This window comes from Deinococcus misasensis DSM 22328, from assembly GCF_000745915.1.
Classification (GTDB): domain Bacteria; phylum Deinococcota; class Deinococci; order Deinococcales; family Deinococcaceae; genus Deinococcus_C; species Deinococcus_C misasensis.
In genome coordinates, this window is sequence record NZ_JQKG01000010.1 from 115,344 (window position 1) to 170,628 (window position 55,285).

General features: G+C 55.1%; 53 protein-coding genes. 32 read left to right on the top strand and 21 right to left on the bottom strand.

Translation table 11 applies throughout. From position 1 onward, the window contains the following. Nucleotides 1-315 precede the first annotated feature (315 nt). Together Q371_RS08360 and Q371_RS08365 are read left to right on the top strand one after the other, a co-directional pair. A complete protein-coding gene (locus Q371_RS08360; protein WP_034338786.1) occupies nt 316-1,893 on the top strand; it encodes a tetratricopeptide repeat-containing diguanylate cyclase in 1,578 nt (525 codons plus the stop codon). A 135-nt stretch (nt 1,894-2,028) separates the two neighbouring features. Next, nucleotides 2,029-2,631 (top strand): DoxX family protein, encoded by a 603-nt coding sequence (locus tag Q371_RS08365; protein ID WP_034338789.1) that lies wholly within the window; start codon nt 2,029-2,031, stop codon nt 2,629-2,631. Nucleotides 2,632-2,705: 74 nt separating this feature from the next. Here the strand turns inward: Q371_RS08365 and Q371_RS08370 are convergent, their stop codons facing one another. Together Q371_RS08370 and Q371_RS08375 are read right to left on the bottom strand one after the other, a co-directional pair. Beyond that, nucleotides 2,706-3,968 carry a glycosyltransferase gene (locus tag Q371_RS08370; protein WP_084571331.1) on the bottom strand — a complete coding sequence of 421 codons (1,263 nt, stop codon included), beginning with the start codon at nt 3,966-3,968 and terminating at the stop codon, nt 2,706-2,708. Nucleotides 3,969-4,044: 76 nt separating this feature from the next. Beyond that, nucleotides 4,045-4,566 (bottom strand): metal-binding protein, encoded by a 522-nt coding sequence (locus tag Q371_RS08375; RefSeq protein WP_034338791.1) that lies wholly within the window; start codon nt 4,564-4,566, stop codon nt 4,045-4,047. Between the two features lie 93 nt (nt 4,567-4,659). Between Q371_RS08375 and Q371_RS08380 the strand changes: the two genes are divergently transcribed. The 4 genes from Q371_RS08380 (at nt 4,660) to Q371_RS08395 (ending at nt 10,322) form a co-directional block, all read left to right on the top strand. Next, nucleotides 4,660-6,291, top strand: a complete 1,632-nt coding sequence (locus Q371_RS08380; protein ID WP_034338794.1) for a S8 family peptidase — start codon at nt 4,660-4,662, stop codon at nt 6,289-6,291. A 68-nt stretch (nt 6,292-6,359) separates the two neighbouring features. Further along, on the top strand, nt 6,360-7,493 hold the full coding sequence (locus tag Q371_RS08385) for an LCP family protein (protein ID WP_034338797.1): 1,134 nt from the start codon (nt 6,360-6,362) through the stop codon (nt 7,491-7,493). Between the two features lie 194 nt (nt 7,494-7,687). Beyond that, nucleotides 7,688-8,689: a M48 family metallopeptidase gene (locus Q371_RS08390; protein WP_169743809.1), complete on the top strand. Its 1,002-nt coding sequence runs from the start codon at nt 7,688-7,690 to the stop codon at nt 8,687-8,689. A 37-nt stretch (nt 8,690-8,726) separates the two neighbouring features. Continuing rightward, nucleotides 8,727-10,322 (top strand): alpha-amylase family glycosyl hydrolase, encoded by a 1,596-nt coding sequence (locus Q371_RS08395; protein ID WP_034338802.1) that lies wholly within the window; start codon nt 8,727-8,729, stop codon nt 10,320-10,322. Between the two features lie 94 nt (nt 10,323-10,416). Here the strand turns inward: Q371_RS08395 and Q371_RS08400 are convergent, their stop codons facing one another. Next, a complete protein-coding gene (locus Q371_RS08400) occupies nt 10,417-12,330 on the bottom strand; it encodes an alpha-amylase family glycosyl hydrolase (RefSeq protein ID WP_051963761.1) in 1,914 nt (637 codons plus the stop codon). Nucleotides 12,331-12,561: 231 nt separating this feature from the next. On the opposite strand from Q371_RS08400, the gene rpmH reads away from it, so the two are divergent. The 8 genes from rpmH (at nt 12,562) to prmC (ending at nt 20,422) form a co-directional block, all read left to right on the top strand. After that, the gene (gene rpmH / locus Q371_RS08405) at nt 12,562-12,696 is read left to right on the top strand and encodes a 50S ribosomal protein L34 (protein ID WP_034338805.1); all 135 of its coding nucleotides are present in this window, start codon (nt 12,562-12,564) and stop codon (nt 12,694-12,696) included. A gap of 27 nt (nt 12,697-12,723) precedes the next feature. Next, nucleotides 12,724-13,083, top strand: a complete 360-nt coding sequence (rnpA, locus tag Q371_RS08410; protein WP_051963763.1) for a ribonuclease P protein component — start codon at nt 12,724-12,726, stop codon at nt 13,081-13,083. A gap of 16 nt (nt 13,084-13,099) precedes the next feature. Continuing rightward, nucleotides 13,100-13,327, top strand: coding sequence for a membrane protein insertion efficiency factor YidD (gene yidD, locus Q371_RS26440; protein ID WP_425388031.1), 228 nt, complete (start codon nt 13,100-13,102; stop codon nt 13,325-13,327). Next, a complete protein-coding gene (yidC, locus tag Q371_RS08415; protein WP_034338810.1) occupies nt 13,324-14,805 on the top strand; it encodes a membrane protein insertase YidC in 1,482 nt (493 codons plus the stop codon). Before yidD ends, yidC begins: the two co-directional genes overlap by 4 nt. A 240-nt stretch (nt 14,806-15,045) precedes the next feature. After that, nucleotides 15,046-18,297 carry a glycoside hydrolase family 9 protein gene (locus Q371_RS25520; protein ID WP_051963767.1) on the top strand — a complete coding sequence of 1,084 codons (3,252 nt, stop codon included), beginning with the start codon at nt 15,046-15,048 and terminating at the stop codon, nt 18,295-18,297. Between the two features lie 87 nt (nt 18,298-18,384). Then, on the top strand, nt 18,385-18,897 hold the full coding sequence (locus Q371_RS08425; protein WP_034338813.1) for a HEAT repeat domain-containing protein: 513 nt from the start codon (nt 18,385-18,387) through the stop codon (nt 18,895-18,897). A gap of 102 nt (nt 18,898-18,999) precedes the next feature. Beyond that, a complete protein-coding gene (locus Q371_RS08430) occupies nt 19,000-19,572 on the top strand; it encodes a Jag family protein (RefSeq protein ID WP_034338816.1) in 573 nt (190 codons plus the stop codon). A 13-nt stretch (nt 19,573-19,585) separates the two neighbouring features. Next, nucleotides 19,586-20,422 (top strand): peptide chain release factor N(5)-glutamine methyltransferase, encoded by an 837-nt coding sequence (gene prmC, locus Q371_RS08435; protein WP_051963770.1) that lies wholly within the window; start codon nt 19,586-19,588, stop codon nt 20,420-20,422. Here the strand turns inward: prmC and Q371_RS08440 are convergent, their stop codons facing one another. From Q371_RS08440 to mqnE, 5 genes are all read right to left on the bottom strand, one after another. Beyond that, nucleotides 20,423-20,728, bottom strand: a complete 306-nt coding sequence (locus Q371_RS08440; protein ID WP_051963772.1) for an MGMT family protein — start codon at nt 20,726-20,728, stop codon at nt 20,423-20,425. Nucleotides 20,729-20,742: 14 nt separating this feature from the next. Next, nucleotides 20,743-21,264, bottom strand: coding sequence for an AAA family ATPase (locus Q371_RS08445; protein ID WP_034338819.1), 522 nt, complete (start codon nt 21,262-21,264; stop codon nt 20,743-20,745). 35 nt (nt 21,265-21,299) lie between these two features. After that, complete coding sequence (locus tag Q371_RS08450) at nt 21,300-21,815, bottom strand: hypothetical protein (RefSeq protein WP_034338822.1); 516 nt, start codon at nt 21,813-21,815, stop codon at nt 21,300-21,302. A gap of 106 nt (nt 21,816-21,921) precedes the next feature. Next, entirely contained in the window at nt 21,922-22,755 is an 834-nt protein-coding gene (locus Q371_RS08455) for a menaquinone biosynthetic enzyme MqnA/MqnD family protein (protein WP_034338826.1), read from the bottom strand. 94 nt (nt 22,756-22,849) lie between these two features. Then, complete coding sequence (mqnE, locus tag Q371_RS08460; protein WP_034338829.1) at nt 22,850-23,971, bottom strand: aminofutalosine synthase MqnE; 1,122 nt, start codon at nt 23,969-23,971, stop codon at nt 22,850-22,852. A gap of 464 nt (nt 23,972-24,435) precedes the next feature. Here mqnE and Q371_RS08465 point away from each other — a divergent pair, with 464 nt between their 5' ends. Together Q371_RS08465 and Q371_RS08470 are read left to right on the top strand one after the other, a co-directional pair. Continuing rightward, nucleotides 24,436-24,651 (top strand): AbrB/MazE/SpoVT family DNA-binding domain-containing protein, encoded by a 216-nt coding sequence (locus Q371_RS08465; RefSeq protein WP_034338832.1) that lies wholly within the window; start codon nt 24,436-24,438, stop codon nt 24,649-24,651. Further along, nucleotides 24,648-26,945 (top strand): YhgE/Pip domain-containing protein, encoded by a 2,298-nt coding sequence (locus Q371_RS08470; RefSeq protein ID WP_034338835.1) that lies wholly within the window; start codon nt 24,648-24,650, stop codon nt 26,943-26,945. The genes Q371_RS08465 and Q371_RS08470 overlap by 4 nt, the downstream gene beginning before the upstream one ends. A gap of 308 nt (nt 26,946-27,253) precedes the next feature. Here Q371_RS08470 and Q371_RS08475 read toward each other — a convergent pair whose 3' ends face one another. From Q371_RS08475 to Q371_RS08490, 4 genes are all read right to left on the bottom strand, one after another. Further along, complete coding sequence (locus Q371_RS08475; protein WP_034338838.1) at nt 27,254-27,685, bottom strand: hypothetical protein; 432 nt, start codon at nt 27,683-27,685, stop codon at nt 27,254-27,256. A gap of 146 nt (nt 27,686-27,831) precedes the next feature. Beyond that, entirely contained in the window at nt 27,832-28,869 is a 1,038-nt protein-coding gene (gene fni / locus Q371_RS08480) for a type 2 isopentenyl-diphosphate Delta-isomerase (RefSeq protein ID WP_051963775.1), read from the bottom strand. A 181-nt stretch (nt 28,870-29,050) separates the two neighbouring features. Beyond that, nucleotides 29,051-29,878 carry a hypothetical protein gene (locus Q371_RS08485; protein WP_034338842.1) on the bottom strand — a complete coding sequence of 276 codons (828 nt, stop codon included), beginning with the start codon at nt 29,876-29,878 and terminating at the stop codon, nt 29,051-29,053. Nucleotides 29,879-29,955: 77 nt separating this feature from the next. Next, nucleotides 29,956-31,743, bottom strand: a complete 1,788-nt coding sequence (locus tag Q371_RS08490) for an ATP-binding protein (RefSeq protein ID WP_034338844.1) — start codon at nt 31,741-31,743, stop codon at nt 29,956-29,958. Between the two features lie 194 nt (nt 31,744-31,937). Here Q371_RS08490 and Q371_RS26905 point away from each other — a divergent pair, with 194 nt between their 5' ends. After that, a complete protein-coding gene (locus Q371_RS26905; RefSeq protein ID WP_157442598.1) occupies nt 31,938-32,081 on the top strand; it encodes a hypothetical protein in 144 nt (47 codons plus the stop codon). 18 nt (nt 32,082-32,099) lie between these two features. Here the strand turns inward: Q371_RS26905 and Q371_RS08495 are convergent, their stop codons facing one another. Continuing rightward, entirely contained in the window at nt 32,100-32,465 is a 366-nt protein-coding gene (locus tag Q371_RS08495; protein WP_034338845.1) for a hypothetical protein, read from the bottom strand. A 381-nt stretch (nt 32,466-32,846) separates the two neighbouring features. Here Q371_RS08495 and Q371_RS08500 point away from each other — a divergent pair, with 381 nt between their 5' ends. After that, nucleotides 32,847-33,155 carry a DUF1294 domain-containing protein gene (locus tag Q371_RS08500; protein WP_034339016.1) on the top strand — a complete coding sequence of 103 codons (309 nt, stop codon included), beginning with the start codon at nt 32,847-32,849 and terminating at the stop codon, nt 33,153-33,155. Between the two features lie 133 nt (nt 33,156-33,288). Next, on the top strand, nt 33,289-35,049 hold the full coding sequence (locus tag Q371_RS08505; protein WP_034338847.1) for an acyl-CoA dehydrogenase family protein: 1,761 nt from the start codon (nt 33,289-33,291) through the stop codon (nt 35,047-35,049). A 180-nt stretch (nt 35,050-35,229) separates the two neighbouring features. Here the strand turns inward: Q371_RS08505 and Q371_RS08510 are convergent, their stop codons facing one another. Both Q371_RS08510 and Q371_RS25525 read right to left on the bottom strand, forming a co-directional pair. Continuing rightward, the gene (locus Q371_RS08510; RefSeq protein WP_034338850.1) at nt 35,230-36,282 is read right to left on the bottom strand and encodes a GGDEF domain-containing protein; all 1,053 of its coding nucleotides are present in this window, start codon (nt 36,280-36,282) and stop codon (nt 35,230-35,232) included. A gap of 69 nt (nt 36,283-36,351) precedes the next feature. Then, the gene (locus Q371_RS25525) at nt 36,352-37,134 is read right to left on the bottom strand and encodes a CPBP family glutamic-type intramembrane protease (protein ID WP_051963782.1); all 783 of its coding nucleotides are present in this window, start codon (nt 37,132-37,134) and stop codon (nt 36,352-36,354) included. 435 nt (nt 37,135-37,569) lie between these two features. On the opposite strand from Q371_RS25525, the gene leuS reads away from it, so the two are divergent. Next, on the top strand, nt 37,570-39,999 hold the full coding sequence (gene leuS / locus Q371_RS08520; protein WP_034338853.1) for a leucine--tRNA ligase: 2,430 nt from the start codon (nt 37,570-37,572) through the stop codon (nt 39,997-39,999). Between the two features lie 105 nt (nt 40,000-40,104). Here leuS and Q371_RS08525 read toward each other — a convergent pair whose 3' ends face one another. Further along, nucleotides 40,105-40,806 carry a DUF421 domain-containing protein gene (locus Q371_RS08525; protein ID WP_051963784.1) on the bottom strand — a complete coding sequence of 234 codons (702 nt, stop codon included), beginning with the start codon at nt 40,804-40,806 and terminating at the stop codon, nt 40,105-40,107. A 153-nt stretch (nt 40,807-40,959) separates the two neighbouring features. Between Q371_RS08525 and pnuC the strand changes: the two genes are divergently transcribed. Genes pnuC through Q371_RS08540 form a run of 3 tightly spaced genes read left to right on the top strand, consistent with a single transcriptional unit; the run spans nt 40,960 to nt 42,939 of the window. Beyond that, the gene (gene pnuC, locus Q371_RS08530) at nt 40,960-41,577 is read left to right on the top strand and encodes a nicotinamide riboside transporter PnuC (protein WP_051963805.1); all 618 of its coding nucleotides are present in this window, start codon (nt 40,960-40,962) and stop codon (nt 41,575-41,577) included. Continuing rightward, nucleotides 41,564-42,598: an AAA family ATPase gene (locus tag Q371_RS08535; protein ID WP_034338855.1), complete on the top strand. Its 1,035-nt coding sequence runs from the start codon at nt 41,564-41,566 to the stop codon at nt 42,596-42,598. Before pnuC ends, Q371_RS08535 begins: the two co-directional genes overlap by 14 nt. After that, nucleotides 42,595-42,939, top strand: a complete 345-nt coding sequence (locus Q371_RS08540; RefSeq protein ID WP_034338858.1) for a DUF6979 family protein — start codon at nt 42,595-42,597, stop codon at nt 42,937-42,939. The genes Q371_RS08535 and Q371_RS08540 overlap by 4 nt, the downstream gene beginning before the upstream one ends. 75 nt (nt 42,940-43,014) lie before the next feature. Here the strand turns inward: Q371_RS08540 and Q371_RS08545 are convergent, their stop codons facing one another. The 3 genes from Q371_RS08545 to Q371_RS08555 form a co-directional block, all read right to left on the bottom strand. Then, entirely contained in the window at nt 43,015-43,515 is a 501-nt protein-coding gene (locus Q371_RS08545; RefSeq protein ID WP_051963790.1) for a carbonic anhydrase, read from the bottom strand. 13 nt (nt 43,516-43,528) lie between these two features. Next, complete coding sequence (locus tag Q371_RS08550) at nt 43,529-44,296, bottom strand: TSUP family transporter (RefSeq protein WP_245618288.1); 768 nt, start codon at nt 44,294-44,296, stop codon at nt 43,529-43,531. A 350-nt stretch (nt 44,297-44,646) separates the two neighbouring features. Continuing rightward, entirely contained in the window at nt 44,647-45,084 is a 438-nt protein-coding gene (locus Q371_RS08555) for a hypothetical protein (RefSeq protein WP_157442599.1), read from the bottom strand. A gap of 303 nt (nt 45,085-45,387) precedes the next feature. Between Q371_RS08555 and purM the strand changes: the two genes are divergently transcribed. The 4 genes from purM (at nt 45,388) to Q371_RS08575 (ending at nt 50,263) form a co-directional block, all read left to right on the top strand. Beyond that, complete coding sequence (gene purM, locus Q371_RS08560) at nt 45,388-46,419, top strand: phosphoribosylformylglycinamidine cyclo-ligase (protein WP_034338874.1); 1,032 nt, start codon at nt 45,388-45,390, stop codon at nt 46,417-46,419. Beyond that, nucleotides 46,416-47,117, top strand: a complete 702-nt coding sequence (locus Q371_RS08565; protein WP_034338877.1) for a histidine phosphatase family protein — start codon at nt 46,416-46,418, stop codon at nt 47,115-47,117. Before purM ends, Q371_RS08565 begins: the two co-directional genes overlap by 4 nt. Nucleotides 47,118-47,615: 498 nt before the next feature. Continuing rightward, complete coding sequence (gene meaB / locus Q371_RS08570) at nt 47,616-48,497, top strand: methylmalonyl Co-A mutase-associated GTPase MeaB (RefSeq protein ID WP_034338881.1); 882 nt, start codon at nt 47,616-47,618, stop codon at nt 48,495-48,497. 59 nt (nt 48,498-48,556) lie between these two features. After that, on the top strand, nt 48,557-50,263 hold the full coding sequence (locus tag Q371_RS08575) for a VanW family protein (RefSeq protein WP_034338883.1): 1,707 nt from the start codon (nt 48,557-48,559) through the stop codon (nt 50,261-50,263). Between the two features lie 64 nt (nt 50,264-50,327). Here Q371_RS08575 and Q371_RS08580 read toward each other — a convergent pair whose 3' ends face one another. Further along, nucleotides 50,328-51,239, bottom strand: coding sequence for a DUF4032 domain-containing protein (locus tag Q371_RS08580; protein WP_034338885.1), 912 nt, complete (start codon nt 51,237-51,239; stop codon nt 50,328-50,330). Nucleotides 51,240-51,498: 259 nt separating this feature from the next. On the opposite strand from Q371_RS08580, the gene Q371_RS08585 reads away from it, so the two are divergent. The 3 genes from Q371_RS08585 (at nt 51,499) to Q371_RS08595 (ending at nt 53,133) form a co-directional block, all read left to right on the top strand. Further along, entirely contained in the window at nt 51,499-52,089 is a 591-nt protein-coding gene (locus Q371_RS08585) for a sulfite oxidase-like oxidoreductase (RefSeq protein WP_034338887.1), read from the top strand. 74 nt (nt 52,090-52,163) lie between these two features. Next, nucleotides 52,164-52,694: a mismatch-specific DNA-glycosylase gene (locus Q371_RS08590; RefSeq protein ID WP_034338890.1), complete on the top strand. Its 531-nt coding sequence runs from the start codon at nt 52,164-52,166 to the stop codon at nt 52,692-52,694. A 28-nt stretch (nt 52,695-52,722) separates the two neighbouring features. Next, nucleotides 52,723-53,133, top strand: coding sequence for a hypothetical protein (locus tag Q371_RS08595; RefSeq protein WP_034338893.1), 411 nt, complete (start codon nt 52,723-52,725; stop codon nt 53,131-53,133). A gap of 48 nt (nt 53,134-53,181) precedes the next feature. Here the strand turns inward: Q371_RS08595 and lysA are convergent, their stop codons facing one another. Continuing rightward, nucleotides 53,182-54,324, bottom strand: a complete 1,143-nt coding sequence (gene lysA / locus Q371_RS08600; RefSeq protein WP_034338895.1) for a diaminopimelate decarboxylase — start codon at nt 54,322-54,324, stop codon at nt 53,182-53,184. A 78-nt stretch (nt 54,325-54,402) separates the two neighbouring features. Between lysA and Q371_RS08605 the strand changes: the two genes are divergently transcribed. Then, nucleotides 54,403-54,738, top strand: a complete 336-nt coding sequence (locus Q371_RS08605) for an Imm10 family immunity protein (protein WP_034338897.1) — start codon at nt 54,403-54,405, stop codon at nt 54,736-54,738. 294 nt (nt 54,739-55,032) lie between these two features. Further along, nucleotides 55,033-55,285: transposase family protein (locus Q371_RS08610; protein WP_034338899.1), on the top strand; the 253-nt coding region annotated here is incomplete at its 3' end.

The following is a 55,285-nucleotide window of genomic DNA, read 5'->3' on the forward strand; positions in this document are numbered from 1 at the left end:
TCCTTTTGATGTTTTTGCAATGCATCAGACATGCTCCATTCAATGACAGGTGGATTTCACAAATCATGTGTTGATGGACAGATCAAAGCTGGATCTTTAAACAAAAATTACAAGTGAGTGACAATTTAAAGCAAATCACCTGAGGTTACAAAAAAAATACAAAGAAAACCATTTGCTATACGACTTCCAGAGGCAGGTGTGCTTTTTCGTAAAATGATGTAAAGTTTAATAAACAAACCATCGCGGTTCATGTGATTCAGAAGTGCAGTCCTGTGCTGCACTGGTGCCCTTTTCCATTCCCTGACAGGAGCTTCAATGAAGACCCCCTTGCCCATTCCACAAGCAGAAAAACTGTGCCAGAGTCAGCCAGCAGAAGTGCTTGTGCTGTTGCAATCTTGCCGCCAAAATTTGCAAGGGGATGCTCTGGCACAGGCTTTGTTCTGGATGGGAGAGGCACATTACAAGCTGTCGAATTACGCTGCAGCTTTCGGGTGTTTCCATGAAGCCTTGCAAATCACCATCCAAGATCCCACCATTGCCGCAGAACTGCACTGGCATCTGGCCATCTTGCACAACGAAATGGGTGCATTCGAAGAATCCCTGCACCAGTTGCACTTTGTGCTTTCGATGGGAAATCCAGACCAGAAACTGAGGGCCAAATACAAGATCAGTTCAGCGTACCTTGGTTTGCAACAGCCCCTCAAAGCTTTGGAGGTGTTGCAGGAGGTCTGGTCCGAGCGGTTGGTCTTTGCAGATGCAGGTTGGTTCAGCAAAACCCTCTCACAGATGGCATACACCCACTTTCAGATTGGCCTGTTGCCCCAGCAAGATCAGCACAAATCCCAACAAGAGGCTTTGCAGTTGCTCACCGATGCAGAGCATTGCTTGCAAGCGTTTCCTTATCCCGGCGTCGAGGGCCTCATTCAGTTGTACCGCGGACAAATTCATGCTGCTGCCGGAGATTGGGAGCAAGCAGAACAGTGCTGTCAGCATACCCTCGGCATTGCCAACTTGATGCACTACACCTGGCTCAGGCTGGAAGGTCTGTTGGCTCTGGCCTCCTTGCACCGCAGCCGCCATCAACATGAAGCGGCAGTGGAGCTTTTGCAGGAAAGCCTGCAGTCGGCACGCTCAGCAGGATTGCTGGACAAGGTCGCCAGAGCTTACGAAATGCTCTCTGACAGCCTTGAACAGGTGGGGCGCTACAGCGAATCTCTGGAAGCCCTGAAAACCGCCCATGCGCTTCACAGGCAGTTTGCACAGCAGAGGGCCGATTGGTTGGCAAAGTCCATTCAGGCCCGCAGCCAGTTGGAACAGGCATTGCAGGAAACCGAAAGCCTCCGTCAGCGTTCAAAGCAACTGGAAGACCAGACCCGAGAACTCCATGACATGCTGCAAAGAGATGCCCTGACTGGGGTGCTCAACCGCAGGGGCATGCTTTCAGAAATGCAGGAACGCCAGCAAGCAGGGCAGCCTTTTGTGCTGGTCATGCTGGATGTGGACCACTTCAAGCAGGTCAACGACCAGCATGGTCATCCTGTTGGAGATGCGGTTCTGGTGGCTCTGGGCGGGATTCTGGGCGGTTCCATCCGCGAACAGGACAGGGTTGCCCGCTATGGTGGAGAAGAATTCATGGTGCTTCTGGACCAAATGCAGCCAGAGGAGGCCTTCTGGGCCTGTGAAAGGCTCCGGTTGGCTGTTGCTGCTTTTGATTGGGACAGGCTGGATGCAGGGCTGCACATCACGGCGAGTTTTGGATTTGTTTCCTCACAAGTCACAACAAGCTGCGCGGGGTTGATCCAGCAGGCCGATCAATTTTTGTACGACGCAAAACGTGCAGGACGCAATTGCTGTAAACCCGAACTGGGCTTTTCAGACCTGTCGGCCATGTGAACCTCAGGGTGTTTTGAGCGATTTTCAGTCAAGTGTTCTCAGAATTTTTCTGAAGGTGGCTGTCCCAAAAGCCTCGGGACATTTTTCACGAATTAAAGATTTAACATGAAACCATCAAGAAAGAAGGTGTGGGTTATGAAAAATACCAACGACCTCGGTACACAAATTCCTGAGCCCTCCATCACCCGTTTCCTTTTCGCAGACACCCGACTGGCTCCCCTGTGGGCTCTCCTCAGAATCTGGCTGGGTTACGAATGGCTTCATGCTGGATGGGGCAAAATCACCAACCCTGCAGGTGTGTGGGTCGGAGACAAAGCAGGTGCAGCCATCACCGGTTTCCTGAATGGCGCACTGACCAAAACCCAGGGGGATCACCCAGATGTGCAGGGTTGGTACGCTTCTTTCATCCAGACCGTGGCCCTTCCCAACGCTGAACTGTTCTCCTACATGGTGGCCTATGGTGAAGTGCTGGTCGGAATTGCGCTGATCCTCGGGATTTTCACAGGCATTGCTGCATTCTTCGGTGGAGTGATGAACGCCAACTTCCTGTTCGCTGGAACCGTCTCGGCCAATCCCCTGATGCTGGTGGTTGCTTTCGTGATCGTGCTCGGTTGGCGCGTGGCTGGACAGTGGGGTCTCGACCGCATCGCCCTGCCCATGGTGGGTGTTCCCGGAGCTCCCGGAAAACTCTTCAAAACCAGCAGCGCTGCACAAAAACCATCGGCACCCACAGCATAAAAAGCTCCCTTCTTGTTCCAAAACCAGAGAAACCGCCCTACGGGGCGGTTCCTTTTTGATCCCATGCTCTGGAATCAGCGGGTGTCCAGAGAAATCTTGGGCGGATCGTATTTGCGGGTCAGGGCCAATTCGTAACACATCAGGATGCGTTTGGCCATGGTTTCCAGAGAACCTTCGGCATCGACCCAGCGGGTCAATTCATCGGCAAAGGTGGGCTTGCCTGCAGAAAGCACATCTTCCACACGGGCACGGAATTCTTCAGGGTGCTCCGGGTCCACCAGATAACCGGTTTTGCCATGCTCGATGGTGGTGGTGACCCCTCCACCTGCCCTTGCGACCACGGGGAGACCGCAAGCTTGGGCTTCCAGAGCCACCATGCCCTGCGTTTCAGTGACCGAAGCGAACACAAACACATCGGCATGCTGGTAGTAATCGGCGACCTTCTCTGGCTTCACATAACCGGTGAACACCACCTGAGAACGGATGCCCAGATGGCTTGTCTGTGCCTCCAGAGCATGACGCTCTGGACCATCTCCCACCACAATCAAACGGCTGTTGGGTCGGCTCTTGATCAGTGGGGCCAGATGCTCCAGCAAGAAATCCACGCTTTTTTCTTTGCCCAGTCGGCTGATGGTCAAGAGGCGTTCCCCTCTGGGCAGCTCAGGGAAAGGGTCCTGTCTGGGAACCCGCAGTCGTGCAATTGGGATGCCGTTGGGCACCACCGCAATTGGGCTTTTCACCCCGGCCTCCAGCAACTCGTTTTTGATCACCGAGGTGGGGGTGATCAGGTAGTGGCAACGGTTGGCAAACCACACATCAAAACGTTCAGCAATCAGTGCAGTGCTTGCATCAATGCGTTTTTTGATGGTTCTGGAGCGCAGTTCGTTCATGTACCAGTGGTCTTCTCCGGCCAGACGGTTGAGAACCGGGTACCACGGGTAATAATGCAAATAATCCTGCATGCGGGTGTGGTAGGTGTGCAGCAAAGCGGTTTCCCACGTGCGGGCCAGCACCAGACCCAACACCGGCAAAGGACCGTTCCCGTGGGTGTGGATCACATCAAAACGTTTGGCCTGCATCAAACGCAATTTGCGTGGAGAAGGCAACAAAGCCATCCGGTGCTCTGGAATGGGCCGATAGGTTGCAGACCGGATGCGAATCACATCCACTTCTTCCTGTTGCTCGGGGTGTTTGGGGGCCACAATGGTGACCTGGTGACCCTGTTCACGCAAAGTTTCTGCAAGCCCGCGGACAGAGGAAACAACCCCATTGATGGAAGGCGTATACGTATCGGTAAAAAGTCCAACACTGAGTTTATTCTTCAGGTAGCGGGTCATTCAGCCTCCCAGAACCTTTTTTGGTGGGATTTGGTGTTCTGTTCATTTTTGAAAGCAGGCACACGTTCACCCAAGCTTACCGTTTTTTCTTTTTGAATGTGCGGCCCAGAGCCCGCATGTCCGGGCTGATGCCGTCTGCAATCAGGTGCAACCACTGGCTGAGGTAATACCCGAGAATGTACGGTTGCCAGAATTCCAGTGTCTTGGGCACGTTCTCAAAAGTGATCTTGGACTTCATCTCTGGCATGAGCAGAACCACCAGATAATACAGGGCGGCCAGCAAAAGGGTCAGGTAACCCAGACGGGTCAGGGGCCCCACAATCCAGGTGTGGCTGAGTCCCCTGTGTGAGAACATCTTCCCGTAAGGCACCCAGATGAAGCCCAGAGGCCCCCAAGCCTTTTTGCTGTTCACATTTTGCTCAGCGAGGTCCAGATCCGGGCTCATCATGAATGTCCCAATGAAAAAAGAACCTGTGAAAGCCAGAATCTCGGGCCAGGAAGGGGAGACCAGCCCCTGTTGTCGGGCGTATGCGGTGCTTCCAGCAATCACCAGAAAAGCACCCGTGTTGATGAGGTTATGAACGTTACCGCTCGGCACGAATAGACCATAGCATGAGATGATGAAAGGTCCAAAGGTTCCTTAATGTGGCTTTCACGCCACTCTGCAGGGTTCACTCCCAAAATAAGAACCATGAAAACCAAAATTCTGAGCCTTGTATTGATCAGTGTAGGTTTGATGTCTTGTGGAGCTGTCACCATTGAGTTTGGTCAGGATGCTGACCTCAAAGGAACCGTGAAACTTCCCGGAGGCATCACCTCCCAATCCGTTCTGGATGTTCAGCAGATGGCCTTGCCCTCAGATGCCAGAGCTGTATCTGGTGAGTATGTGGTCAAACTTTCCTCTGCCGAGGCCCGTTCCAGCATCCGCCAGCAGGGGGTGTTGATTCGTCCCATGCGTCATGCCGATGGAACCGACCAGTGGGGGGTGGTGAAAGCAGCTTCCCTGCAGGCCGCCCGTCAATTGCCCGGAGTGGTTTATGCGCAACCCAATTACATCTACACGGCTTTGCGTGTTCCCAATGATCCTCTGGCCCAACCCACTGCCGCAGGAGACAGCACCAAACAGTGGTACCTGGGCCCCATTGGTGCTTACAAAGCGTGGGAAAGGGTTGCTGAGTTTGACAATCAGGTCAAAGTGGCAGTCATTGACGATGGATACCGTGCCCACGACGACATGCCCTCCAACTTTTTTGACCTCGGCAATGCTGGGTGCAACACCTCCACCGGACAGAACTGTCTGGATGTGGTGGATTACGACAACGATCCCAAATATGAGCCCATCAATGCAGGAGAAGCTTCTCACGGCATGGCGGTGGCAGGTGTGATTGGTGCCATGACCGACAACGGATTGGGCATGGCGGGTCTGGGATACAACAAGATCACCGTGGTGCCCATCAAAATCACCACCACAGATAAAGACAACGATGTGACCACCAGCGAGGGCATTTCCAATGCTTTCAACACCGCCATCACCAAAAAATCCAAAGTCATCAATTTCAGCTTCTGCCTGACAGGTGCCGATCCCCAGGTGGACCCCTGTGCTTATGGAATTGATCCTGCTGTGGAAGCCACGTTGCTGGCTGCCCAGACCCAGAACATCACCGTGGTGGTGGCCGCAGGGAACTCTGGCAAAGGACAGGTGGCCTATCCTGCTTCCAGCCCCAATGTGATTTCTGTGGGTGCCACCGACAAGGACAACCGCCGCGCTTTTTTCTCCAACTACGGCTCTGGACTTGATCTTGTGGCTCCCGGACAGGAAATCCGTACCCTGAACATCACCAATCCGGGTCCCACCAATGAATACGGGGTTGAAAATGGAACCAGTTTCAGTGCACCCATTGTGGCAGGTGCTGCCGCATTGCTGTACAGCCGTCATCCTTCACTGACCGATGAACGGGTCCGTCAGCTGTTGATTGAGCAGGGCGATGTGCCTGCGGATTCCAGCATCAACAATGCCCGTTTCCTGAGAATCGACAAAGCCCTGGCTGCAGACCCCTTCAAGTACGTGGGCAAAGTGACCTTGCAGCGCAACGGTCAAGAGGTCAAGGAAACCGCCTGGATTGATTTTGCAGCCAAGGCAGGTTCATTTTCCTACGAACTGAAAGATGTGCCCACCGGAACCTACACCTTCATTGCTGAAGTGGCTCAAAAAGGCGATCTGACCGACATCCTGTACAGTTGCTCTGCCAGCCTGACCCTTTCTTCCACCACCACGGTCAGTGCAGATGTCAGCACCCCCCTGAACAACGAATCCTGTTTCTGAAAACAGCAGGCAAGTCAACCCCGGGCTTTTCACGCCCGGGGTTGCTTTTTTGTCTATAGTGATGGTGCATGCGTTTCTTGATGGTCTTGCTCTCTTTGCTTCTTGCCGGTCTGGCAGCTTACCTTTCCCCTCTGGCCCCTGCACTGTCCAGATTTGCAGCCCTCCCACGCCCTTCTGAAGCCCCGAGGGCTCTGGTTCTGGCCGGTGTGACCCCCGAGTATGTGGGTTACCACCAGAAAGGCCCAGAGAAGTTTGAGGGCCTCACCGACACCATTCTGGTGCTGTACTTCATGCCCAGAGAGAAAATGTTGCGTGTGGTCAGTGTTCCCAGAGACACCCTTGTGGAGGTGCCCGGTTGGGGGGGCTCCAAGGTCAACAGTGCCAATGTGCGGGGCGGGACCGACATGATGCAACAGGTGATTGGGGGTCTGATTGGGGTGCCCATCGATGGGGTGGTGCTGGTCAGTCTGGGGGGCGTCAAGGATGTCACCAACGCTCTGGGCGGAGTCACCCTCAATGTGGAACAGGAAATGCAGTATCAGGACACGGCTGCCGGTCTCAACATCGACCTGAAACCGGGCATGCAGCACTTGGACGGCGAAGAAGCGGAAGGTTTTCTGCGCTTTCGCCATGACCGTCTGGGAGACATTGGCCGGGTGCAACGCCAGCAGCAGTTCTTGCAGGCGTTCATGGAAGCCCTCAGGTCACCCTCTGGGCTTTACAACCTGCCACAGGTGTTTGCCGCAGGCTACCGGAACACCCGCATCGACCTGAACCGCGAAACTGCCGCTTACTGGTACGGAATTTTGCTCAGCAGACCCACCATGGAATTGGTGATGCTGCCCGGCAGATTTGCCAATTACGGAGCCAGTTTCTGGGACCCGGATGAAGAAGGCATCGAAGACATCTTCAGCGCCAGAGGCCCGGTCAGTCCTCTGGAAGCCCGCATCGTGGTCATGAATGTGGGTGCGCCTTCCGGGGCTGCCCGTCGCCTGAAAGACAAGCTGGAAGGCATGGGTTATTTGCATGTGGAGGTCAGTGATTTGCGGGATGGAAACCCCAACGAAAGCGTGGTCATTTCTGAAAGTGCCATTGCCCAGAAAATCACGCAAGACATTGGCAGTCTGAAAATGGTTCTGGACCAGACGGGTGTGCAAGGCAAAGACGCCACCATCAAACTTGGGAGCAACTGGACCGAATAGGCTTTTTTGCTTTGGTCAAACAAGCGAATTGCTTTTTCATGGGTTTGTCTTCAGCATGGGAAGGTATGCTTTCTGGTTCTGTCACTCAACAATGGATTCGGCGTTTTCATCAAAAACAAGGCGAAAAGGTTTTTCAAGAGGCGTTAAAGCAGGTGCAAGGTCAAGCAAAGCGCAACCTATGGATTTGGTTCTGGGTGATTTTTGCTTTTGCTTTGTGTGCACTTTCTTTGATCTGGGCTGTGGTGGTCTGGACCCAACCCGGACATGGTTTTTTTGAGGTGTTTGTTGCTTCATGTTGTGCAGGGATGGTGCTCTGGGTGCTTTATCAAATGCGCCAGAGGCAACAGGTCACCCTGCCCAGAGAGAAAGCCCCTGAACTGTACCGTCTGCTGGATGAATTGCGACAAACCCTGAACCACACCGATCCCATTGAAGTGGTGCTCATCCCTGACTTCAACGCCTATTACACCCGCACTGTGGGTGGGAAAGCCGTCCTGGGATTGGGTGCACCTCTGCTGGTTGTCATGTCTCCTCAGGAATGGGTGGCCGTAATGGCCCATGAAATCGCCCACGGGGTCAATCATGATCCTTTGCGTTCAAGCCGCATGGTTTTTCCATTGACTTATTTCTGGACGTGGTATGAATCCTTGACCCCTGATGGCTTGATGCTGTCTCAAGGAGGAGAGAGCATCCTCACCCAGATCAGCAATTACCTTCTCTGGACCCTCTCCCAGATTCCCAGAGGCATCCTGTACCTGATGTATTTCACCCTGATGCAGGACAGTCAGGTCGCTGAATACCGTGCAGATGCTCTGGCAGCAAAAGTCTCAGGGCACCAACACCTGCAGCATGCCCTGAGGAAACTGTATCTCTCTGGGGTGTTTGCGGCCAGTGTCCACAAGCAGACCCGTCATCCAGAGCGTCCCTCCTTGTATCAGGAGTTTCAGCATCAACTTCAAAACCTGAAACCAGAGACCTTGCAGGAACTGGAAAAGCAGGCCCGTCAAGAAAGCCATGCTTACGCTTCCCATCCACCCACCCATGAACGCCAGCGTTTTCTGGACTTGTGCCCTACTGAGCCCAGTTTTGTGCTTTCAGAGGACAGGGCAGGTCACATCTGGCAGGAATTGCAACCCCTGCTGGTTCGGTTGCAAAAAGACACTCTGGATGAATACCGGTACCATCTGGACGGCTGAAGGTGTGTTCGGGGTGGGCTTCAGGTAGGATAAGCTTATGCAAGAGAACCTGTTGTGGTGGCAATCCGGCATCATTTACCAGATTTACCCCCGTTCATTCAAAGACTCCAACAAAGACGGCATTGGTGACCTGAGGGGCATCATCGAGAAACTCGATTATATCGAGAGCCTCGGCATCAAAGCCATCTGGCTTTCGCCCATTTTCCCCAGTCCCATGGCCGATTTCGGCTACGATGTTGCCGATTACTGCGACATCCACCCAATGTTTGGCACACTGGCAGACTTTGATGAACTCACCGAAAAAGCCCACGCCAGAGGTTTGAAAATCATGCTGGATCTGGTGCCCAACCACACCAGCGACCAGCACCCGTGGTTTCTGGAATCCCGTTCCAGCAAAGACAACCCCAAACGGGACTGGTACATCTGGAAAGACCCCAAAGCGGATGGAAGCGCACCCAACAACTGGACCAGTTTCTTTGGCCCCAGTGCGTGGACCTTCGATGAAACCACCGGGCAGTACTACCTGCACCAGTTCCTCAGCAGTCAACCCGAACTGAACTGGACCAACCCTGAGGTCCGTGAAGCCATGTACGAAAGCATGCGTTTCTGGTTGAGGCGTGGCGTGGACGGTTTCCGTGTGGATGTGATCTGGCTTCTGGGCAAACACCCCGAGTACCTCGATGAGCCGGAAAACCCGCTCTGGCAGGAAGGCCAGCAAAACCACTGGCGTTTGATTCACGTGTACACCCAGGATCAGCCTGAAACCCACGGTTACGTCAAAGACATGCGCAAAGTCCTCGATGAATTCGACGAGCGCATGATGGTCGGAGAAATCTACCTGCCTTTCGACAATCTGGTGGCCTACTACGGCGAAAACAACGACGCTGTGCACCTGCCCTTCAATTTCAGCCTGATCCTCAGCACATGGGACGCCGAGGCCATTCGTGATCTGGCAGACGAGTACGACCAGAAGGTGGGCAAGGGCTGGCCCAACTGGGTGCTGGGCAACCACGACCAGAGCCGCATCGCCACCCGCAGAGGCCCACAGTATGCCCGCATGGCCCAGATGCTGCTGCTCACCCTGCGTGGCACCCCCACCTGCTACTACGGCGATGAAATCGGCATGGAAGACGTGGACATCCCCTTCGAAAAAATGCAGGACCCCTCTGGCCTGCAACAACCCGGCGTCAAAGGGGCCAGCCGTGACCCCGAGCGCACCCCCATGCAATGGGACTCCAGTGATTTTGCAGGTTTCAGTGAAGTGGAACCGTGGCTGCCTGTGGCGCCCAACTTCACTGAAGTCAATGTGGCCAAACAGGAACAGGACCAGAACAGCTTCCTGAATTATTTCCGTGGACTGGTGAAACTGCGCCAGAGCACCCCTGCCCTTTTTGCAGGCCAGTATGAAAGTGTGGACTCGGGACACCCGGATGTCTTTGCCTTCAAACGCTTCACCGATGACCAGAGCGTGCTGGTGGTCCTCAACTTCTCTGAGGAAGGTCAGAGCGTGGACCTCTCAGAAGTGAACATGGTGGGGCAGGTCCTGTACAGCACCCGTGGCGAGGCAGGGGAGAGGCTTCTCCTCGAAACCTTGATCCTCGGGCCTTGCGAAGGCATGATTCTGAAGATTTAACCACCCCCTGACTCTCGCTTCGCATCGAATCTGTCCCCCTTCAGTGAAGGGGGACAGTTGCAAGTGGAGCGGGCAACAGGGGGTCGGTAGGGGGTTAGCCCCGATTCGTCACCCAAACTCTGGCATAGGGGGGCAGCGGAATGTACCCGAGGTGCAGGTCCAGATGGGTCCCAGCAATGTGGTCCATCGGCTGGTGGTATCCGCGTTCATGCAGGATGTGGATGGGGTACTGCATGTGGTGTTCGCTGAAGTTGTAGAACTGCAGCATGTGTCCCATCGGATGTGGGCGCTCAATGACCAGCACCGAGGGCACCTCGCTGTTCAGCACCCAGACCGGCTGACCTGCATGCAACTGGGGCAGCATTTTGCGGGTTTCAATCAGGTGTTTGAGCCCGAGGAACATTTGCCCATGTGGGGTGGCTGGATCGTGGCGCTGTTCTGCGATGGTCCAGTCCATTTCTGGACGGTGCACCCAGCGGTTGTCCATGGCATGCTCTGGGTTCTCGCTGTAACGGTAATCGTTCAAGCAGGCCAGCTCATCGCCCATGTAGAGCAGGGGAATGCCACCGTAACCCAGCACCACAGCATAAGCCAGCAGGTTGCGCTCAATGGCCAGATGTTGCAGGTGTCTGTTCTGTGTTTGCAGCGCCACTTCCAGACCGTTCAGGCTGGCCATGCTTCCAGAGATGCGGCGGTCTCCGGTGCGTTTGTTTTCCTGAAAGACCAGACCTCTGGCATGTGAACCCTCGAAATTCCCGGAGTAAAAGTCACTCAGGAACCTGCGGTGGCTTTCCCCATGCAGCCCGGCCTGTGCAGCGTCTTCATCGGAGATGGCCCATCCGATGTCGTCATGGCACCGAACATAGGTGGCCCAGCTTGCCGAGGTGGGTTTCTCGGGGAAGTTTTGCAGGGCTTTTTGCATCAGGAAGGTGTTTCTGGAGGCCAGACTGGACCAGATTTGCACCATCAGGCTGTTGTGGTAGGCAAGGTCAGACACTTTTCCATAATGTTGTCCACGACCCAGATAATGGATCAGTTTCTCTGGGGCAACGATGGCTTCGGCTTTGAACAGGACAGCGGGGGCCACAATGCGCACCACGGCACGCAGGGCCTGTGTGATGTCGTGGACCTCTGGAAGGTTCTGGCAGTCGGTGCCCATGCGCTTCCAGATGAAGGCGATGGCATCCAGACGGAACACATCCACCCCTTTGTTGGCCCAGAACAGGATGATTTTCACGAACTCCAGAAACACCGCAGGGTTGCTCCAGTTGAGGTCCCACTGCCAGCTGTTGAAGGTGGTCCACACCCACCGTTTCAGGCGTTCATCCCATGTGAAATTGCCGGGAGCAAAATCCGGAAAAATTTCCAGCAAGGTCTGTTCATACTGGTCGGGCAGGGTGCGGTCTGCATAAGTGTGGAAGTAGCTCTGGTGGATGTCGCTGCCCTGACGGGCTTTTTCTGCCCACTCGTGTTCTTCGGCCACATGGTTGAGGACCAGATCCATGCACAGGCTGATTTTGTGCTTCCGCAGTGCAGTGGTCAACGCTTCCAGCTCGGCTTCTGTTCCCAGATCTTCTCTGATTTTGTAGTAGTCCTGAACGGCATATCCGCCATCGTTGGGAGCAGGTCTGGGTTGCAGCATGGGCATCAGGTGCAGGTAGGTCACCCCGAGTTCTTGCAGGTGATCGAGTTTGCCCTGAATGCCTTGCAGGTTGTCTGCAAAACGTTCGGTGTAACACACATAGGCCAGCATGTTTTCTTCCTGAAACCAGTCGGGTTTCAGCATGCGTTCAAGGTCCAGTTGCTTCAGGTCTTCTGAGCGGTCCCGGTAGAAGTCCAGCATGATGGGTAGAAGCTCTTGCAACAGTGCGATGCTCTGGTTTCCGTAAACGCTTTCGATAGAGGCCAGAAGGTCTGGGGCGTACCTCTTGAAGCGGGCCTCAAACATCTGTCGAGCTGCTTTGCTGCGCAAAGCTTTGCGGATCACGCTTTCTGCTTGAAAAGACATGCTTTCAGTGTACGTGGAAGCGCATCATTTTTAAAGAATCCGGGTGCTTGAACCCTGTACATGTGCCCTCAGAAGCGTTCTGAAATCGCTTTCGAAGACACTGGTGTTTGCAGGACTAGACCCTTTTCAGGTGTCATGATACACTTGTAAAGCTTGTTGCTTTTTAAAGGCAACGTCACTGGTTATCAAAACCGCCGTTCCTGAGAACCTCAGGGATGTGAAGGAGGACTCATGAAGCGTACCTACCAACCCAACACCCGCAAACGCGCCAAAACCCACGGCTTCCGTTCCCGCATGAAAACCACCTCTGGTCGTCGCATTCTTTCCCGTCGCCGCGCCAAAGGCCGTCACCGCCTCACCGTCTGATCAGGATTCAGACGTAAAATTGGCGTTGTGGATGCAGGGCAGAGCCCAAAACAATTGAAAAGGTTCATCGCCCTCAAGGGGGATGCGGAGTTTCGCAAGGTTCGCAAAGGGCCTGCGGTCCGCACCCCCTATTTTACTTTGCGCAAAATCCCTTACAAGCCGCGCCACGGACAGAAATACGATCCCCGTCCAGTGGTGGGGATAATCACCTCCAAAAAAGCCATGGGCAAAGCTGTGGAACGAAACCGGGCCAGACGTCGTATCAGAGAAGCGTTGCGTCTGGGTCAAATTCCCCCTTGCAAAGCCATCTTGATGCTCAATCCAGAGGTTTTGACAGCAGATTTTGAAACCCTGAAACGTGCTCTGGAGGTGGCTTTTGCCAAGTAAAGCTGTGCAAGCAGCAGTGTCCATGATCCATTTTTACCAGCGGCGGCTGTCTCCCCTCAAAGGGTCTCCCAGTTGCCGTTTTCACCCGACCTGTTCCCAGTACACCCTCGAAGCCATAGAAATGCATGGTGTGTTCAAGGGAAGCTGGCTCGGGCTTCGTCGTATTTTGAGGTGTCATCCTTTCCATCCCGGAGGCCATGACCCCGTGCCAATGCCGAAAGTCCCAAAAAGGAAGCAAGAATGAAGAAACTCGCAGTACTGTTGCCCATCCTGATGTTTGCAGGCTCAGCCCTTGCCAACATCAACCCCCACTGGATTCGCAATGTGGACGTCAACGGAGACAAATCTCCAGATGTGATTGCCACCACCAACCTCTTTGACATTGCCTTCAACGACAAAGGGGAAGTGGTCGGATGGTTTGTGAAAACGGTCAAAGGCACCGCTTACATCCGTGAAAACAATGGGGTGGTCAATTCCACCGGTCTGAACCGTGCGCCCAACCTCTTGCAGGTTCGCAACCAGGCCGGCAAGGACAAGCTGTACGGCAAAGCCTTCGTGGTTCCTCTGGAGGGGGAGGTCAAAGCAGAGAAAGCGGTGCTGAGCCCCGAGCCCACCACGCAAGACAACAAAGTGTCCGCCGAGACCCTCACCGCCACTTTCAAATACCAGCAGGGCGATGCCACCGTCACCAAGACCTACACCATCCATGCCCGCAAATACACCCTCGATGTGAAAACCAATGTGGAAGGCGTTGACAACTATCAATTGACCTTCGAGGGCTTGCAAAACCTCGCACAGCCCAACATCAAAGGCATCGGCAAAAACGATGTGAACGTGCTGGCTGCGGGTCCCGTTAAAAATGTCCGTTACATCAGCATGCAGGGAGGAAAAGCCTCCACCCAGCCTGCTTTGGTTGTTCAGCCCAGCAATGACACCACCGCCGATGCCACCTTGAACCCCACCAAAATCTCTCTGGACAACCTGAAAGGGGAGAGCAGCATGCGGGTGTATGGCGGTTTCAACGAAGCCATCCGTTTGCACATTGAAAATTACCTGTCCTTGCCAGGCCTGTTTGATCCCTCATTTGTTCTGGGCAACCTGGGCATTTGGGTGTCCAACTTCCTGACCTGGATGTATGGACTGGTGGGCAACTGGGGTCTGGCCATCATTTTGCTGACCATCATCATCCGACTGGCCATGTGGCCCCTCATGCAGGCGCAGTACAAGAGCATGGCCGAAATGCAGGCCATCCAGCCTCTGGTCACCGAAATCAATAAAAAGTATGCCGATGATTCACAGAAACGGGGTCAAGCCACCATGCAGCTTTACCAGGAGCATGGGGTCAACCCTTTTGGTGGCTGTTTGCCCATGTTCCTCCCGATGCCCATCCTGATTGTGCTCTGGCAGGTGTTCAGCAAATTTGAATTCACCACCGGATTCCTCTGGCTGCCTGACCTTGCCTTGCCGGATCCTTACTACATCATGGTGATCCTCTACATTGGTGCGATGTTCCTGCAAACTTGGGTGTCCACCCGCAAAAACCCTGAGATGTTCCGCCAGCAACTGTTCATGTTTGCCATTTTCATCTTCCTGGCCTTGCAGTTCCCCTCGGGTGTGACCCTGTACTACACCCTGTTCACCTTGCTGGGATTGGGCCAACAGATCCTGATCAACAAACAGGTGGAACGTCACATGGAACTGAAAAAAGTCTCCAAAGCCTGAAATCACAACCTTTGCACTCCAAACCCCGGCACCGCCGGGGTTTTTCATGTTTGATGTGTTTGCAAAACCCTCTTGTTTCTGAAAAAATACATGATGTTTCGAAACAAAATTTCAGATCATTTCAGAATCCTTACATTATGCTGGGTTTGTATCTGTACACAACAAAGCTGTGACTTTGACCGGAGCTTCAGACGGCGGCTGAAGCAGGCCCTTTCCAAGACCTTTCAGAACGAGGAAACGATGTCAAACATTCGCATGATGTCTCTGGGGCTCACGGCCCTCTTGAGCCTGGGATTTGTCTCTTGCAGCAGCACCACTCCCCCTCCAGTCGCTGAGAAATCTGGATCTGTGCAAAAAATGGCCGATGCCTACACCATCACCCTGTCCCAGACCAATTCCTGGGAAGGAGGCTATCAGGCAGCCATCAAATTCACCAATGTTTCTGGCGCTCCAGCCAGCTCTTTCAAATTCAAATTCAAACTCAACAGTCCCGCCACTTTGCAAAGCAGTTGGAATGGCACCGTCACAGGTCCCGATGCACAGGGATTTTACACTGCGGTCTCTCCTGATTGGCTGCAATACAGCCCAGTCGGGGTAGGCGGAAGTTATGATGTGGGCTTTGCCGCCAGTGGAAGTTTCACGGGTGGCTCGGGTTTTGTCACTGAAGTCAACGGGCAACCTGTGGTTGCCCCGGACACCACCCCTCCCACCGTGCCCGGTACCCTGACCCAGACCGGTCTGACCTACAATTCTGTCACCCTCACCTGGGGAGCGGCCACGGATGCAGTGGGTGTGGCCAAATATGAAATTTACAACGGCACCACCCTCCTGACCACTGTGAGTGCCCCGGCCACCACAGTGAAACTGACCACCCTGAAGCCCAGCACCGCTTACAATCTGAAAGTGCGTGCAGTGGATGCTGCTGGCAATGCTTCTGCTTTTGGCAACACGGTCACCTTCACCACCCCTGCTGCTCCTGTGGATACCACGGCCCCCACTGTGCCCGGAACCCTCTCTTACACCACCTTGACTTACAACGGAGTGACCCTACGGTACACTGCCTCCACAGACAACGTTGGGGTGGCCAAGTACGAAATTTACAATGGCACGACGCTGCTGACCAGTGTTGCTGGAAGCGTCACCAGCCCCAAACTCACCCTGACCCCCAGCACCACATACAACCTGAAAGTGCGTGCAGTGGATGCTGCCGGCAATGCCTCTGCTTTCGGCAACACGGTCACCTTCACCACCCCTGCCACCCCTGCAGACACCACGGCCCCCACCGTGCCCGCATCCCTGCGTTCCACGGCCTCCACCACCACCAGCATTTCTCTGGCCTGGAACCCCTCCACCGACAATGTGGGTGTGACCAAGTACGAAGTGTACAGGGGCACCACCTTGCTGGCCACCGTGAGCAGCAGCACGCTGAATTACACCGTGACAGGCCTCACCAAAAACACCGCATACACCTTCAAAGTGCGTGCTGGAGATGCCGCAGGCAACTGGTCTGCCTTCAGTCCTGACTTGAGCGCCACCACCGCCGATGACGTCCTGCCTCCTGTGGCCGGTCAAAACCCCTGTGCACGCTTCCCCCTCACCAAAGTCTTCACAGAAGCTTCTGTGGGAACGGCATCCACAGGCAAGTTCAATTACGGCGAAGCCTTGCAAAAATCCATCCTGTTCTACGAAGCCCAGCAGGCCGGTCCAGTGGCCAGTTGGAACCGCGTGGGCTGGAGAAGCGATGCCAGCATGCTCGACGAGATCAAAGGCGGTTGGTATGACGCGGGTGACCACGTCAAATTCGGCTTCCCGATGGCTGCCACTGCAACCTTGCTGTCCTGGGGTGCCATCGACTTCAAAGCGGGTTACGAGAAGTCTGGCCAGCTGAAACACATCCAGAACAACCTGCGTTTCGTGATGGATTACTTCGTGGCTGCCCACGTGGCCCCCAACAAACTGGCCGGACAGGTCGGCAACGGTGGCACCGACCACTCCTACTGGGCTGCCCCCGAGACCCTCGACACCCGTCAGGCAGGCATGCGTCCCACCTACTACATTGATGAAACCAAACCCGGCACCGATCTGGCTGGTGAAACCGCTGCCGCTCTGGCCGCCGGAAGCATGGTTTTCAAAGACACCGATCCTGCTTACGCCCAGACCCTGCTCAACCACGCCAAACAACTGTATGCTTTCGCAGACCAATTCCGTGGCAAGTACAGCACCTCCATCACCGATGCCTCGGGCTTCTACAACTCCTGGAGTGGCTATCAAGACGAACTGGTGTGGGGCGCTGCATGGTTGTATCGTGCCACTGGCGATGTGACTTACCTCAACAAAGCCAAGGCCGAATACGCCAAACTGGCCAACGAAGGTCAAACCGCCTTCAAATCCTACAAATGGACCCACGCTTGGGATGACAAGTCCTACGGCAGCTACGTGCTGATGTACCAACTGACCAAAGACCCTGCTTATCAAGCCGATGCAGACCGCTGGCTCGATTACTGGACGGTGGGCGTCAATGGTGAACGCATCAAGTACACCGACAAACTGGCCTGGCTGGACACCTGGGGCTCCCTGCGCTACTCCGCCAACACCGCTTTCATGGCCTTGCTGCACAGCAACAACATCACCGATGCCACCAAGAAGACCCGTTACAAGAACTTCGCCATCGACCAGATCAACTACATGCTCGGGGACAACCCCGCCAGCCGTTCTTACGTGATTGGCTTTGGCAACAACTTCCCCAAAAACCCCCACCACCGTGGCGCACACGGCACCTGGTCTGACAACCTGCAAGGTCCACCTGCAGTCAGCCGTCACACATTGATCGGTGCACTGGTCGGCGGTCCCGACTCCACCGGAGCCTACACCGATGACCGTGGCAACTACATCACCAACGAGGTCGCCACCGATTACAACGCAGGCTTCACCGGAGCCCTTGCCGGACTGGTGCAGGACTTTGGCGGCCAGAGCCTTGCCAACTTCCCCAAAGTAGAGCAGCCTGACAGCCCCGAGTTCTATGTGGGCACCAAGCTGAACGCCTCGGGCAGCAAGTTCACCGAGATCGCTGGATGGGCCACCAACAAGTCTGCATGGCCTGCTTGCCCCACCAGCAACGTGTCCTTCCGTTACTTCGTGAACCTGTCTGAAGGCTTCGCTGCCGGATACAAGCTCTCTGATTACGTGGTGACGGTCCGTGGCGGCACTGCAACCCCCTTGACCCTCTGGAACAGTGCCCAGAACATTTACTACGTGGACATCACCGTGCCCGGAACCATCTACCCCGGTGGTCAACAGTACTACCGCAAAGAAACCCAGTTCCGCATCGGTCTGGCAGACGCCATCAACGCACCTGCTGGAGCATGGGACCCCAACAACGACCCCTCCTACCTGGGTGTGACCGGCGTGATGGGTTCTGAGGACAAGCCCAACGACAACGTGCCCTTCTTCGAAAAAGGCGTGCTGCTGTTCGGTAAGTCTCCTGCAAAATAACCTGCACATTCACCTGTAAAACCTTCTCCCCCCAACGGCCACCCTCCTGATTCAGGAGGGTGGTTTTTCTTCCAGTACAATCAGAAAATGCTTTTTGAAGACCTGCAAAACATCCTGCTTGAAAACCGCCTCCCAGAGGAATTCGATGTTGTCCTGAACCACCTGCAACAAGATCCTCTGGCCAGGGTTCACTTGAACGCCCTGCTGACTTCTGAGCAACCTGCTCTGGTGCATGGGGCCATGGGCATTGCTTTCAATCTTGATCCCGAGTGGACCGTGCAAACCGGCGAACACCTGCTGCAGCACCCTCTGGAGGAGGTGCGTCTGGATTTTGTGGGCTACCTTGCCACTTTTCCAGATCCCAAAACCACGGACCTGTTGTTGCAAGCTTTGGAAACAGACCCTTCGGATGAAGTGCGTTGTGCTGCAGTAGAGGCTCTGGGCAAAGTGGCAGGCATGGAAGCCATTTCCGAGATTCTGGAGGCCATTCAGCAAGACGAAACCCACCACCAGAGCCAGAACCGTGAAGGCAAAACCCTGATTGAATTGGGTGTGCAGGCCATCGAAGACATTCAGGCCCGACAATGGATCACGGGTTGAACTGCAAATCAAAACTGGGGTTTTGGAATGAAGTTCTCTGGGATCCATTTGCGTCATTCGACCCTGCACTTGCAGTCAAAACTGCAGTAAACTAAGGACCAGATGGAAAAGAAGACCAATCTTGACGACTACCTGGCCGGTCTCGGGATCAGCGACAGCGCTGATGAAAGCCCGATTGATCTGGACACAGCCTACCAGAGCCCAAGCTCTCCGATTGAGTACAACATCAACCCTCAGGAAGTGGTGGAGCAATTCCTGAAAGGCCTCTGTGAGCGCGTCGATCCCGGTCTCACTGTGAAAGTTCGCATGCAGGAAAACGTGATTTACGCCGACATTTCTGGCGTGCATGCCGCCAAGATGATTGGCCGTGACGGACGGGTGCTGGCTGCGCTGGAAGTGATGTGTTACACCCTGCTCGCCAAAGAAGCAGGCCGCAACGATCTGCGCTTGCACCTCGATGCAGCCGGATTCCGCCGTCGCCATGAAGACAAACTGGTGCAACTTGCAGAGCGCATTGCCCAGCAGGTCATGAAAACCGGCGAGCCTTTTGAGATGGATCCCATTCCAGCCTCGGACCGCCGCATCATCCACATGACCCTCAAAGAGATGGGCGGGGTCACCACCGAATCTGTTGGTGAAGGCAAAGACCGTCACATCATCGTCAAACCTGCCTGAGCAACCCATCTTGATGTCGTTCACGGTGGGTCAGGCACTCAAACACATGATTGAAGTGTTCACCGTGGCAGGGATTCCCTCGCCACAGGTGGACGCTGAATTCCTGATGGAACATGTGACCGGCCTCTCCAGAATCCGTCAATTGATGGACCGACACGTTTTTCTGGAGGTGGCCGAGTGGAACATCCTGCAGGATTACATGCAGCGCCGGGCCAACCGCGAGCCTTTGCAACTGCTGCTCGGCTACACCCATTTTTATGGGCTGCGCCTGAAGGTCAAAGAGGGCATCCTGATTCCCAGACCCGAGACCGAAACGCTGGTGTCTCTGGTGCTGGAACGCAACGTCAAGCTGCGGCCCAGAATTCTGGACATTGGTACAGGCACAGGGGCGGTGGCCCTCGCTTTGCTCCATGAAATCCCATTTGCCGATGTGACCGCCACCGACATCAACCCGGACTGTGTGCGTCTGGCCCGAGAAAACGCTCTGGCTCTGGAATTGCAACTGCAAGCTGTGCAGGGAGACCTTTTCGCAGATCAGGACGGTTTGTTCGACATCATTGTGTCCAACCCGCCCTACCTTCCAGAGGCAGATGAAGCCGTCGAAATGCCTGAACTCAAGTACGAGTCCAATGTGGCGCTGTACTCAGGCAACGATGGGTTGGCTCTGGCCCGCCGGATTGTGCATGGGGCCAGCCAGCGGTTGAAGTCAGGCGGCATTCTGGCTCTGGAACTTGATCCCAGAAATGTGAAGGTGCTTCAGGCAGAGTTGCCGTTTCAACTCTGGTGCGCTTCTGAAGTGTGTCCAGACCTGACCGGACAGGACCGTTTTCTGGTGGCCATGCGGCGTTGATCAACCCAGAAAATGCGCTTTTGACACCCGCTCACCCTTGAACTCCACCCCTTCAGATTCCAGCAGCTTCTTTTGCAGGTCTCCGATGCCCCTGCGGTGGGTGCTGAGTCCTCTGGATGCATTGATGACCCGATGCCACGGAACCTCTGGGGCTTCTTCCTCTGAAAGTCCGGCCAGCAAGTTGCCCACATGTCTGGCATAACCGGGATACCCTGCTTCCAGAGCCACCCCGCCATAACTCATGGTCTGACCATAAGGAATTCCGAGCACCACCTGCATCACGGCTTTTTTGAATCTGGCATCCATGGTTGACCAGTGTATCAGGCTTGCGTGGCCGCCCGAATGGCCATCACCGTTTCAAACACCGTCAGGTGGGTGGTGTCGATCACATGCCAGCCATGCAGCAGGTGCGCCTCCACGTCCTGAATGGCATGCAGGTCTGTGATGACCCCTTCAAGGATGCGGGTGTCGAAATGTTTGTTGCTCCTCTGGCGGTTGCGTTCCAGCACCACCTCCAGATCGGCCCTGAGCAGGATTTTGTGTGGGGCCAGATGCAAGTCAAAGGCTTTTTCGTCGCCGGGACCAAGCACATCGTCAATGGCCACCGCAAAGCCGACCAGATGGTAAAGCATGGCCACTTTGCCCACCGCCTGACGGGCAAGCAAAAACTGTCTGGAGGTTTCCGGGGTCCACTCTGGCACAGGATGGGCCATCCCAGAAACCACAAATTCACGAAAATCATCGACAGGCAGGTGTATGCCTGTGTCGTAATGTTGCAAAAGGGCTTTGCACACCGTGCTTTTTCCGGTGCCCGGTGTTCCAGAGACGATGAAGGTGGGCATGGGACTCCTTGAGGGTCATGGGGATGGCTGAGGGATCACTGGATGCTGAGGATGTCTTCTTTTGGTCCCATAGACGAAGGTTCAAAATCCACCAGCACCGTGTAAGACCCCATTTTACCAATGCCACGCAATTCCATTTCAATCCTGCACTTCTCGCGGTTGAAATCGGTCTTGACCAGCAAAGACAGGTCACGGGCGGCTCTGGCGATCAGGTCGGCATAGATTTCGGCTTCTTCCTGATTGCGGGCGAAGTACTCATAGTGACCGGACTCCAGAGCCCATCCCACCGCTTTTTTGCCGTGTGCATAGGTCCAGACCATCGGAGGGGCGCTCAAGGAGCGGTTGTCTGCTGCAAGCCCTTCAATGTGCTCACGGAGTTGCAGCAAAGCCAACTCGGGGGTGGGTTGCGGTTGGGTGGGCACATCGTTGTGGATCAGGTCCGGGCGGTCCTCGCGCTTTTCCCTGAAATGCACAAGGTACCCCTGGTCCCGGCCTGCTTCAATGATTTCAATGGTGTAATTGTGCTTTTTCAGGTAATCTTCGAGGGTCATGTCCCCATTATCTGCTTTCGCAGCCCAATTTTCCTGAAGACGCCATGATTCAAAATCCATGGGCCTTTCATCCGCCATTCAGAGGAAAGACCCCCCTGAATGTCCATCACTCCGAAAAACGCAATTTTTCTCCAGAGACGCCCACCAATTCAGCAAATTTCAGGAGTCCAGAGCGGTCCGGTTTTTCCAGATGGTACCGGAAGTTCCACAGGTAATGCTGCACGATGAACTCAGGCAAATCCAGTTTCTGGGCGTTGCGTGCAGCAACCTCTGCCAGTGATCCCAGACCGATGCGCCGGGCCATGCGGAGGTTGCGCACCAACTCGGGTGGGGGAGGGGTGCGGTAAGCCCACACGGCAAAAGCAAAGGGCAAACCAAAATGGTCGTACCAGCGCATGCTCAGGTCCGTGACTTCGATGCCATCCCGGCCACTGGGGATGTCCCAGACGCTGGCATAGGTGTCCAGAGGTCCACACAACGCATACCACTCCCGCAAGGCGTTGTCTCCGATTTTCAAGACCCCCGCGTAACCTGCGTCCAGCAAATCTTGAACGGTTCCCTCATTGCGTTCCAAGGTCACTTCAAGGTGGCTGAGTTGCAGCAACACCTCCAGCAACTTCACACTGGTGGCGCTCTGGGTGGTCAGGGCGATCTTCTGGCCTTGCAGGTCCTCCCATTTCACGTTGTGAAACAGGTTCACGCTGTACACCGGACCCAGCACACTCACGCTGAAATCCGGCAGCGCAGACAGCACATCGGCGTTTTGCAGGAACTCAAAACTGCTGATGTTGGCCAGATCGATCTCGCCCGAGAGCAACTGGCGGTTCATTTCGGTGGGCACCCCCCGATGGATCTCGTACAGGTCCGACTCGGGCAGGTGTTCGTTGATGGGTGCGACGTTGGCAAAGTCGATCAGCCCGATTTTGTAGGGTTTGGACATGTTGGGGTTCCTATCCAGAGCGTTGACATGGCACACAAAACAGCGTGTCTGACAAGGGCGAGGCATGCCTCGCCCCTACAGGGTTGTTGGCGACTCAATCCGCAGCGCTGCCAGAGCCGATTTTCAGCTCGTTGTACAGGGCGTCGCGCAGCACCGGGGTGCGTCCGGCCTTCAGGATCAGGTTTCTGAGGGACTCTTCGGTGGTGCCCACTTCGGAAGTGGCCCCGGCAGCGTGGGAGATTTTCTCCTCGATGATGGTGCCGTCGATGTCCGTGACCCCCCAATCCAGAGCCACCTGGGTGAGCTCTGGGGAAATTTGGATCCAGTAGCCTTTGATGTGGTCGAAGTTGTCGAGGTAAATCCGGGCCACCGCAAGGTTCCTCAGGTCATCGAGGCCGGTGGTGTAATCGGTTTTCCCGAGGTTCATGGCGAGGCTGTTGTTCATGGGCTGGAAGGCCAGCGGAATGAAACTGTAGAAGCCTCCGGTTTCGTCTTGCAGGTCGCGCAGGCGGTGCATGTGGTCCAGACGCTCATCCAGCGTTTCGATGTGACCGTACAGCATGGTGGCATTGGTGCGCAGGCCGATCTGGTGGGCGGTGCGGTGCACGTCCAGCCAGTTGTCTGCATTGACTTTGGCTCTGGCAATTTGCTTGCGGACCCGCTCTGCAAAGATTTCTGCTCCGCCTCCGGGCATGGCATCCAGACCGGCTTCTTTGAGCTGGGTCAGCACTTCACGCACGGACAGCTTGGCAATTTTGGTGAAGTGCCAGATTTCGGCAGCGGTCCACGCTTTGACCTGCACACCCGGAAAGTTGTCTTTGAGGGCACGCACCAGTTCGAGGTAGTAGCTCCAAGGTTTTTTGGGATGGTGACCACTGGAAATGTGGATTTCGGTGAGTCCGGGTTGATAACGGTCACGGACAAACTTCAGCACGTCCTCGATGTCCCAGTCCCATGCCCTTTCCTCGTTCATGTGGGCAGCAAAGCCACAGAATGTGCATCCCACATAACAAATGTTGGTCTGGGACAGGCGCAGGGAGTGCACGTAGTAGGTTTTGTCCCCGAATTTGCGTTCCCGGACCAGATTGGCAAGGCGGGCAAGGGTGTTGAGGTCCGGTGTGTGGTAGAGCTTGAGGCCTTCTTCAAAAGACAGCCTCTGTCCCTCTTCGACTTTTTCGGCGATGGGGATCAGCTCGGGGTCACGGATGTACTTCATGCCAGACAGCTTAACACTTTTTAGATCCAAAATTCGTGCTGTGATTCACAAGCGGTGGGGCTTCGCCCGCTGAGGGCCAAAATAGGACCGAGGGCAGAGAAAGCTTTGGCTGAAAGCAGAAGCACAGATGCCGAGGGCCGAGAGCCGAGGGCTAAAAAAGCTTTGGCCAAAGCCATGAAGGCCGTAGCACGCTTCTTGTGCAGAACAGGAGACCGCGTATTGGTCTCCTTGCACGCTTCTTGTGCAGAACAGTTCACTGCAAGTTGGTGAACTTGCACGCTACGCCCCTACAAATCCCCTTGACCATGTTTTCGCGTATCGCACGATGCTCTCGGCTCTCGGCTCTCGGCTAAAGGTAAGGCTTGCCGAGCCCCTCCACTGCCCTACCCCTGTCACCCATTCTGATACATACCAATATGATCAGTATGATTGACATGATTGAGCAACAATTTTAGACTGAGTTCATGAGCGACCTCGAAGTGCAATTTTTTGGAACCGTGACCGTCGGCGAAAGAGGACAGATCGCCATCCCTCAGGAAGCCAGAGAGAAATTTGGCATCCAGCCCGGCGACAAAATGCTGGTGATTTCCAGCCTGTTTGGTGGGGTGGCCATTGTGCCCCAGAAAGTCCTGACCGACATCCTCAAACAAAAATTCCGTGAAGTTCTGGAAGGCGAATGATGTTCAGGAAATTCGGCTCTGACTATCGGAGGGTGCTGAAAGAGGAACTCAAGCTCTTTGGCAAAGAGAAAAAACTGTATGCAGCGATGGTCCTGATCGCGGTCATTCCGACCATTTACAGCGTCACCTACCTGTCCAGCGTGTGGGATCCGTATGGTCAGACCAAATCCTTGCCTGCTGGAATCGTGAACCTCGACAAAGGAACAGTGTTTGAAGGGGAAAGCTACAACCTCGGGAAAGAGGCTCTGGAAGAGATCCGCAAAGATCCTCCATTCAAATTCAAGGAATACCGCACCACCAGAGAGGCACAAGACGCAGTGAAGAGGGGAGACATCTACTTCATGGTGGAGCTTCCTGCAGACCTCAGCGACAAAGCCATTGCAGGCAAAGCGCAGGCCGACCTGAATGTGACGGTTTCAGAGGGTTCCAGTTACCTTGCGGCCACCCTTGGAAAGCGCTTCACCAATGAACTGGCCCTTGAACTCAACACCCAACTGAGCGAAAAACGCTGGGAAACCACCCTCAAAAAACTGGGCACCAGTGCCGATGACATCAAAAAACTCAAGGATGCTGCCACCAAACTTTCCAATGGGGCAAAAGAACTGCAGGATGGCACGGCCAAATTGCTGAATGGCACCGAAAAACTGGACACTGGTCTGGCCAAGGCCAACAGTGGCGGCAAAGCCCTGACCACTGGGGCCAAAACCCTCACCGATGGGGTCACCAAATTGACCTCTGGGGTCGGACAACTGAGCACAGGCATCCACACCCTTGCCAGCAAAACCCCAGCCCAGAGCAAGCTGGATGCCCTGCAGAAAGGGGCTGTGCAGGTCAAGGAAGGCAGCAGCAAACTGGCTGCAGGCCTCGGGCAGATGTCTGGCTCTGTAACCGAAGATTACCCTCTGTATGCACCCATTCAGCAATCTGCCAGAGGTGCACAACAACTGGCCGATGCCCTGAAAAAGTTGTCTGATTCGGTGACGCAAGAGAATCCCCTGTACGCACCCATTCAGCAGTCTGCCAAAGGTGCAGATCAGCTTTCCAAAGGATTGCAGCAGATTTCTGCACAGGTGCCTTCTGGCAGCAACCTGAGTCCATCCATCACACAGGCCAGCAGCAGTGCCCAGCAACTGGCAGCAGGTTTGTCTCAAATCGCTGCAAAGACCCCAGAGCAAAATCCTTTGGACGGTCCCCTGATGCAGCTTTCCAGCAGTTCCCAGCAACTGGCCGAAGGTTTGCAAAAAATGGCTGCACAGGTGCCTCAAAAGAACCCTCTGGATCAGCCCCTGAGTGAACTGGCCAAAGGCTCATCGGACTTGAGTGCAGGATCGGCCTCTTTGAGCAGTGGCGTGGCCACCCTGACCGGCGGAATGAAACAAATCAGCGAAGCCCTGACCCTGATGGACAGCAAAACCCCCAAATCTGGGGATTTGCAAAAGCTGGAATCTGGCATCAAAACCCTGCGTGACAAAACCGCTGAACTGTCCAGTGGCCTGTCTCAACTGCAACAGGGGGCAGATCAGGTCAAGGAAGGCAACACCGACCTGCTGGCAGGCGTCAAAAAGTTGGCCGATGGTACAAGTGAACTGGCCAGCAAAATCCCCAATGTGGAAAAACCCGATGCCAAAGCCGAGTTTCTGGCGGTCTCCTTTGAAGTCAAAGAGAATGCCGTCAACAAAGTGGGCAACAACGGAAGTGCATTTGCGCCTTACTTCATGTCCCTGTCGCTCTGGATGGGTGCCTTGCTGACCAGTTTCATTTTCAGGTTGCGCGTGCTCCCTGAGAACGTGCAAAACACCAGCAGGCTCCCCAAAGTGCTGGCCAAAAGCACCCTCCCGTTCATTGCGGTCTTGATCCAGAGTTTGATTCTGGCCCTCAGCATGCGTCTGGGATTGCATCTGGCGGTTCCCAATCCGGCCACTTTCTATGGGATTCTCCTGCTGGGAAGCGTGTGCATGTTCGGCATCATCATCCTGCTGATCATGCTGCTGGGAGATGCTGGACGCATGTTCGCCATGATCCTCTTGGTGTTGCAACTGGCCTCTGCGGGCGGAGCTTATCCTGTAGAGTTGGCCCCTCAACTGTTCCAGACCCTGCACCAGTACCTCCCCATCACCGATCTGGTGAAAGCCCTGCGTGCTTTCCTGTTCGGGGCATATGACAGCAACTGGATGCTGTACGTTGGACGCATGCTCTCTCTGGGCCTCGGGGCATTTTTGATCACGGTTCTGCTGGCAGGTCGCATGTACCGTTACGTGCCAGAGCACGAGTACACCCCCCCAATTGAGGCCTGAAGAACACTGTCCACGTGAAGGAAAATTAAAGTAAGAATTCCTTAATCGGAGTTCAGGAAACTGTCAGAGAGTCCCTTTAGACTGAGGATACATAGGACACAGGAGGTGAGCATCCGTGCTCGAAGCAGCAATTTTGATTCTCTTGGTGGGTGTGGTGGTGGTCGCTTCGACAAGCTCACCCAGACAAGAACCCGAGAAACTCTACGTTCCCGTTCGCAACAAACGCCGTTGATCTGACAAGCTTCCTCTGGCTGGAAAACCCCCACCTCTACACAGGTGGGGGCACGTTTTTGTTGCTCTGGTAGTGCTCAAGCCATTTTCAGGTAAAGCTCCAACTGACCCTTCAACCCATGCATTCGTTTGATGAGTTCCATGGTCAGGGCCACCGCCGTCTGGTCCTCGCCCAGAGGATTCTTGACTTCACGGGTTTTCATGTCGATCTCTGGCAGGCGCAGGAACGCACTTCTGAACGCCAGCAAACCCACCTGCAACAGTTGCCCCAGAGCCTGAGGGGTGTGGGCCTCCTGATCGCCCTGAGCGGCCTTCAGGACCTCTGCTTCAGAAGCACCACCCAGAATCAGGGCGTAAGCCTCTGGAAGGGCACACAGTTTGCGTGTCAGGGACAGCAGGGAATCTGCACCTGCATGGGGTTTGAAATCCGGGTTTTGCCAGTGGTTCAGGTCTGCCAGCAAGCTGGATTCCAAAGCACCAAGTTCATTCAGCCAGAAATTGTGGTTCATGGGGAACATTCTACAGAGTCCAGCAGAGGTGCAAAGTCAAGATGATTTCGATTTGGCATTCTGCAAACCCATGCTTGAAGGACAGTTTTGAACATGTTTTGGTTTTCGGCAAGGGCGAGGCATGCCTCACCACTACACACTTTCATTCACTCCAGCAAATAACTGGGTGGAGGTGGCGGTTCAGCAGGGGCCAACTGGGTGAGGTCTCCCACATGGGCAATCCCTGCCACAAACAGAGCGGTTTTGAGCTGCTGGATGATTTTGAGGAGGTACATCAACACCGCATCCGGTCCTTGCAGGGCAGGCTCCACCAGAGGACGGGCAATGGCACACACCTGTGCGCCCATCATCAGGCATTTGGCGACGTCCAGTCCACTGCGAATCCCTCCAGAGGCAATCAGGGGCATGTGGGGCAGAACGCTGCGGGTCTCTTGCAGGGCTTGAGCGGTGGGAATGCCAATCTCGCACAGATCGGGCTGGGTCACCTTGCCGTTGGCCACCAGATCTTCCACTCTGGCCCAGCTGGTGCCTCCGGCCCCGGCCACATCCACGGCAGCAAAAGGGATGTGCTGGATTTGCTCAGCGGTGGCTTTCCCAATGCCGTGCCCCACCTCTTTGAGCACAATCGGGAACCAACTTTTCTTGACCAGTTCTTGCATGACCTGGGTGACACCCTGAAAATTTGTGTCTCCGCCCACTTGCATGGCCTCTTGCAAAGGGTTGGTGTGCAGAGCCAGCCCATCAGCCCGAACTGCCCCAATGGCTTTGATGATGTGTGAGGTGGTGTACCCCTTCAAAAACTGTGCCACCCCGAGGTTCCCGATCAAGAGGATGTCCGGGGCATGCTCACGCACCTGAAAGCTGTAAGAGGCTTCCGGGTGTTCCAGCATCACCCTCTGGGACCCCAGCATCATGCCAATCCCGAGTTCTTGTGCAGCCAGAGCCAAGTTGCGGTTGATGCGTGCAGCATGCTCGGTGCCTCCAGTCATGGCTCCAATCAGGATGGGTGCAGAGAGGGGCTTCCCGAGAAAAGTGCAGCGCAGATCGATGTCGTTCAAATTCAACTCGGGCAGGGCACGGTAAGGCCACGCCACTTTTTCCAATCCGGTGGTCACACTCTGGTATTGCGAATCTTCCCTCAAGCAGGCTTCGAGGTGCTTGAATTTGCGTTCCTGCATGGTCATGGGTTCAGTATTTCACGAATGAACGTACAGGAATCTTATCGGGGGTTACATGGCAGGGGTAGGGTCTGTGATCTGCCGAGAGCCGAGGGCAAAAAGGCAGAAGGCAGAAACACCGTTACCACCACCGTAGGGGCGAGGCGTGCCTCGCCCTCAGATGCATTTGCCCAAGCTCGGCTCTCGGCTACAGAAATTCCTGCACCAGATGCACAGCCACCCACCCCAGAGGAGAGCGCTCCAGCCCCCAGAGTTGATTGAGGCGTTCAATCCGTGCTGCGGGCAGGTGGTTCCATTGTTTGAGGGATTCACGGTGGATGCGGGTGCTTTGCTGCCTGAGGTAAAACATGCTGCCCCTCAGGTAACCCGCTTCCACTGCGACTCTGGCCCGTTTTTCCTGTTGGGTCAAGGACAGGCCGCGTGTGGCTGCCAGCAACCCCGGGGCTTCTTCAGGGTGCCTCAGGGCAAACAGTTCTTCCAGGGCGCTCAAAACCTGTGGCGCACTCAGGCTCAGGCGGTTTTGCAGGTGTTCTGGGAAACGCAAGTCGCTGCAAAATATCTGCTCAGGAGGCAGCACCTGAGGGATGACGTGGTCCAGAAACACTTCTCTGGACACCAGCAAGGCTTCGATGAAATCGGCTTGCTTGTTCAGGTGAATTTTTTTGAGGCGTTCCTGTCCTTTTTTGACCAGCTGTTTGTGGTCTGGCACAGGCAGATTTTTTTGCTGTTTGCTCAGCAGACGGGTGGGGTCATATTCCATGCGGGCTTCGGCAAGCAAGCCTGTGGGAAAGCTGCCCTGTTCCAGAGCTTCGTAGGGAAACTGATGCAGCACCACGCCATTTTTGATTTCTTGTGCTGGGCTTTGCACTTTGCGGTCCACCACCAGCAACTGGGGCAAGCTTCCTGCCCATTGCAGGGGGGTGCCAAAACTGCCGACCCTCGCAATGGCCCGCACAGACCTGCGTTCGGTCAACTCTTTCAGGAGGGTGTTCAAAGGGGTGTCGTCCAGAACCATGGTGCTCCTTCCATTGGTTTGCGCTGCTCAACAAACACAGGCGAGGACACGCCTCGCCTGATGGGGACTTTTCGGCTTCAGGCCAGCCAATCTTCTGCGCTCTGGTCGTCCTGCTGGACCACCATTTCATCGAGCCTTGTGGCCCATGCTGGAAAAGGAAAGGTGACCATCACAGGGGTGGGAACCTCGGGTTGCTGCACAATCATGGTCCCCGGTTGCAAAATACTGGCACGAAGACGGTAGGTCGATGGTAAGAAGCGATACTCTGGACGCTCGGATTCGGCAGGATCAAGGCGACCCACCACACGAATGGCTGCGTTGGAGGTGATGCGCCGTTCCACTTCAGAGGCGGTTTGCTGTGCCCCGATCAGGATGATGCCCAGAGAACGTCCCCGTTCTGCGATGTCCAGCAGTACGTCTTTGATGGGGCTTTCTCCCTCTCTGGGGGCGTATTTGTTCAACTCGTCAAGGACCACAAAGACATAGGGTTTGCGTCCCTGTTTTTCTTTTTTCTCGAAGAGTTCTTTGAGGATCACGCCCACCACGAACATCTGGGCGTGGGCGTCCAGACTGTGGATGTCCACCACGCTGAGTTGCACCCCCTGACGGAGCACATCGGCACGGTATTTCTCGGCTTCTTTGGCGGTCAGGTTGCCCCGAATCAGGCCAGAGAGGTACTTCTGCACCCCTTTGAGCCTGCGGATGAAGGCCTGCAAGGTGCCCACGTTCTGTTTGCCCACCCATCTCGGGTCTCCGTTGCCTTCGTTTTGTTCGAGCAGCTTGTATTCGATGTAACTGACCAGTTGCGCAAAGGTGGTGATGCGGGTTTTCCCCAGTGCATCAAAATCCAGCCCGAGTTCGATGGCTTGCTGTTCATCGTCGGATTGCCAGTCTTCAACCCCCACGTAAGGGGTGGTGCTGTTTTCTGCGGCCACCATCCGGTACAGCTTTTCTTCGATCTGGCCGATCAAGAACTTCAGGTTCAGGCTGCTGTCTTTGTCTGCAAAGCAGTAAGGCAGCAGGCGTTTCTGGCAGAATTCGCGGATGGTCCACATGTAAGGGGTCACGCCCGATTTGCGCTGCTCCACATCTGGAATGATGGCGTCTCCGCCCGCTTTTGGAGGGGCCAGAAACTGCACATCCCCAAAAGGCCGTTTGGGCAGGCCACACAGGGCATAGCGGTCTTTACGAAGCCCTCTGGCAGCGGCCACTTTGCTTTCTTTGTCTTCCAGTTTGCTGTTGGGCTGGTCCAGAAAGAACAGGTCTTCGCCTTTGACGTTGAAAATCACGGCTTTGCTGTTGGCCCGGTCCACGCCCAGAGCCTGCGAATTGAAGATGCTGTACAGCAAAAACAGGGCGTAACTGGTTTTGGTGGCCACCCCGGACACCCCACTGATGTTGACGTGGGCTCCCGAGGCTCCGTTCAGGAAGTCAAAATTGAAGTGCACGGGTTCGCCGTTGCGCATCACTCCGGCAGGCAGGCGGGACTCCATGCGGTCCTGATACAGGGCTTTTTCGAGGTCTTCTTCCAGAGCCATGAACACTTCATCGCCGGGGTGGGGAGGGATGAACTCCTCTGGGTCCACGCGGGTGACCAGCACATGGGCGGTGTAAGAGGTGTTCACGGGCAGGATTCCGGCCTGCACGTCCCGCACGTCGGATTCGAAAGCGACCCCTTCGTGCAGTTTGCGCACCTGATCCACCACCCCGAAGTAGGTGACCCGGGTGCCGTCTGGCTTGGTGGTCCTGAGGGTGACCATGTCATCGAGTTGCACGCTGGAACCGGGCTCAACCCAGAACCAGAATTGCAGGGGGGTGGCTTCTTCTGTACCTAAAACCATGCCGATGGGAAGAACCTGAGTCATGAATGGCCTTATGGTATCCGATTCTGCAAAGCCCCGCATGAACCCTGCAAGAAAAGGCTCTGGAATGGCAAAACATCCCTTTTGGGGATCCAGAGGCCATCAAGATGAGTGTTTTACCGCAAAAGAAAACATTTTCCTGTCCAGAACGTATCCCAAGTCCAGAAGTATACAGAAAAGTTACATAGACTGAACACATGGATGAGGTGATGGTTGTCTTCGCTGTACTGGTGGCCATTCTCTTGATTCTGGTGGCCATCCTGCGCTCTTTTGACCGTGCCGAGGTGCATCCGCCCAGACCTTCCCTCTGGATTCCTGTCCGCAAAGACAGAAACCGTTGAAGTTGGACTGTCAACACATCAATCCATTCGGGTCAAAGCCACCTGTCCAGCGTGCCACACGCTGTGCCGTGCAGACAAACGCACCAGAGCTTCCACGGTCATCTCCCGCCCACAGTAGAGCAGGGGAGAGTCCAGCACATCCTCAGACAAACACTGAACCTGCTCTATTTCCCAGAGCAGCATCTCGGGCAGTTCATCTGGAGGTGTGTTGATGGGTGTGATCTGCCCAATCAAAGCCCAGTACATCTTTTTGGTCTCCAGAATGTGCTGTTGCAGTCTGTTGGCCCTTGGTCCTCTGGCTTTCAAAATGCTGGACACCGATTCCCAAGGATCAAAGCTGGACTCTTGCAGCAGATGATGCAAACACTGGATTCTGACGGACATGGTTCGATGATACGTCTGGATGTTGCCTGAATGAAGAATGGGCCCTGAAGGGTCCAATGACCATCTGAATCCACCAGACAGGGTAAACGCAAAGTCTGAAGTTTGGCAGGCCGACTGAGAAAGCGGTCAGCAGTCAGCCTTCAGCGCTCAGTGAAAAGCGGATCCAGAAGCTTTTGCTTTCGACAGCAGCAAGACCAAAAGGCAAAGCCCCATCAGGTTTGGCAAGCTCAACCGACTGGAAGAAGACTTTCCTTCTGGCTGATGGCTGACGGCTGAACGCTCTTTATGTTTGCATCGCCCGAACAGCGACTTTGCATCTACCCTGATCCACCAGAATTTCTGCTTCAGACTTTTTCAAATGCAGATGTATACTGTGCCTTCATGTCTTTGAATCTTTCTCAATGGGTTTTGCTGGTGTTTGCGGGTCTGCATCTGGTGATGGGACTGGTGACTTTTGTGGTGTATGGGCAGGACAAAAAACAGGCCCGCCTGGGACGCAGGAGGGTGCCAGAGCAAACCCTGCACACCCTTGAACTGGCGTTTGGATGGCTCGGGGCTTTCGTGGCCCAGAGGGTGTACCGCCACAAGACCAGCAAAGCCCCTTACCAGAAGGTGTTCTGGGTCATAGGGATGTTTCATCTGGCTTTGCTGGTGGTGGTGCTCTGGTGGGTGACCGGTCAGCAAAACTGAAGCCCTTGCTTGATTTTGGGTGATTTGCTGATTCTTGAGGGGGAGAAAGCTCTGGTCTTGAGGGTAAACCCTGTACAAATTTGTACTCGGTATATATAATAGGGACATTCAACCCCACAGCGGAGGACCCCACATGACTGCGACCCAGAACAAGCTTTTTAAAGGCGGAATGTTCCTGATTCAGGACAGCCAACCCCAGAACATTTACACCCCAGAAGATTTCGATGACATCATCAAGCAGATCGTTGACACCACCCAGGCGTTCATCGACAAAGACGTGATGCCCCGCATGAAAGACCTCGAAGAAAAAGTCGAAGGTCTGAACCTTGAGTTGCTGCAAAAAGCCGGAGAACTCGGCCTGACCGCCGCAGAAATCCCTGAAGAATACGACGGACTGGACCTGCCCAAAGCCGTCAGCGTGGTGATCGCAGAGCGTCTGGCCCAGACTGGGGGCTTCTCCGTGACTTACGGTGCCCACCAGTCCATCGGCAGCCTGCCCACCGTGTACTTCGGCAGCCCAGAGCAAAAAGCCAAATACCTGCCCAAACTGGCCAGCGCTGAAATGGCCGCCGCTTACGCCCTCACCGAGCCCGGCAGCGGAAGCGACGCTCAGGCCGCCAAAACCAGCGCTGTGCTTTCCGAAGACGGCACCCACTACGTGCTGAACGGCACCAAAATGTGGATCTCCAACGCTGGCTTTGCAGACCTGTTCACCGTGTTCGCACAGGTCAAAACCGACGAAGGCAACAAATTCAGCGCGTTCCTCGTGGAGCGCTCCTTCGAAGGGGTATCCACTGGTGCTGAAGAGCACAAAATGGGCATCAAATCCTCCTCCACCCGCCAACTGATTCTGGACAACGTCAAAGTGCCTGTGGAGAACCTGCTGGGCAAAGTGGGACAGGGCGCCAAAATTGCTTTCAACATCCTCAACGTGGGCCGTTACAAACTGGCTGCCGGAGGGGTGGGCGGAGCCAAACACGCCCTGAAAATCAGCACCAAATACGCTCTGGATCGCCACCAGTTCAACCAGCCCATCGCCAACTTCGGCATGATTCAGGAAAAACTGGCCGAAATGGCTTTGCGCGTCTACGCTGTGGAATCTGCCCTGTACCGCGTGATGGGTCTGATCGACACCGCTGTGGAAGGTGGCCTCGACAAACTGAAAGCCGTCGAAGAGTACGCTGTGGAAGCCTCCATGCTGAAAGTGCTCGGCTCTGAACTGCTGGACTTCGCCGTGGACGAAGGGGTGCAGATTCACGGGGGTTACGGCTTCAGCTCCGAGTACCCCATCGAGCAAGCTTACCGCGACAGCCGCATCAACCGCATCTTTGAAGGCACCAACGAAATCAACCGCCTCTTGGTCCCCAGCATGCTCCTGAAACGCGCCATGAAGGGTGAACTCCCCCTCATGCAAGCCGCCCAGCAACTGCAAGCCGAACTCCTCGAACCCAGCTTCGACGAAGTGGATGAAGGTCCTCTGGCACAGGAAGAAGTCACCATCAAAAACCTCAAGAAACTGGCCCTGATGGTGGCCGGAACCGCCACCATGAAGTACGGCATGGAAATTGAAAGCCGTCAGGAAATCCTCGCCCGAGTTGCAGACATCGCCATGCTCACCTTCGCTGCCGAGTCCGCTTTCCTGCGCACCCGCAAACTGGGCAACCCCGAGCTGCAAGTCGAAATGACCCAGCTTTACACCTGGGCTGCCGCCGAGAAAGCCGCCACCCTTGCCCGTGAAGCCGTGGAAATGATCGCCTCTGGCGACGACCTGCGCACCAGCCTTGCTGTGGTCAAGCGCCTGACCAAGCACGACCCCATCAACACCATCCGCCTGCGCCGTCACGTGGCCAAAGCCGTGCTGGCTGCTGAAGGTTACCCCCAACCCCGCAAGTAACCCCTGCCACCCCCACCCGCTTGCTGACGCTGCGCTCCTCCCCTGAAAATGGGGAGGTTTTTTGTGTTTTGAATGGATCAAGTGGCATTGCTGCTCAAGAGATCAGACTGCATGGGCCATTCGCTCTGGAAATAGAGCCTTCTGCTTTCTGCTGGGTCTGATGGCCTCAGTCCAGCCCTCTCAAATCGAGGTGATGATGCGGTTTTTGCCGGAGCGCTTTGCCTGATACAGATATGCATCGGCTTGCTGGAAGGCTTCGGTGATGTCCACCTCTGGGGTCAGGCGCACCAGACCTCCAGAGACGCTGACCCTGCCCACTGTATCGAAACGCTCTTCATAAATGCGGTCTTTGATGCGTCCTGCAATCATGGACAGGTATTCTGAGGGACAGTTTTTCAGGTACACAGCAAACTCTTCTCCGCCCAGACGGTAAACCCGGTCACTCTGGCGCACGGTGAGCATCAAGCGGCGGGCCAGTTCTTTCAGCACTTCATCTCCGGTGGCATGGCCGTGGGTGTCATTCACTTTTTTGAAATCGTCGATGTCCAAAATCAGGATGGCATCTCCAGAGTGCATGCCCGGTTTGTCCAGCTCAAATTGCCTGCGGTTGTAGACCCGAGTGAGGGGATCGATCAGGATTTCTTCTTTGAGGCCATCGGTCAGTTTCAGGTACCTCAGGTGGCGGTGGATGATGCTTCCCACGGCAATGAAACCCAGCACGTTGGTGACATAAAGCAGGAGCAGGGAAGGCAGGATGCTGAAATTCCAGCTTTTCAAATTGAAGGTGTAAATCAACAGGCCACTGAAGATCACCATAGGGGCATAAAAGTACGACTTGAAGGGCACTTCTTCGGATTCTTCGGTGGCGTAGTAACGGTAAATGCAGGTGATGGCGTAACAGATCAGGATGGCGATGTCTTCGCTGGTGAAGTGTGTCCAGAACCGTCCCTGTCCGACAAAAACCATCAGGACAGCAAGCAGGCCATACCACATCCCATATTTGAGGGTGATCAATGTCAGGGGCAAAGTTCTGAGGTCCAGCAGGGTGCCGTTGCTCAGTGGAACGGCTTGGGCCATCAGAAACATGGAGCTGAACGCTGCAATGGCCGTTCTGAACACAATCCGCTTGCGGCTGTGTTCCGTGCGCCACGTCGTGTAAGTGAGGCTCAGCAGGTACGTGGCAGTGATCACGATGCACAGGTTGAGCAACAGACCTTCTGCCAGTTGAATCATGCCTCAGGATACGTGGTGGGGCATCTCCAAGTTATGACATTTGCTCTGGTGTTTTCATGGATGAAGAGATCAGGGATGCCACCAGGTTTTGAATCCGGGATAATACGCATCCACAATCGCTTGGAACAAAAAGTAATCCACGATCAGGTGCACGGCCAGCACGTAAATCAGGGCTTTGCTGCGCTCAAACATGATGCCCTGCGTGACCGCCAGAAACAACACAAACAGAGGGCCATAACCTGTGAAAGCCATGTCAAAAAGCACCGACACATACACCACACTCTGGGCCCAGTTGGCTTTCCAGAACGGAAACAGGGACCGCAGGATTGCAAAAGAGGTGTTCACAAAGAAAAGCTCGTCCCAGATGCCCACCAGATTGATGCCCGTGAAGAGCCTCAGCAGGGATTCGTTGTCGGGTTCAGGAGGCAATTTCCAGTTGAAAGGCACCTCTGGACTGATCGTGAAATACAACTGAAACGCAAAATACGCCAGAGGAATCGAGAGCACCGTGTAAGCAAATTCCAGCTTGCTGAATTTCTCTGGAAACATCCTGAATTGCAGCAGTCCGGGATCGCTTTTTCTGAGCAGCAAAGGAGGAAGTGCTATCACGGCCAGAAAGGGCAGACCCAGCGTCAGAAACTTGAGATTCGAGGTTTCGGTGCTGATGGGTGCCAGAGCCAGCATCAAAATGCACCCCAGCAACACCAGCATGCGCCTCTGGAAGGTGGGATCTCGGGTCAGCAGGGTCAGGCTGACAGAAGCTGCAAAGGCCAGACCTCCCCAGATCCAGCTTTCAAAAGGAATCAGGAGCACGGTGGCCAGACAGAAGGTGACAAGCGCCCAGAGTTGCATCTGGAGTCAGTTTACAGGAGACAGTTCACAGTTCACAGCAGACTGTGATCTCCCAGACAGGTGCGAGGGGCATCAACCCTCTTCATGGTCAAACGGCTTGACCCTCTTTGAGATCTGTATGCTGGAGAGGTTCTTTATTTCTAAATGCTGCGGGACGAATCTTGCTGTTCACTGACAACTGTGAATTTCTCTCATCTCCTGATGCGTGGGACGTGCTCTGGTTGTGCACTTTTGGCTTTTTCCTTGAACGTCCCCTCCTACCCGTGTAAAATGGAAACCATGAACAACATCCTGCTACTACAACGGGGGAGACGGCGCTAGAAGAATCTAACGTGCGTTTCCCCCAGTCTGCATGGCTGGGGTGTTTTTTTGCCTGCACAAAAGCGTCCCACTCACACGAAGCATCACCCAGAGTTGCACAAAAGGAGTTTTTCCATGCCCAGAAGTGAAAAATACAATCCGCACTCCATCGAACCCCGCTGGCGCAAAACCTGGGAGGAGAGCGACCTCTACACCTTCAAATACGACGAGAACCGCCAGAACCACTACGCCCTGACCATGTTCCCTTACCCCTCTGGGAACCTGCACATCGGTCACTGGTATGCGTTTGCTGTGCCAGATGCCCGTGCACGCTTCATGCGCATGAAAGGGCACAATGTGCTGTTCCCCATGGGTTTCGACGCGTTCGGTCTTCCTGCTGAAAATGCCGCGATCAAGCGGGGCATCGATCCGGCCAAGTGGACCTACTCCAACATCGAGTACATGACCGGACAGTTCAAGCGCATGGGCACCATGATCGACTGGAGCAAGCAATTTGCCACCTGCGATCCCGAGTACTACAAGTGGAACCAGTGGTTCTTCATCCAGTTCTACAAACGCGGACTGGTCTACAAGAAGAACGGCTTTGTGAACTGGTGCCCGAGCTGCAACACCGTGCTGGCCAACGAGCAAGTGGTGAACGGCAAATGCGAGCGTTGTGGCACCGAAGTGGTTCAGAAGCAACTCGAGCAGTGGTTCTACAAGATCACCGATTATGCCGATGAGCTCCTCGATTTCGGCAGCACCGACATGCCAGAACGGGTGCGCCTGATGCAGCACAACTGGATTGGCAAATCGGTGGGTGCAGAAATTGACTTCGCCACCGATGCTGGAACCGTGACGGTGTTCTCCACCCGTCCGGACACCCTCATGGGTGCCACTTTCCTGGTGCTGGCCCCCGAGCATGCCTTTGTGAAGGCCCTCACCACCCCAGAGCAGCAGCAAGCCGTGCAGCAGTACATCCAAACCGCAGCCAAAATGAGCGAGATTGACCGCCAGGCCGAGGGCCGCGAAAAGACCGGGGTCTGGACCGGATCTTACGCCACCCACCCGGTCACCGGTGAAAAACTCCCCATCTGGATTGCCGATTACGTGCTGGTGACCTATGGCACAGGCTCCATCATGGCGGTGCCTGCCCACGACACCCGCGACTTTGAATTTGCCCGCAAGTTTGACCTCTCCATCAAAGAAGTCATCCGTGGCGAAACCGAAATGGCCTTTGATGCCACCGAGCCTTACTCTGGCGAGGGTGTCATTGTGAACTCGGGCTTGCTGAACGGCATGCAGGGTGGCAAAGAGCACATCGCTGCGGTCATTGAAAAACTCGCAGAATTTGGGGTCCGGGCCAAGACCACCTACCGCCTCCGGGACTGGCTGATTTCACGCCAGCGTTACTGGGGCACCCCCATCCCGATGGTCTACTGCGAGAAGTGCGGCATCCAGCCTGTCCCAGAGTCTGAACTCCCCGTGCGCCTCCCGGACAACGTGCAGTTCCAGCCCACCGGTCAGAGCCCCCTGACCCTCATGGAAGACTGGCGCACCACCACCTGCCCTTGCTGTGGAGGGGTCGCCACCCGCGAAACCGACACCATGGACACCTTCGTGGACTCCAGTTGGTACATGTACCGCTACCTGAGCCACGACGTGCATGATGCACCCTTTAAGCCAGAGTTCGCCAACTTCACGCCAGACGTGTACACCGGAGGCATCGAGCACGCCATCCTCCACCTGCTCTACAGCCGTTTCTGGACCAAAGCCATGCGTGACATGGGCCTCACCAACGTCAGTGAGCCCTTCAAGGTGCTGCGCAATCAGGGGATCATCCTCGGGGAAGACAACGAGAAGATGAGCAAAAGCAGAGGGAACGTCATTGACCCTGACGACCTTGTGGCAGAGTACGGTGCAGACACCGTGCGCGCTTTCCTGATGTTCCTTGCCCCTTGGGAGGCAGGCGGCCCTTGGTCCTCACAAGGCATTCAAGGACCCCACAAGTGGCTGAACCGCATCTGGAGCCTCTACTTTGATGCTGCCGATGGCCCCGAGGAGAACATTTCCGAGTCTGACCTTCGCTATGCCCTTCATGCTGCCCTCAAACGCGTCACGGACGACCTTGAGCGTTTCAGTTTCAACACCTGCATTGCAGCCATGATGGAACTGACCAACACCCTCGTGAAGGCCAAGCGCAGCCCGGTGTCTCAGACCGCAGTCTGGACCGAGACCCTGAACATCTTCAACCGGATGCTCGCGCCCTTCGTGCCTTACATCGCAGAAGAAATCTGGTCTGAAACCGGCCACACCGACTCCGTGCACGTCCAGAGCTGGCCCGCGTACGATCCTCAGGCTCTGGTCAAAGATGAGATCGAAGTGGTGGTGCAGGTCAACGGCAAACTGCGTGGCAAGACCACCATCAAGAGTGGGGCCTCTCAGGAAGAAGTCTTTGCAGCCGCCAAATCCATCGAGAACGTCGCCAAATTCATTGAAGGCAAACCTCTGGTCAAAGAAATCTATGTTCCCGGCCGACTGGTGAACATTGTGGTGAAAGGGTAAACCCCCTCCTCGCTCGTTTCACTCGCTTTCCTCCCCCTACTGAGGGGGAGGATTTTTTTCCCTCCTCGTCAAGGGAGCTCTGCAAGTGCAACAAGCACGGGGGGTTTAATCCCCCTCAGCAGCAATGGTCCAGACTTTGGAGCCACACTCGCAGGTTTCCAGCCTTTTTCCCTGCTCCTGCTCGATCACATTGCCACAATCCCAGCAGGCATAAAGGCCAGATTCTGGGGCGTCCTGATCGTAGGCGGTGAAATCCGGGTCTTCTCTGGGAATCAAGAGGAGGCCGGGGCGGATTTTCTTTTTTGAAAACTTGATCACGCTCAGGCTGCCCGAGGGTTCCAGATAGGCCCGGTGCACTTCCCCAAGGTGGTTGATGTCGTGGTCGCGCAACCACGAGTACACCTCGTTCTGGGACATGCGTTCTTTGTGCATGGCCTCAAGGTCCAGTTTCCCATCGCAGATCATGCGGGTGGGGACGCTTTCCAGAACCCGTTCGATTTTGCGGTTTTTCTCTGTGATCACAGAAAAGGCATACTGCATGATCGAAACCACAGTGATGACCGCCATGCCGTGCAAGAGGGGCACATCCGGGTAGAACATCACATCCCCCACGGCAGAGCCCAGAGCGATGATCAGGGCAAACTCAAAGAAGGTGAGTTGCCTGACTCCTCTTTTTCCCAGCATGCGGATCAAAAACAGGGTGTAGAGGTACATCACCACAGTTCTGAAAATGATCTCCAGAAAGAACAGGGGAGGAAGGTCTTTGCCCAGAAAGATGTTTTTCAAATCAAAAGTGTACTGCTCCATGTTTTCAGTGTAGATGAGGGAGTGTTTTCAGCCATCTTTCTGCTTACAGTTGATGAAGGGGTTCTGGGGCAGGTCAGAAAACATGCAAATGAAAGATGGGCCTCCTGATATACTCGTCAGGATGCATCAATTCAAAATTTCTCGGGTGGGAGCATGATCGAGTGGTTTGCGCAATTCTGGGCAGGCCTGAAAGCCACGTCAACCCTGGAGCTTTCAGCCAACGTTTTTAACCTGATTGCGGTGTGGTTGGCCGGTCGCAACAGTGTGCACACTTGGTGGACTGGGATCATCGCCGTGGTGCTTTTTGGCATTCTGTTCTTCGAGGGCAAGCTGTACGCCGATGTGACGTTGCAAGTGTTTTTTGTGTTCACGAGCATTTACGGATGGTATGCATGGATGAACGGCGGAAAGGGTCGCAAGGAGTTGCCCATCTCCAGAGTCTCTAGAACCCACCTGTTGGCCTTTTTTGTGGCAGGTGCCCTGATCACCCTCGGGTATGGTGCTTTGCTGCACACGTTTACGGACGCCTACTACCCGTTCATTGATTCGATTGTGCTCTCAGGGAGCATCATTGCCCAACTGCTCCTGATGAACCGCAAGTTGGAAAACTGGTTGTTCTGGATTGTGGTGAACATCGTGGCTGTTCCGCTGTACGCTTCCAAAGGGTGGTCGTTTACCTCGGGGGTCTATGTGCTGTTCCTGTTCAATGCCATTTACAGCCAGTACGTCTGGTGGCAACTCTGGAGAAAACAACCCCGTGAAGCGGTTTAAAACAGCTCTGGTGGTGGGCAAATTTGCCCCTCTGCACAAAGGCCACCAGTGGCTGATTGAGACAGCCTTGCAGCAGAGCGAACAGGTGGTCCTGTTCAGTTACTCCAACCCCGAGTTGCCCGGATGCGAACCCGAAAAACGCCAGAGGTGGCTGGATCGGCTTTACCCGCAGTGCAAGGTGTATGTGATCACCCCAGAGTTCTTGAGGGCGCATTTCGCCCATCTGGGACAGGTGGAGTTGCCCCTCAACACCGATGATGCGGTGCTGCACCGCAGGTTCTGTGGCTTTCTGTGGAAGCATCTGGCCCGAATTCCTCTGGACGCGGTGTTCACCAGTGAAGACTATGGCGATGGTTTTGCAGAGGAGTTGACCCGGTACTTTGCCCTCTCTGCCCCACAGCAGCCTGTGGAGCACGTGATGGTGGACCTGCAACGCCTTCAGGTGCCCATCTCTGGAACACAAATTCGGCAGGATCCCCATGCCCACAAAGCTTTTCTGGCCCCAGAGGTCTACGGCGATTTCGTGAAACGGGTGTGCTTTCTGGGCGGAGAATCCACCGGAAAAAGCACCCTCTCTGCCCTCATGGCCGAAAAAATGGGGACCCTCCATGTGCCTGAGTATGGCCGGACCCTCTGGGAGGAGCAGGGAGGGCATCTCTCTTTTGAGGACATGCTGAAAATCGCGCACACCCACATCCAGCAAGAAGAAACGCTGGCTGGGCAAGCCACAGAATTCCTGTTTGTGGACACCTCGCCCCTGACCACCTGGATGTACAGCCATTTTTATTTCGGGAAAGCCGACCCAGAGTTGTCTGCCCTCAGGCACCGACCATATGACTTTGTGTTTCTGTGCGCTCCAGATTTTCCTTTTGTGCAGGACGGAACAAGGGCCGGAGAGGCATTCCGTGTGCAGCAACACCAATGGTATTTGGAACTGCTTCAACAAATGACTATCCCTTGGACCCTGTTAACGGGTACATTAGAGGAACGGATTCGCAAAACGCTGGAGGTACTTTCGTGAGTCAGTACGGTGACATCGCCATTCTCGCTGTGGAACTGTTCCCCGATTTGCAAGATCCTCGGGACGCCTGGCAGATGGCCACCGAGGCAATGGGGCAGGACATCCAAACACAAGACCAGGTGGCCCTGCACACCTTCCTTGCCCTCTGTGAAGCAGGAAAAGTGCTGGGGATTCCTGCATCTGCAACAGGTCCTCTGGACGGAGACCCCCTCTTGATGGCCCTGCAAGATTTGCCCACCAACCCACAGGCAGCAGACGGTCTGCAAAGCACTGCTCAGGAGGTCCTGCTTGGCCTCTGGACGGTGGGGTTGCTGGGAGAAGGTTCACCCGAGCAAGCCTGAGGTTTCAGGACACCACAAGAAAGCAGGGAGGCCTTTGAAGGTCTCCCTCTGGTTTTTGGATCTTTGCACCCCGAATCAGAGTCGGGTGATTTTGTGGTCTTCCACGTGGTACAGCAAAGGAATGACTGGCAACCCCAGACGCTGGGCCAACCTTCTGGCTTCCCTGCGGGTGTACTCGGGGGCGTCCAGAATGGCCAGAGAAGCAATCTGGCTGCGGTAATCCCGTTTGACTTCCTCGCTGGCGGGAAGTTCTTCCACGACATAAGGATTGGGATGCTGCATGGCGCAATCCGTGTGTCCAATGATGGCAACACCGTGAATGCCTGTGCGGGCCACACTGAAGGCCAGATAAGGCTCAATGGGCAGGGTGTTGGCTCCGCCTGTGCGCAGCACAAAAGCAAAATTGCCGGGAAGACGCAAATTTATGCGGTAATCCATGCAGGTGACGATGGCAAGTTGAGGAACCTCAAAAGGGGCAATGTCTGCCTGCTTGTTGTGGCTGTCCAGCAAAACATTGATGGCCTCTTCGGCTTCCAGGGTGTACTCGGGATGGTCAATCACAGGGATACCTCGCATATGTAGGGATTAATTATGCTACGAAAAGCAGTCTTGCCACGACCAGAAGTACAATCAATAGGTAAATCACCTTGACGAAAGTGCTTCCTTTCAAGATGGCCAGTCGGGCACCCAGGGTGGCACCCAGGGCATTGGCCACCCCCATGGGCAGGCCAATCATCCACACCATTTTCCCACTGATCAGGAAGGTGATGAAAGCCCCCAGATTGGTGATGAAGTTGATGAAACGCGCATTTCCGCTGCCCACCACGAAATCAAACTTCAGGTAACGCACAAACAGGAACATCAAAAAGGTTCCGGTTCCGGGTCCAAAAAAACCGTCATACATCCCGATCACCAGAGAACCCAGCCCACCAATGATGAGGGTTCTTTTGGTCAGCCCTTCGTAATGGTTTTCCAGTCCCATGCGTTTGTTTGTCACCACCAGAATGCCCACCAGTATCACCAATCCCGCAATGATCAACCGGAAAGCATCTTGATCTTTGAAGCCCAGCACCAGTTGAGCCCCCAGAGCGCTTCCCAGCAAAGCAATGATCGCAAGCCTCCACACCAATTTCAGTTCGATTTTTCCCTTTCTGAAGTATTGGTAGGTGGAACTGGCACTCCCGAAAATGGCCAGCAGTTTGTTGGTGGCCACCACCTGGCCCGGTGGCAGACCCATGAAAAACAGCGTGGGAAGCGTGATGACCCCGCCTCCTCCAGCAATGGCGTCGATGAGGCCAGCCAGAAAGGCCAGAGGGATGCCGTAAGACAGCACGGTCAGAAGGTCAATGTCAGGCACGCGGGTATCCTAACATGGCTGTGGTGGTGGGGGTCTATCGGTGAGGTGGCTTATTGGAAGGGCAGAAGGCAGCGACGCCGCGCCAACCGAACCGCTTCGGAGGCGCATCTTGGGGTCAAGAAGAAGGCAGTAGGCAGAAGGGGCCGAGTGCTGAGGGCTTGCAAGGTCAAGCCAGAGGGCGACGACCCACGCCACTCAAGCCGATTTGGTCGGCGTTGTCAGGTCGATAAGGTGCTTCTTGGGGCGAAGAAGAATGTTGTCCCTACGTACGGGCGAGGCACGCCTCGCCCGTGACAGAACCCCTGCTGGACGATTTCTGCTGTGAACTGTTCACTGTAAACTGTGCCAGCCTACTTCAAAAACTTCATCAAGTCGGGTTCAAAGCGGAACACGTAAATGCTGGAGTAAATTTTGACCGTGCCTTTTTGGAGCAGCAAAAGACTGCCATCCAGCATCCCCCCAGAGATCTGCAAGACCGGAGTGTTTTTGAAGGTGCCTTTCTGTAGGGTTTTGGGAGCCAGGTCTCTCAGGGTTCCGCTGAAGCCTTTCAGGAAAACAAAATACGTCTGGCTGCGGGCTTCAGGGTCGTAGGTCACCTCGGCATATTTGCTGTTCAGCTCGGGGAGGCCTTTCGTCCAGATCACTTTTTTGCGTTTGTCGGGCACTTTGACCCTGGAGGACAGACGCGAATCGAACATGCCCACTGCAGCCTGATTGACGCGGGCATCCAGACCTGCAGCCAGAGCAGCAGAGGAGAGGAGCAGAAACACAGCAAGCAAACGCTTCATGTCGGTCATTGTATCGGTCCATGATGTGAAGCTTTGTGAAGTGAACCGGCACGGATCCCATGGATTCAGAAACATTGAAAGCCCGCAGAGGGTTCATGTTCCCATCAAGCCTGATTTGAAATCAACGTTTGATGCGTTTTTTGCCTTCTGCTTTCTGCATTCTGCGTTCTCCACCACTTCCTGATGCATTGGGGTGGACATCCCACCTGACCCAGCATGGCTTAAACATCCCTCGCCCAAAAAACGTCTGAGAGGTTACAATAACCAGAGTGCCTGCGGACTCAGGCTCCTCTGGAGGAAAAGATGTCGATAGATTACAAGAGCGCTGGTGTGGACATTGACGCCGGAAACCGCGCTGTGGAACTGATGAAAGATGCCGTGAAACGCACCTACACCCCTCAGGTGCTGGCGGGCGTGGGCTCTTTCGGTGGGCTGTTTTCGGCCCTGAACTTCAAAGACATGGAAGAACCCGTGCTGGTGGCCTCCACCGACGGGGTCGGGACCAAGACCAAGGTGGCGGTGGCCGCCCAGAAGTTTGACACGCTGGGCATGGACATCGTGAACCACTGCGTCAATGACATTCTGGTGCAAGGCGCACGTCCCCTGTTCTTTCTGGACTACGTGGCCACAGGCAAACTGGTCCCAGAGACCGTTGCCACAGTGGTGAAGGGCGCAGCTCAGGCCTGTGAGCGTGTGGGCGCAGCCCTGCTCGGCGGCGAAACCGCCGAAATGCCCGGTGTGTACCTTGAAGGTGAACTGGATCTGGTGGGCACCATCGTGGGCGTGCTGGACCGCAAAGACCTCGTGGATGGCAGCACCCTTGCAGAAGGGGATGTCTTGATCGGTCTGCCCAGCACCGGTCTCCACACCAACGGTTTCAGTCTGGCCCGCAAAGTGCTGGAAAACGAAGACCTTTTCGTTCCCAGAGACTTCTTGAATGGCGAAACTTACGCAGAAGCCCTGCTCAAACCCCACCGTGAATACGTGCTGGCCTACCGTGCCTTGAAAGAAGGGGGCATCAACATCAAAGGCATGGCCCACATCACCGGTGGTGGCCTCATCGAGAATCCCCCCAGAGTGTTCCCTGAGGGCCTTGGGGCCAGAGTTTACGAAGGTTCATGGGATGTTCCCCCCTTGTTCCAGAAGATTGTGGAACAAGGGCAAATTGAGACCATCGAAGCGCACCGTGCCCTGAACATGGGTGTGGGTTATGTGTTCATGGTTTCCATCTCTGAATTTGACCTCGCCATGCAAATCCTGCGTGAAGCTGGAGAAACCCCTTACCGCATCGGTGAGATGGTGCAGGGCGAAGGCATTGAACTGGTGACCCGGTGACCAAAAAAGTTCCACCTCCACCCACCGGATTCCGTGAAGACAGCGAACTCACGGAATTCTGGGTGGTTCGACACGCTGAAACCACTTGGAATGCCATCCGGCGTTACCAGGGCCACACCGATGTTCCCCTTTCAGAACACGGTAAGTTGCAGGTGCAGGCTCTGGCAGAGCGTCTGGAAGGGGTCAAGGTGGATGCGATTTACTCCAGCGACCTTTCCCGTTCCATGGACACTGCCAGAGGGATGGCTGCTGTGCTGCACGGCCAACCGGAAATCCAGACCGACTTGCGCCTCCGTGAAATTGACGTGGGTGAGCTGGGCGGTCTGTACCTTCCCGACATCGAAACCCACCACAAAAGCTATCTGGAGGCCCTCAATCAGGACCCTTGGAACACCCGTCGTCCCGGCGGTGAAAGCATGGCAGACCTGTACGACCGGGTCAGTCAGTCCTTTTTCGACCTGAGGGACCGTCACCGCGGAGGCCGCGTCATGGTGGTCACCCACGGCGGAGTGGTGCGCGTGGCGGTCAGCCTTGCTCTGGGTGGAGCGTTGCGCGATGTGTGGGCAAGACTGTCCATCGACAACACCAGCATCACCCGGTTTGTGCTGCACTCTGGAGGGGGCAGGCTCTTGAGTTTCAACGATGCCGCCCATCTGGAAGACCTGTCTCTGGAAGACGAAGACGTGCAGGTGCCGTAAGGCCATCAGCGGTCAGCTTTCAGCAATCAGGGAAAGTGGCTTTCTCTCCTGCACACAAAACCAAGCACACCTGCAAGCCTGCTGGGTCAAAACCCAGCGGGCTTTTTTGAGCATTGGGCAGAGAAACAAGTGGGATTTTTGCTTGCTTTCATGGATCAGGGGGGTGGTGTTTGATGCTGTTCGCTGATGCAGGGTAAGCGCAAAGTCTGACTTTTGGCATGTCACTTGAAAAAGCGTTCAGCGATCAGCCATCAGCGTTCAGCAAAAAGCTCACCTTGAGGCTTTTGCAAACAGCAAAGCAAAAAGCCACAAAAGGAAAGCCACTCAGACTTTCCGTTCAACAGGCAGCCAGAAAACTGTCCTTGTTCCTGACTGCTGATCGCTGACGGCTGATGGCTCTTGGTGTTGGCATGGCCTGACCGTGACTTTGCGCTTACCCTGTTCGCTGATGGCTGACTCCTGATTGCTGATGGCTCAACATGTTATCTTGGGTCAGCCATGCTGACAGAACGTTTCAAGAAGGGCGATCCCCGTGCCCTCGCCCGCACCATCACACTTTTGGAGGCCGGAGGGGAATTTCCAGAGGACTTGCAACTTTTGCCCCGCAAAGCCACGGTCATTGGCATCACGGGCAGTCCTGGAAGTGGAAAAAGCACCCTCACCGACCAGATCATTCAGGCTTACCGTGAACAGGGTCTGAAGGTGGCTGTGATTGCCGTGGACCCGAGCAGTCCTTTCACTGGAGGGGCCATTCTGGGCGACCGGATCCGCATGGGCAGGCATGCGCTGGATGAAGGGGTGTTCATCCGCAGCCTTGCGTCCAGAGGGGCTCTGGGAGGGGTGTCCAGCAAAACCCTGCAAGTGCTTTCGGCTCTGGAGGCTTTTGGGTTTGATGTGATCCTGATTGAAACGGTGGGGGTGGGCCAGAGCGAGGTGGACATTGCCAGCATTGCCGATCACACCGTGCTGGTCCTGACGCCCAATCAGGGGGATGCCGTTCAGGCCTTCAAAGCTGGGGTCATGGAGATTGCAGATGTGTTCGTGGTGAACAAAAGCGATCTTCCCGGTGCAGACCGGGTGGTGCGTGAGCTGCATGCCACCCTGACCCTCGGGGCGATGCTGGACTGGATGCCTCCAGCCGTGAAGACCAGTGCCCAGAAAGGGCAAGGGATTCCAGAGCTGCTGGATGCCCTCAGGAAGCACCGTGAGCACCTTGGAGCAGAGGGATTGAAACAGCGCAGACTGAACCGATTGAAGTTTGAACTCCGGATTTTGCTGGAAGACTGGGCGCACCGCAAACTGAAGGATGCCGAAAGCCAACTTCCTGAAGTCCTTTCGGGAAAACGCTCACTGCAAGCCTTGTTTAAAGGGCTCATCTGAACAAATATTTGATTTTGCTTACCAACAAAACTGTACGGTCTTGTTACACTGTGATTCGGATGAAACGACCCTTGATGTATCTCGTTCCTGTTGCTCTGGTGGTGGCCACCCCTCTGGTGTGGGCTTACTCCATTCAGGACTCGGAACGGATTGAGAAGAAAATCCAGGTGGGAAACCTGGACCTGAGTGAAAAAACCCTCACCGAGGCCATCGCAGCCCTCAAAGCTGCACCCCTCAAAGCCCCAACGGTGACGGTCAAAATGGCAGACAAAACCTTCACGGTGCCTGCCACGCAACTGGGCTGGTCTCTGGACCACCAAGAAACCGCCCGTCTGGCTTTTGAAAAAGGACAGGAGCGCACCGCTTTCGAGAAAGTCCAGTACCGCTGGGGATGGAAGAAAGACGTTCAGAGCGTGGACTGGGTGGTGACCATCAATCAGGACGCCCTGAAGCAGCAGCTTGAGAAGTGGTCCAGAACGCTGGACGGAAAACCCGTGCCTGCCAAAGCCATTTTCAGCAATGGCAAGTATGTGATTCAGGCCGACAAACCCGGTCAGGCTGCCGATGTGCAGGCGGTCCTCAACACCTACAGCGGCAATCCTGCCCTGACCAGCCTTGAAATTCCAGTCAAAACCATGCGTGCAGCGGTGACAAAAGAAAGCCTGAAGCCTCTGGTGGATCAGGCCAATCTGGTGTTGCGTCCCATCACGGTGGTGGGCATCACTCCTGCAGGAAAAGAGCGCACAGGCACACTGGGCGTCAACACGGTGGCAGACCTGTTCTGGGTGCGCACAGACAAACTGGAACTTGACCCCGAGGGCATCGCCCGTGCGGTCAAAAAGCTCAACGGTTTGATCGGTCAGGCCCCGCAAAATGCCAGTTTCCGGTTTGTCAAAAACCAGATCAAGACCGTTCCAGAGAAAACGGGTTACAGCGTGGACACCAAAGCCGCCACCAAAGCCCTCTCTGACATGGTCCTGAAGCCGGAAATGATTCAGGTGGAGGTGCCGCTCAAGGTTCAGGACCCCACCCTGACCCTTGCCGATTTGCCCGATCCCAAGAACCTCAAATTGATTTCCTCTGGAAGCAGCACTTTCAAAGGTTCCAGTCGGGAACGGTCCACCAACGTCAAGGTGGCTGCATCCGCTCTGGATGGTCATGTGATCGCCCCGGACGAGGTTTTCAGCTTCAACGATGCCATCGGTGACATCTCACCTGCCAATGGGTACGTGGGTGCTCTGGTGATCAGTGGAGGCCGCACGGTTGAAGGCATCGGTGGAGGGGTGTGTCAGGTGTCCACCACCACCTTCCGCAGCATGTACAAAGCTGGTCTGCCCATCGTGGAGCGCAACCAGCACGCCTACTGGGTGAAGTGGTATGCCCCTCAAATGGGTTTCGAGGCTGCCGTTTACCAACCCGGCGTGGACCTCAAAATGAAAAACGACACAGGAGCACCCATCCTGATCCGCACCATCACCGATCTGGACAAAGGCACCCTGACGGTGAACCTGTACGGCATCCCACCCAAACGCAAAGTGACGGTTTCGGATGCCACCATCCTGTCCCGCACACCCCACCCACCTTCCAAAACCATTTATGACGCTTCTTTGGCCCCCGGTCAGATGAAACAGGTGGATTGGGCTGTGGATGGGTACAACGTGCAAATCACCCGCACCATCGTGGACAGCAAAGGTGCCCGCAAGGACACCATCAGCAGCAATTACCGTCCATGGCAAGCGGTGTTTGCCGTTGGACCTGCAAGGTAAAGCAACCCTGCAAAACCCAGCATCAAAAGACCCCCGGGTTTTCTCGGGGGTCTTGGCTTGGTCTTCAGATCTGGGGAGGAGGGACAATTTTTCGGCGCAAAAGTTGCATCCTTTGCCCGAGCCTTTCCCACCAGTGGGGCCTGAAGTGGTCTTTGAAATTCAGGGTGGCGTATTCGCTGCCCACGTCGTGCCCGAGTTGCTCGGTCAGGAAGTAGCGGTGGTCCATCACCCACAGGTACATGTCGGCTTCGGTGCGTCCGGGGAACTTGGTCATCACGTTGTGGCGGCGCAGGTTGCGGACCACATGCCAGTACAGCTTGTCGTACCAGGAGATGACCGCTTCATCCCAGCTGATGTCCCGCTGTTCCTGGATCCCGAGGTAGTACTGTCGGGTGCGGATGTGTTCCAGCAGGATGTCGTAACGTCCGGGGGTGCTGAAGTCAATTTCGGCGTGCTCGGGGCGCAGTTCGTCCAGACGGGTGTGTTTGTAAAACTCCACCCGTTCAGAACGGATGATCATGTCTTTGAGGGATTCGCCGGGTTGTGGGGTGACGTTCACATCAAGCTCGATCACTTCGGCGTCGATGTACTTCTGGTGGGTGCTTTTGGCCACACTGACCCGGTGGTTGCCGTCTTTGACGAAGTAACCGTCTCCGACTTTGTAGACCTGAATGGCCGGGAGTTCTTTTCCTTCGATCTGGGCTTTGCGGATGGCCACCCAGCGTTCATCGAGGTGGTGGGTCAGGGGCAAAAAGTGTTGGTCGAACTCGTCGTATCTGTCGACAGAGCCGATGATTTGATCTACCAAAATGGTTTGGGTTCCGATATAATGTTCTCCACGCGGGTTCAAGAAGCGTACCCACTCGAAGGGAATCAAGTGATTGTCCTCCCCACGCAGAGTGGCCAATATGTTGTTGAGCAGTGCCTGCCGCTTGGCCTCTTCGATTTCTTGCGTCGCAGTGTTGCTGGCGAACATGCTCACCTCCTCCTTTGCCTGATGCTGGGGCAAAGTCCAATCCGGGTCATGGGTGTCCTATCGACCCGATAAATCCATTGTATCCAAATACATCAGCGAAATGACAGGTCCTCTGTCACAGGGTAAGCATGGCTACCTATGCAAATGGTCAAGACGCTTACCCTATAAACACATCCCCACACCTTCATTTTTGGGGCATGGGTCGCATCTTTCTCATGTTTGAGTGTCAAAGATGTGGTCTTCCAGAGGAGGTTCATCAATGCTTGGTAAATTCTTCAAAAAACCTTCAGGCGACAACTCAAGGGTGCCTCCGGGCCAGTCCCTCACCGAACGTTTTCCGGTGCTGACTTATGGCCCTGTGCCCACCCTCAAGCCCGAGAACATCGAAATCCGCATCTCTGGACTGGCAGAATCCCGCATCTTCACATGGCATGAACTCATGGACCTGCCCCAGACCACCCACACCTACGACATCCACTGCGTCACCCATTGGAGCAAACTGGACACCACCTGGACGGGCGTCAGCATTCCCACCCTGATGCAACACCTGAAACTGGACCCTGCGGCCACCGCTGTGATGGTCCACTGCTATGGGGGATACACCACCAACCTGCTGATGGATGACTTCAACCGCGACCTGAACCTGCTGGCCCACACCTTTGACGGCAAGCCTCTGGAAAAAGACCACGGAGGCCCCCTCAGACTGGTGGTGCCGCACCTGTACTTCTGGAAAAGCGCCAAGTGGGTCTCTGGGTTTGAATTTCTCAGCATCGACCAGCCCGGTTTCTGGGAACGCAACGGATACCACATGCGCGGAGATCCTTTCAAAGAAGAACGCTTCGACGATTGATCCCAGAGCATCCACGAACCCCTTCTGGTGGATTTCTCCCTGCACGTTTCTGGCTTGCAGGTTAACCTGTCACCATGTCTGACCTTTCCATTTCCTCCAACCCTGACGAATACATTGTCCCGGATGTGCTGCAGCCCGGTCTGAAACTGGTCTTTTGTGGCACAGCCCCGAGCAAGACCTCTGCTGCTGCTGGTGCATATTACGCCAACCCGCAAAACAAATTCTGGAGGGTCCTGCATCAGGTGGGCCTGACCCCCCGAAAGATGGACCCTCAGGAATTTCGCAGCCTGCCTGAACTGGGCATCGGCCTGACCGATGTGTGCAAAAGGCACTCGGGCATTGACTCGGTGCTCCCAGAGGAAGGCTTCACCCCCGATGAACTTCGCGAAAAAATCCGCACACACCAACCCAAAATGATTGCCTTCACCAGCAAACGGGCTGCACAGGAAGGTCTGCAAAAGAAAAAACTGACCTTTGGCTTGCAGCCCGAGAAATTTGAAGGTGCAGAGGTGTTCGTGCTGCCCTCCACCAGTCCTCTGGCCGATTCCCATTTCAATCTGGAGCACTGGCAAAAGTTGGCCGAGCATGTTCAGGTGCTAAAATAAAAACATCTTTTTCAAAAGGAGATTTTGAATGAAAAAGCGTATGCTGCTCTTTGTTTTGCTTTTGGCAGGGTGTGATCAGGTGATACGGCTCCAACCTGGAGAGCTCTTTGCCAGAGGGATATACATGAACCACACCATCACGGAAAGTCTAAAGCCTTGCCCAGGTGGGTTGAAAGCCACTTTCTCCATACGCGGTCAGCAGTACACCTACACAGCACCTGTGAATGAAGTGGTCAGCACCATGACTCCTGATTTTCTTGCTGGTGACATTGTAAATGTGCAGGCTTTGTGTCTTGGACAAGAAGGTGAAGTGCTTGGGGAGTCGTCTGGCTCAAGGCGTGTATCAAGTGAAAGAATAGGCCCTCCTTCAGCAGGATTGTATGTCTTCCCACCTCTGAAGTCTGAGACGGATCACAACCCCCGGTGGGGTGTGCGCTGAGGGTTTTGGCAAAGAACCGCATCTCAAGATGCGGTTCTTTGTTGTTGATCAAATGAGGTTTTCTTCCAGTTCCCAGAGGCGTTCCAATCTTTCTCTGGCCCGGATCACCTTGAATTCACCATCCCACAGCACTTCAGCGGGTCTGGGCCGGGTCAGGTAGGTGCTGGACATCACGGCCCCATAAGCCCCAGCCTGTTCCAGAGCCAGCAGGTCTCCGCTGGTGGGGAGGGGCAATTCCACGTCTCTGGCCAGCAGGTCGCCACTTTCACAGGCAGGTCCAGCCAGATCGAAGCGGTCTTTTTGCTCATGGTCCCACAGGGGATTGAGGGGGTGCTGTGCCCCATAGAGCATCGGGCGCAGGATTTCGGTCATGCCAGCATCCAGCAGGACAAACTTGCGGGCGGTTTCTTTGGTGCCCACCACTCGGGTCAGCAGGGTTCCACTTTCGGAAACCAGAAAGCGTCCCGGTTCCACCCAGAGTTCTGCGCCAAAAGATTTTGCAGCTTCAAATGCAATCTTGGCGATGCCTTCCAGATCGGCATTCAGACCCCATCCGCCCCCCACATCCAGCACTTCCAGATGGCCCACTTCATCGGACAGGTGGGCGACTTTCTCGAAGGCCTCGCGGAAATCTTCAGGGTTCTGAATGGCACTCCCGATGTGGAGGTGCAAACCCCGCACGTGCAATCCGGCCTGACGGGCCTCTTCCAGAGCTTCTGCTGCATGCCCCAGAGGAATCCCAAACTTGGAGGTGGCTTCTCCGGTGGCAAGGTGCGAGTGGGTGGATACATGCAGCTCGGGATTCACCCGGACAATCACCTTTGCGCCGGGTTGCAAAAGATGTGCTTCACCCAGACGGTCCAGAATGAAGGTGGCCCCCACCTCCTGCCCGAGTCGGTACTCTTCAGGGGTTTTGGCCGGTCCATTCACCAGAATGTTCTCGCCGGGAACCCCGGCATACAGGGCCTTTTGCAACTCCCCGTAAGACACCACCTCGAAGCCCAACCCATGCCCATTCATTCTGCGAACGATGTGCAAATTGGAGTTGGCTTTCATGGCGAAAAAGATTCTGGCCCCATCGAAAGCTTGCATGGCCCGCTGGATCTGGCGGTCCAGCACTCGGGCATCGTAAACGTAAAGGGGGGTGCCGTAGGTTTCTGCGGCCTGAATCAGTTGGTCTCGGGAAAGCATGCGAGTATTGTACTGAATCCATTCTGGGTTTCTTGCTTCCGTGTCCATCTTGCCGACCAGAGTTGATACGATAACCTCATGAATGAACTGTCTTTTGTCGCCACCGCCTGCTTTGTTGGAGAACTGGAAGACTCCGACACTTTTGTGATTGCTTTTGCAGACAATGCAGAAAATCCCCAGCACACGTTTGAACTCCAGAGGCCTCTGGAAGGCAAAGGGTATTCCACCGTTCTAACCTCTGGTGCGGTTTTTGAAGGTGGCATCGAAGGGTTTGACCTCCAGAACAATGTGTTGACCTTGAATTACGCTGCTAACGCACAGCAGGTTTTGCAGGTTTCCAGAATTCAGGTCACACTGGACCTTGATCCGATGGTGGTGGATCGGGTGAGGGCAGAGATTGCGGGAATGGTTTAGAGGAGAAGCCGAGGGCTGAGGGCCGAGAGCCGAGGGCAAAAAGCAGCAGAAGGCAGCAGAAAGCAGAAGGCAAAAAAGGCTTTGGCTAAAGCGATGCAGGGCGCAGCACGCTGCGCCCCTACAATTTCCCTTGACCATTTCTGACACGTATACCCCGATGCTCTCGGCCCTCGGCCCTCGGCAAATGGGCGAGGCTTGCCAAGCCCTCAAAAAGCCTTCTGCCTTCTGCTTTCCGCCTTCTGCCAACCCAATTGTCCAGGGGTGACGCACGTCGCGAAGGGGTTAAGGTAAGACATGAACCCCGAGCAACTGAAACTCGCAGTCCAGCACTTCTCTGAGCTCCCTGATCCCCGGACAAACCGAGGGCTCAATCAACCCCTCATCAACGTGATCGTCATTGCCCTGTGTGCTGTGCTCAGCGATGCAGACAGCTTCTATGACATGGAGGATTTTGGGGAACTCAAACGGGATTGGCTCTCAAGCTTCCTGGACCTCCACACCGGTATACCCTCCCATGACACCTTCAATCGGGTCTTCGCCAGGCTCG

Excerpts from the sequence above, each read along its gene's own strand:
- leuS (WP_034338853.1), top strand. The coding sequence starts at position 37,570 with ATGCCCAGAAGTGAAAAATACAATCCGCACTCCATCGAACCCCGCTGG.
- meaB (WP_034338881.1), top strand. The coding sequence starts at position 47,616 with ATGCTGACAGAACGTTTCAAGAAGGGCGATCCCCGTGCCCTCGCCCGC.
- Q371_RS08455 (WP_034338826.1), bottom strand. The coding sequence starts at position 22,755 with ATGTCCAAACCCTACAAAATCGGGCTGATCGACTTTGCCAACGTCGCA.
- Q371_RS08385 (WP_034338797.1), top strand. The coding sequence starts at position 6,360 with ATGCGTTTCTTGATGGTCTTGCTCTCTTTGCTTCTTGCCGGTCTGGCA.
- Q371_RS08510 (WP_034338850.1), bottom strand. The coding sequence starts at position 36,282 with ATGATTCAACTGGCAGAAGGTCTGTTGCTCAACCTGTGCATCGTGATC.
- Q371_RS08370 (WP_084571331.1), bottom strand. The coding sequence starts at position 3,968 with ATGACCCGCTACCTGAAGAATAAACTCAGTGTTGGACTTTTTACCGAT.
- fni (WP_051963775.1), bottom strand. The coding sequence starts at position 28,869 with ATGACCATGCAGGAACGCAAATTCAAGCACCTCGAAGCCTGCTTGAGG.
- Q371_RS08380 (WP_034338794.1), top strand. The coding sequence starts at position 4,660 with ATGAAAACCAAAATTCTGAGCCTTGTATTGATCAGTGTAGGTTTGATG.
- Q371_RS08495 (WP_034338845.1), bottom strand. The coding sequence starts at position 32,465 with ATGTCCGTCAGAATCCAGTGTTTGCATCATCTGCTGCAAGAGTCCAGC.
- Q371_RS08590 (WP_034338890.1), top strand. The coding sequence starts at position 52,164 with ATGTCTGACCTTTCCATTTCCTCCAACCCTGACGAATACATTGTCCCG.
- Q371_RS08525 (WP_051963784.1), bottom strand. The coding sequence starts at position 40,806 with ATGGAGCAGTACACTTTTGATTTGAAAAACATCTTTCTGGGCAAAGAC.
- Q371_RS08475 (WP_034338838.1), bottom strand. The coding sequence starts at position 27,685 with ATGAACCACAATTTCTGGCTGAATGAACTTGGTGCTTTGGAATCCAGC.
- Q371_RS25520 (WP_051963767.1), top strand. The coding sequence starts at position 15,046 with ATGTCAAACATTCGCATGATGTCTCTGGGGCTCACGGCCCTCTTGAGC.
- Q371_RS08505 (WP_034338847.1), top strand. The coding sequence starts at position 33,289 with ATGACTGCGACCCAGAACAAGCTTTTTAAAGGCGGAATGTTCCTGATT.
- mqnE (WP_034338829.1), bottom strand. The coding sequence starts at position 23,971 with ATGAAGTACATCCGTGACCCCGAGCTGATCCCCATCGCCGAAAAAGTC.
- Q371_RS08580 (WP_034338885.1), bottom strand. The coding sequence starts at position 51,239 with ATGTTCGCCAGCAACACTGCGACGCAAGAAATCGAAGAGGCCAAGCGG.
- Q371_RS08555 (WP_157442599.1), bottom strand. The coding sequence starts at position 45,084 with ATGAAGCGTTTGCTTGCTGTGTTTCTGCTCCTCTCCTCTGCTGCTCTG.
- Q371_RS08485 (WP_034338842.1), bottom strand. The coding sequence starts at position 29,878 with ATGGTTCTGGACGACACCCCTTTGAACACCCTCCTGAAAGAGTTGACC.
- pnuC (WP_051963805.1), top strand. The coding sequence starts at position 40,960 with ATGATCGAGTGGTTTGCGCAATTCTGGGCAGGCCTGAAAGCCACGTCA.
- yidC (WP_034338810.1), top strand. The coding sequence starts at position 13,324 with ATGAAGAAACTCGCAGTACTGTTGCCCATCCTGATGTTTGCAGGCTCA.
- Q371_RS08575 (WP_034338883.1), top strand. The coding sequence starts at position 48,557 with ATGAAACGACCCTTGATGTATCTCGTTCCTGTTGCTCTGGTGGTGGCC.
- Q371_RS08450 (WP_034338822.1), bottom strand. The coding sequence starts at position 21,815 with ATGACCCTCGAAGATTACCTGAAAAAGCACAATTACACCATTGAAATC.
- Q371_RS08365 (WP_034338789.1), top strand. The coding sequence starts at position 2,029 with ATGAAAAATACCAACGACCTCGGTACACAAATTCCTGAGCCCTCCATC.
- Q371_RS08440 (WP_051963772.1), bottom strand. The coding sequence starts at position 20,728 with ATGGATGCCAGATTCAAAAAAGCCGTGATGCAGGTGGTGCTCGGAATT.
- Q371_RS08395 (WP_034338802.1), top strand. The coding sequence starts at position 8,727 with ATGCAAGAGAACCTGTTGTGGTGGCAATCCGGCATCATTTACCAGATT.
- Q371_RS08585 (WP_034338887.1), top strand. The coding sequence starts at position 51,499 with ATGCTTGGTAAATTCTTCAAAAAACCTTCAGGCGACAACTCAAGGGTG.
- lysA (WP_034338895.1), bottom strand. The coding sequence starts at position 54,324 with ATGCTTTCCCGAGACCAACTGATTCAGGCCGCAGAAACCTACGGCACC.
- rpmH (WP_034338805.1), top strand. The coding sequence starts at position 12,562 with ATGAAGCGTACCTACCAACCCAACACCCGCAAACGCGCCAAAACCCAC.
- Q371_RS08470 (WP_034338835.1), top strand. The coding sequence starts at position 24,648 with ATGATGTTCAGGAAATTCGGCTCTGACTATCGGAGGGTGCTGAAAGAG.
- Q371_RS25525 (WP_051963782.1), bottom strand. The coding sequence starts at position 37,134 with ATGCAACTCTGGGCGCTTGTCACCTTCTGTCTGGCCACCGTGCTCCTG.
- Q371_RS08425 (WP_034338813.1), top strand. The coding sequence starts at position 18,385 with ATGCTTTTTGAAGACCTGCAAAACATCCTGCTTGAAAACCGCCTCCCA.
- prmC (WP_051963770.1), top strand. The coding sequence starts at position 19,586 with ATGTCGTTCACGGTGGGTCAGGCACTCAAACACATGATTGAAGTGTTC.
- Q371_RS08430 (WP_034338816.1), top strand. The coding sequence starts at position 19,000 with ATGGAAAAGAAGACCAATCTTGACGACTACCTGGCCGGTCTCGGGATC.
- Q371_RS08545 (WP_051963790.1), bottom strand. The coding sequence starts at position 43,515 with ATGCGAGGTATCCCTGTGATTGACCATCCCGAGTACACCCTGGAAGCC.
- Q371_RS26905 (WP_157442598.1), top strand. The coding sequence starts at position 31,938 with ATGGATGAGGTGATGGTTGTCTTCGCTGTACTGGTGGCCATTCTCTTG.
- purM (WP_034338874.1), top strand. The coding sequence starts at position 45,388 with ATGTCGATAGATTACAAGAGCGCTGGTGTGGACATTGACGCCGGAAAC.
- Q371_RS08360 (WP_034338786.1), top strand. The coding sequence starts at position 316 with ATGAAGACCCCCTTGCCCATTCCACAAGCAGAAAAACTGTGCCAGAGT.
- Q371_RS08465 (WP_034338832.1), top strand. The coding sequence starts at position 24,436 with ATGAGCGACCTCGAAGTGCAATTTTTTGGAACCGTGACCGTCGGCGAA.
- Q371_RS08445 (WP_034338819.1), bottom strand. The coding sequence starts at position 21,264 with ATGCCCACCTTCATCGTCTCTGGAACACCGGGCACCGGAAAAAGCACG.
- Q371_RS08595 (WP_034338893.1), top strand. The coding sequence starts at position 52,723 with ATGAAAAAGCGTATGCTGCTCTTTGTTTTGCTTTTGGCAGGGTGTGAT.
- Q371_RS08400 (WP_051963761.1), bottom strand. The coding sequence starts at position 12,330 with ATGTCTTTTCAAGCAGAAAGCGTGATCCGCAAAGCTTTGCGCAGCAAA.
- Q371_RS08605 (WP_034338897.1), top strand. The coding sequence starts at position 54,403 with ATGAATGAACTGTCTTTTGTCGCCACCGCCTGCTTTGTTGGAGAACTG.
- Q371_RS08490 (WP_034338844.1), bottom strand. The coding sequence starts at position 31,743 with ATGACTCAGGTTCTTCCCATCGGCATGGTTTTAGGTACAGAAGAAGCC.
- Q371_RS08500 (WP_034339016.1), top strand. The coding sequence starts at position 32,847 with ATGTCTTTGAATCTTTCTCAATGGGTTTTGCTGGTGTTTGCGGGTCTG.